Raw genomic sequence first — 56,553 nt, 5'->3', positions numbered from 1 at the left:
CGGAGCTTGTTCTCCTTGGCGTACGGCGGCATGACCAGGTGGGCACCCCACTGTGCGACCGGGATGACGGGGGCCCTCGTCATCAACGCGACGCGGGCCGCGCCGGTCTTGCCGGTCATCGGCCACAGGTCGGGGTCGCGTGTGAGGGTGCCCTCCGGGTAGAAGGCGACGCATTCACCGCGCTCGATGGCGCCGACGGCGGCCCTGAACGCGTCCAGCGCGTTGGTCGTCTCGCGGTACACGGGGATCTGTCCGGTGCCGCGCAGCATCATTCCGACGAAGGGGGCCTTGAAGAGACCGGCCTTCGCGAGGAGCCGCGGCACCCGTCCGGTGTTGTACTGGAAATGACCGTAGGAAAGCGGGTCCAGGTACGAGTTGTGATTGACCGCAGTGATGAATCCGCCGTCGGCCGGAATGTGCTCCATCCCCCGCCAGTCACGCTTGAACAGAACCACCAGCGGCGGTTTTGCGATGACCGCCGCCAGGCGGTACCAGAAGCCGATTCTGCGGCGGGACACTCGGACACCTTCCTCTAAGGACCTGGACGCGGCCTGGCTACCGACAGTCAAGTCTCGCCCCAGGCCCCTGCTCTGTCGAGAACACCGTACGCCCCGCGTCCGGGGCCGACCCTCCGGGTTCTCGCACCGGCAGGCGAGAATGGGCGGCGATGCGCATCGAGAGGGAGATCGCCACGAACACCGCCCCGGCCGGTCCTTGGTCCCTGGTCGTCCCGTTGAAGCCCTTGGCACGGGCCAAGAGCAGGCTCGCGCCCGCGACGGGCGCCGAGCTGCGCCCGCGTCTCGCCCTCGCCTTCGCCCGGGACACCGTGGCCGCCGCCCTGTCCTGCCGGTCCGTGCGGGATGTGGTGGTCGTCACGGACGACACGGAGGCCGGGGCGGCTCTCGCGACCCTCGGGGCGCGCGTCGTTCCCGACGAACCGGACCGCGGGCTCAACGCCGCTCTCACCCATGGTGAACGGACCGTGCGGGCCGAACGGCCCGGGGCGGCCCTCGCCGCCCTCAACGCGGATCTTCCCGCGCTGCGTCCCGGAGAATTGGCTCGGGTACTCGAATTTTCCGCGGCATTTCCACGCGCATTTGTGACCGACGCGGCAGGAATCGGTACGACATTTCTGTCGGCCGCGCCCGGGGTGGAATTGCGGCCGGATTTCGGCGGCTCTTCCCGGGCCCGGCACCTGGACTCCGGCGCCGTGGAAATCGATCTGACCGGCATCGATTCGGTCCGCCAGGACGTGGACACCGGCGACGATCTGCGGGCGGCCCTGGCGCTGGGTGTCGGCCCGCACACGGCGGGGCACCGGACCGCGGGGGCCCTCCAGGGGAAGGGTCTCGGCCCGCGGCACCCCCTTCGGCGGACCGATAGGCTGCCGTTCATGCAGGCGACCTCGTACACGTACGACCCCGAGACCCGCACCGGCAGCGTGCTGCTCGACGACGGCACCCCGGTGGAGTTCGACGCCCGGGCCTTCGACGCCGGCGGTCTGCGGCTGCTGCGTCCGGGGCAGCGGGTGCGGATCGAGGGCACCGGCGAGGGTGCGGACCTGCGGATCACGCTGGTGACGCTGCAGACGTTCTGAACCTCCCCGCGCGCGCCGCCCACGACAGCCCGCGGGCCGGGCTCCCCAACGGGAGCCCGGCCCGGCGCGTGTGAGCGGCCCTGCGCTGCTGAGCCTCGCTACTTCCGCGCAGTGGCCTTCTTGGCCGTGGTCTTGCGTGCCGTGGTCTTCTTCGCGGGCGCCTTCTTCGCCGTGGCCTTCTTCGCGGGCGCGGTCTTCTTGGCGGCCGTGACCTTCTTCGCCGCCGCCGTGGTCTTCTTCGCCGCCGCCGTGGTCTTCTTCGCGGTGGCCGTGGTCTTCTTCGCCGCCGCGGTGGTCTTCTTCGCCACAGTCTTCTTCGCTGCCGCCGTGGTCTTCTTCGCCACGGCCTTCTTCGCGGTGGCCTTCTTGGCCGCGGCCTTGGCCGTCGTACGCGTGGAAGCACCGCCCGAGAGGCTTCCCTTGGGCGCCTTCTTCACGGCCACGTCGTGCTTGGGGAGCTTCTTCGAGCCGCTCACCAGGTCCTTGAAGCCCTGTCCCGCGCGGAACCGGGGCACCGAGGTCTTCTTGACCCGCACCCGCTCACCCGTCTGCGGGTTGCGCGCGTAGCGGGCGGGGCGGTCGACCTTCTCGAACGAGCCGAAGCCGGTGACCGAAACACGGTCACCTGCGACAACCGCACGGACGATCGCGTCGAGTACCGCGTCGACGGCGTCGGCGGCCTGCTGGCGGCCTCCAACCTTGTCGGCAATCGCTTCTACGAGCTGCGCCTTGTTCACGTCTTCCCCTTCGGAGACATTGCCAGAACGAAAGTGTTCAAGCGTTTTCGCACGTTAGGCAGATATATACCGCAAATCAAACACGAAACGGGCTAATCACCCTAGTGCCGCAACGAAGTCGACCGCTGCACAGTTCCGTAGAGTCAGCCACCTTCGGGGAATCGGCCCTCGTCGAGGTCCTTCATCAACCGGTCCAGACGCCTTGCCGCATCCGGGAGATCGTGCTTAGCCGCGGCCGTGATGACCAACAGCTTCCGGGACAGCGCCATCCTTACGCCCTCCGGGACTTGCAGTGCGCGCACCTGTGCGTGCGCTTCCTTCAATCGGTCGGCGACTTGGCCGTAAAGCTTGAGTTGGCTGTCGCGTTCCATGCACCGATTGTGCCATCTGGGGCAAGTTGTCGCCCGACGGGGTCTCAACAAGCGACTGCGCCCCCTGCCGGACGGCAGGGGGCGCAGTCGTGGAAACGCGCTGCTCAGACCTGAATTGTACGCGGCTTGAAGGTCGGCCTTGCCGCCTCATAAGTCGCGATGTCCGCTTCGTTCTGAAGGGTGAGACTGATGTCGTCCAGCCCGTTCAGCAGACGCCAGCGGGCGTTCTCGTCAAGGTCAAAATCAGCCGTGATGCCCTCGGCGCGGACCTGGCGTGTCTCCAGGTCGACGGTGACCTCGGCCGTGGGGTCGGCCTCGACCAGCTCCCAGATCGCGTCGACGACCTTCTGGTCGAGCACGACGGTCAACAGCCCGTTCTTCAGCGAGTTGCCGCGGAAGATGTCGGCGAACCGGGAGGAGATGACGGCCTTGAAACCGTAGTTCTGCAGCGCCCACACGGCGTGTTCGCGGGACGATCCGGTGCCGAAGTCGGGACCGGCCACCAGCACCGTGGCGCCGCTGCGCTCCGGGCGGTTGAGGACGAAGTCCTCGTCCTTGCGCCAGGCCTCGAAGAGTCCGTCCTCGAAGCCGTCGCGGGTGACCTTCTTCAGCCAGTGGGCGGGGATGATCTGGTCGGTGTCGACGTTGCTGCGGCGCAGCGGCACGACCCGGCCGGTGTGTGTGGTGAAAGCTTCCATGATTCTCAGACTCCGGCGGGCGTACGGGCGTCGGACAGGTCGGCCGGCGAGGCCAGGTGGCCCAGCACAGCCGTGGCGGCGGCGACCTGCGGGGAGACCAGGTGCGTGCGGCCACCCTTGCCCTGCCGGCCCTCGAAGTTGCGGTTCGAGGTGGAGGCGGAACGCTCGCCGGGGGCCAGCTGGTCGGGGTTCATGCCGAGGCACATCGAGCAGCCCGCGTGCCGCCATTCGGCGCCCGCGGCGGTGAAGACCTTGTCCAGGCCCTCCTCGACGGCCTGCAGAGCGACCCGGACGGAGCCGGGGACGACCAGCATCCGTACGCCGTCCGCGACTTTGCGGCCGTCCAGGATCGCGGCCGCGTTGCGCAGGTCCTCGATCCGGCCGTTGGTGCAGGAGCCTACGAAGACGGTGTCCACGTTGATCTCGCGCAGCGGCTGGCCGGCGGTCAAGCCCATGTACTCCAGGGCCTTTTCGGCGGCGTGGCGCTCCGAGGCGTCCTCGTACGAAGCCGGGTCGGGGACGTCGGCCGACAGCGGCGCGCCCTGGCCGGGGTTGGTGCCCCAGGTGACGAACGGGGCCAGACCGGCGGCGTCGATGACGACCTCGGCGTCGAAGACCGCGTCGTCATCGGTGCGCAGGGTCTTCCAGTACGCGACGGCGGCGTCCCAGTCCTCGCCCTGCGGGGCGTGGTCGCGGCCCTGCAGGTAGTCGAAGGTGGTCCGGTCCGGTGCGATCATGCCCGCCCGGGCACCGGCCTCGATCGACATGTTGCAGATGGTCATCCGGGCTTCCATCGACAGCTTCTCGATGGCCGTGCCGCGGTATTCGAGGATGTACCCCTGGCCGCCGCCGGTGCCGATCCGGGCGATGATCGCGAGGATCAGGTCCTTGGCCGTGACGCCGTCGGGGAGTTCGCCGTCGATGGTGATCGCCATGGTCTTCGGGCGGGCCAACGGCAGCGTCTGGGTGGCCAGGACGTGCTCGACCTGGCTGGTGCCGATGCCGAAGGCCAGCGCGCCGAAAGCACCGTGCGTGGACGTGTGGGAGTCACCACAGACGACCGTGGTGCCCGGCTGGGTCAGACCCAGCTGCGGGCCGACCACGTGCACGACGCCCTGCTCGACGTCGCCCAGCGGATGCAGTCGCACGCCGAATTCCGCGCAGTTCTTGCGCAGGGTCTCCAACTGGGCGCGGGAGACCGGGTCGGCGATCGGCTTGTCGATGTCGAGGGTCGGGGTGTTGTGATCCTCGGTCGCGATGGTGAGGTCGAGGCGCCGCACCGGGCGCCCGGCCTGCCGGAGGCCGTCGAAGGCCTGCGGGCTGGTCACCTCGTGCAGGAGGTGGAGATCGATGAAGAGGAGGTCGGGCTCACCATCGGCGCGCCGGACGACGTGGTCGTCCCAGACCTTCTCCGCGAGTGTCCTACCCATCGCTTTCCCTCCGGCCGGCGTCTTCGCCGGCCCAACTAGAGATTCGGTGCGCCGCCGTCCGGACCCCCGTGCGGGGCGGTGGCTACGGGCCGTTGTGTGGCCGCCTCTACAGGTTCGCAACTTCCGCCGAAAATTGAACTTGCGTTTCACAGAGTGAGACGGGAGTATCGTCGTATGGACAACTCTAGCGGCGTCGGCGTTCTCGACAAGGCGGCTCTGGTATTGAGCGCCCTGGAGTCCGGCCCGGCCACCCTCGCCGGGCTGGTCGCGGCGACCGGGCTCGCACGACCCACGGCCCACCGACTGGCCGTGGCACTGGAACACCACCGCATGGTGGCGAGGGACATGCAGGGCCGTTTCATCCTCGGCCCCCGGCTGGGAGAACTCGCGGCCGCGGCGGGCGAGGACCGCCTGCTCGCCACGGCGGGCCCGGTGCTCACACACCTGCGCGACATCACCGGCGAGAGCGCACAGCTCTACCGGCGACAGGGCGACATGCGGATCTGCGTGGCGGCGGCGGAGCGGCTGTCCGGCCTGCGGGACACCGTGCCGGTCGGCTCCACGCTCACCATGAAGGCCGGCTCGTCGGCCCAGATCCTGATGGCCTGGGAGGAGCCGGAGCGCCTGCACCGCGGCCTCCAGGGCGCCCGCTTCACGGCGACGGCGCTCTCGGGCGTGCGGCGCAGGGGCTGGGCCCAGTCGATCGGCGAGCGCGAGCCGGGCGTCGCCTCGGTCTCGGCGCCGGTGCGTGGACCGTCGAACCGGGTGGTCGCCGCCGTCTCGGTCTCCGGACCGATCGAGCGGCTGACCCGGCACCCGGGCCGGATGCACGCCCAGGCGGTCATCGACTCGGCGGCCCGGCTCAGCGAGGCCCTGCGCCGCACCGGCTGACGCACGCGCGACACCCCTTCCGGCCGCCCCAGCGTCGTGGCGCCCCCCGCCGGAACCTCACTTCGCGGACGAACGGTGTGCGAGCCGGTCCGCCGCCCGGCGACCGCGCCGCTCGATCGGCAGTACGCCGGTGGCCGCGGCCAGCCCATGGGCCGGCATGTCGGCGTAGAGCGATTCGTAGCCACCCTCGGGCACCACGTACGTCTCGTGCCACAGCCCCACATGCCGCCGGGACTTCTTCTCCTTGCGGTTGATCATCGCCCACGCCCTGCGGTGGAACATGTCGGGAGCGCTCGCGTACGCGTACAGCTTCTCCTTCGACTCCCAGTACTGGACGACGTAGTACGTCCGGGGCGAGCCGGTCAGCAGCGTGCAGCCGAGCAGCCCCCGGCTCGTGTCCTTCTTCAACTCCCGCAGCATCCGCGGCATCGCCGCCAGGACGGGGAGCCAATGGTGCACACCCCGGAAGTGGTTGATGCGTATCCCGATGAGCAGCACGACCACCTCGCCCTCGGCCGCCGCTGTCGTCCGCCCCGGAATCGGCTTCGCGAACATGACCGTACTCCTCCCCTTGGAGAGTGCCACTGTCCAATGATTGGATAGTGGCACTGCCCAAGGGCTGGCGCAAGGGAAGGCACGGACATGCGGCTCGCCGAACTGAGCGAGAAGAGCGGCGTCAAGACCGCGACGATCAAGTACTACCTGCGCGAGGGGCTGCTGCGACCGGGCCTCCGGGTCAGCGCGACGCAGGCCGACTACGACGAGAGCCATCTGCGCCGGCTGCGTCTGGTGCGGGCCCTGATCCAGATCGGCCGCCTCCCCGTGGCCACGGCCCGCGAGGTGCTCTCCCATGTCGACGACGAGTCCCTGGGCCGGACGATCCGCCTGGGAGCCGCACTATGGGCCCTCCCCCACGGCCCGGACCCGGACGAGGAGGCACCGGAGACGGCAGCGGCCCACTCGGAGGTCGAACGGCTCCTGGAACGGCTCGGCTGGGCGACCGCGCAGGAGCTGGGCTCCCTGTCCCCCGCCCATCGCGCGCTCGTGTCGTCGGTGGCCACCCTCATCCGTCTCGGCTATCCCTGCGACGTCGAATACCTGACCGCGCAGGCGCGGCTCATGCACCAAGTCGCCGTCCAGGACCTGGACACGCTGGAGACGTACCCCACGGAGGCGGAGCAGGTGGAGACGGCGGTGGCGTCGGCCGTGCTCTACGAGCCGTTGCTGATGTCGCTGCGCAGGTTGGCCCAGGAGGAGGAGTCGTCCCGGCGGTACGGGATCTGACGGATCAGCAGAAGGGCCCTCCACCGGGGTGTAGGGCCCTTCTCTGTCGCTCTGTTGTACCCCCGACCGGATTCGAACCGGCGCTACTGCCGTGAGAGGGCAGCGTGCTAGGCCGCTACACAACGGGGGCTTGTTACTGCTGTTGCATTTCTGCGCTGGGCTACCAGGACTCGAACCTAGAATGACGGTACCAGAAACCGTAGTGTTGCCAATTACACCATAGCCCATGGTGTTTCAAGTACCCCCGACCGGATTCGAACCGGCGCTACTGCCGTGAGAGGGCAGCGTGCTAGGCCGCTACACAACGGGGGCCCTGGCGATCCTGCATCGAGAACGTGGGTGCGACCCAGACGATCTCGCGGGAAGGATCTGTACCCCCGACCGGATTCGAACCGGCGCTACTGCCGTGAGAGGGCAGCGTGCTAGGCCGCTACACAACGGGGGCTTGATACTGCTGTTGCATTTCTGCGCTGGGCTACCAGGACTCGAACCTAGAATGACGGTACCAGAAACCGTAGTGTTGCCAATTACACCATAGCCCACCAAAACTCAACCCCTCGGAAGGGGTTTCGTTCGGCTTGCGCTTCCCGCTCGGTTCTTGCGTTCCTCTCGGGCGGCGCAGGAAGAACATTACCCGAAGGTGTCCGGCGCTCCAAAACGGGTATCGGCCGCCAGCAGGCCGGGCAGCTGGTCGAGTCCGCCGATGCGGACCAGCTCGGGCCGCCCGCCGCGTCCGCCCCGGTCCAGCCAGATCCCCATCAGTCCGGCGGCGACCGCACCGCCGGCGTCGATGTCCGGCTCGTCCCCCACGTACGCGACGTCCCCCGGATCCAGCGCCAGCGCGTCGCAGGCGGCGTGGAAGGCCCCGGCCTCGGGTTTGGACACACCCAGCTCCACCGCGCACACCACGGCTTCGAACCGGTCCCGCACACCGAGCATGCGCAGCTTGCGGTCCTGGTTGTGGATGCTGGAGTTCGAGAGCACCGCGTGCCGGAACCCGCCGGCCAGCACGTCCAGAACGGGCAGCACATCGGGAAAGAGCGACCAGGCGGCCTCGTAGTGGGCCGCGTGACGGCCGAACCAGGCGTCGGCCTCCGCGTCCTCCAGCGTGCGCGAGAGGAAGTCGCGGACCCGGTCGCGGCGCTGGCCCTGGAAGTCCGTCTCCCCCGCGGCGAACCGCGCCCAGTGCACGTCGGTGATCGCCCGCCACGCGGTGAGGGCCTGCTCGACGGAGTCGTACCCGTCGGGCAGGCCCTCCTCCCGGAGGTGCTTGCGCATGCCCATGCGGTCGGCGCCCGTGTAGTCGAAGATCGTGTCGTCGATGTCCCAAAGAACCGCGCGGATCGTCATGCGGCCCAGCGTAGATTCCTGCGCGGCGCGTGCAGTGGGCTTCGCCTCACCGGCCGCCGCCTCCAGGATGTCCCACGGCACAAGGCTCAGAACTCAGAACTGCTGCTGCTCGACGCCCGGCGGCAGGAGGCAGGGGGTGCTGACGACGAAGACCAGGAGGTCCTTGTCCACGGACACGCAGGGGCGGCCACCGAATCGAACCGGTGGCCGCCCCTTTGGGCGTGATCGAGGACGGTTACGCGGCCGCCAGCCTGGCCAGGGCAGCGTCGATGCGGGCCACGGTCTTCTCGCGGCCCAGGATCTCCAGGGACTCGAAGAGCGGCAGCCCGATCGTGCGGCCGGTGACGGCGACGCGGACCGGGGCCTGGGCCTTGCCGAGCTTGAGGCCGTGCTCCTCACCGGCGGCGAGGACGGCGTTCTTCAGGGCGTCGGTGTTCCACTCGGCGGCGACCAGCTTGGCGCGGGCCGTCACCAGCAGGGCGTCGGAGCCCTCCTTCATCGCCTTGGCCCAGGACGCCTCGTCCGTCGCCGGCTCGTCGAGGAAGAGGAAGTCGACGTTGGCCGTGATGTCCGAGAGGACCGTGACGCGGGTCTGGGCGTACGGGGCGATCGCCGCGAAGGCGTCGGCGTCGAATGCCTCCGGGGCCCACGGGGCGAACGGCGCCTTCAGCCAGGAGCCGCACGCCTCGGTGAACGCCTTCACATCCAGCTTGCGGATGTGCTCGGCGTTGATGTGCTCGCACTTCTTCAGGTCGAAGCGCGCCGGGTTGGCATTGACGTCCTTGATGTCGAACGCGGCCACCATCTCCTCGATGGAGAAGATGTCGCGGTCCTCGGCGATGGACCAGCCGAGCAGGGAGAGGTAGTTGAGCAGCCCCTCGGGCAGGAAGCCCCGCTCACGGTAGAGGTTGAGCGAGGCCTGCGGGTCACGCTTGGAGAGCTTCTTGTTGCCCTCGCCCATGACATACGGGAGGTGTCCGAAGGCGGGGGTGCTCTTGGCGATGCCCAGCTCGATGAGCGCCTTGTACAGGGCGATCTGGCGCGGCGTGGAGGAGAGCAGGTCCTCACCGCGCAGGACGTGGGTGATCTCCATCAGCGCGTCGTCGACCGGGTTGACCAGCGTGTAGAGCGGGGCCCCGTTGGCGCGGACGATGCCGTAGTCCGGCACGTTCTCCGGCTGGAAGGCCAGTTCGCCGCGGACCAGGTCGGTGAAGGAGATCGGCTCGTCCGGCATGCGGAAGCGGACGATGGACGTCCGTCCCTCGGCCTCGTACGCGGCGGTCTGCTCGGCCGTGAGGTCGCGGCAGTGGCCGTCGTAGCCGGACGGCCTGCCGGCGGCGCGGGCGGCGTCGCGGCGGGCGTCGAGCTCCTCGGTGGTGCAGTAGCAGTGGTACGCGTACCCGCCGGCGAGCAGCTTCTCGGCGACGTCCTTGTAGATGTCCATGCGCTGCGACTGGCGGTACGGGGCGTGCGGGCCGCCGACCTCGGGGCCCTCGTCCCAGTCGAAGCCGAGCCAGCGCATCGACTCCAGGAGCTGGTTGTAGGACTCCTCGGAGTCGCGGGCCGCGTCGGTGTCCTCGATGCGGAAGACCAGGGTGCCGCCGTGGTGCCGGGCGAAGGCCCAGTTGAAGAGGGCGGTGCGGACCAGGCCCACGTGGGGGTTTCCGGTCGGGGAGGGGCAGAACCGTACGCGGGGGGTGACTCCCGGGTCGAGCGGAGCCGAGAGCTGGGGGGAGGGTGCGTTAACCACGCTTGATCACCTTGTTGGTGAGAGTGCCGATGCCTTCGATGGTGACGGCGACCTCGTCGCCGACATGGAGGGGGCCGACCCCTGCGGGAGTGCCGGTGAGGATCACGTCGCCCGGGAGCAGCGTCATGGCTTCCGTGATGTGGACGATCAGATCCTCGATCGAGCGGATCATGTCGCTCGTACGGCCCAGTTGGCGTTGCTCGCCGTTGACCGTGGCCTGAATGGTGAGGTCGGCGGGGTCGAGGTCGGTCTCCACCCAGGGGCCGAGCGGGCAGGACGTGTCGAAGCCCTTGGCCCGGGCCCACTGCTTCTCGCGCTTCTGGGCATCGCGGGCGGTGACGTCATTGGCGCAGGTGTAGCCGAAGATGACGTCCTTCACGCGCTCACGCGGCACTTCGCGGCACATGCGGCCGATGACCACGGCCAGTTCGGCCTCGTGGTGCAGCTCGTTGGAGAAGGAGGGGTACTCGATGGCGTCGCCGGAGCCGATCACCGATGTGGTGGGCTTGAAGAAGGCGACAGGGACGTCCGGTACCTCGTTGCCGAGTTCCGCGGCGTGCTCCGCGTAGTTGCGGCCGATGGCCACGACCTTGTTGGGAAGCACGGGCGGCAGGAGGCGGACCTTGCTCAGCGGGACCTTGGTGCCGGAGAGCTCGAACTCGGCGTACGGAATGCCCTTGATGATGTCGAGGACGAGACCATCGGGCCCCTCGCCCTCGACGGCGCCGAAGGCGACATTGCCGTCGATGGAGAACCTGGCGATGCGCACGGGATGCTGTCGCCCCTCACTTGCTGGCTGGCGGAAGACTGACGCTCCAGGCTAACGCGGGTGAGGGGGGACAGCCGCGCATTACTCCGCGGCTGCGGCCCGGGCCGGGACCGGGGCTTCCATGAGGATGGTGCGGCGGGGGTTGGCCGTCTGGCTGGGCAGGTCGACGGCGTGTTCCGGCTGTTCCGGCGTCGACAGTTCGCCGGCGTCCTTGAGGTGCGCCAGCGTGGTGCGCCGGGGGTTGGCAATGTTGCGGAACGTCATCGTCGTCTTCATCTGCCGTACGGACCCTGTCGGTGAGGACGCCACGCGTAGGGGCGCCAGTTGTCGGATTTGCCATCCCTGTAAAGCGCCAGGCTAAACATCCAATTCCCTCCGGGAGCCCGGATGAGACGTCGATCATCATGTGAGTTTGCTCACGACCGCATCGACAATTACCCCATTCTGGACTGCCGACCACTTCACCAGAAACGGACATTGCACCATTGAATCAGTCATTCCGCTCCTGATCATCTCGACTGGGACACCCTTCACTCTCTGTCGTTACACCCTTTAACTTCCGTTTTGACCGCGCCGACGCTCGACGGCTTGTCACCCACCCGTCACAACCTGTCATCGGGATCGTGGCCCGGCGGGGGGCCCTTGTTGGAGATCCGGCACTGTGCTGGAATTCCACGCACCGCCGCGGGTTTCAAACCGGCGCGCAGGGGCGCAAGCCAGCGCCGAGTGGCGGCGGGAAGGGGAGGAACGCCGGTCACTCAAGACCATCCAGGGGGCGGACACGACGCCCCACGACGCCGACACCGTCCCACCCGCCTCGTGCGGAGGGACGCCTGGTCCAGAGGTTGCGACGCTAGTGCAGGGACGTTTCAAGAGGGATGGCAGCGCTGCGGCGGAACAAGAGCCGCACGGTGGGACCGACCGCGGTTCCTCGCCCCAGCACGCCCAGAACCCCGGACCGGCCGCGGCCGGCGACAGCGGTGACCGCGACCGGACCTCCGGCGCCACGACGAGCGGCGGCACCGATCCGAGCCCTTCGCTCAAGCCCCGGGGCTCCGTCAGCACGGGCTCGCGCGTGGCTCTTCGCAACTGGCGGATCAGTACGCGTCTGGTCTCCCTGCTCGCCCTTCCCGTGGTCGCCGCGACCACGCTGGGCGGTCTGCGGATCAATGACTCGATGAACGACATCCAGCAGCTGGATCACATGCAGTTGCTGACGAAGATGACCAAGCAGGCGACCACGCTCGCCCAGGCGCTCCAGGAGGAGCGCGACCGCTCGGCCGGTCCGCTGGCCAACGGGGTGAAGGCCGACGACTTCAAGGTCACCGAGCCCCGCAAGAAGACCGACCGGGCGAAGACGGCGTTCTTCGAAGCGACGGACGCGATCGGCGACCCCTCCGGTGACGAGGCGCTCGAAGGCATCTACTCCAGCGTCCAGCAGATCGCCAGCCAGCTGACGTCGATCCGCGAGATCCGCAAGACGGCCTATGCCAAGAACACCCCGAGCCTCCAGACCGTCGACCAGTACAGCCAGCTGATCACCTCGCTGCTGAGCCTCTCGCAGGACATGGCGCAGGCGACCAGCAACTCGGAGATGATCAAGCGGACCCGGGCACTGGCGGCCTTCTCCTCCGCCAAGGAGTACGCCTCGGTCCAGCGCGCGATCATCGCCGCGGCGCTGCCCGGCGGCAATGACAAGGCGCCCCACCTCGACCCGAACGACCGGCAGTTCGGCCGCACCGCGCTGCGCAAGGAGGACTCCGCGCTCCGCTCCTTCAAGGCGGTCTACGCGGCGACCGGCAACAACGCCGAAGAGCTGGTCGCCACGCTGGAGGAGGGCAACCCGGAGATCAACGCCTCCGAGACCTACGCGAAGAAGGTGCTGGACAGCCCCACGGGCATGGACGGCATGACGCGGCGTTCCTACCTGGACTGGTACGACCAGAGCTCCACCAAGATCCAGGCGATGAAGACCATCGAGGAGACCCTCCTCAGCGACATGGAGGGCAAGGCCCGCGAGCTCCGCGACGAGTCGAAGCGCGAAGCGATCATCAGCGGTGCGCTCATCCTGCTGGTGCTCGGTGTCTCGCTGGTCGGCGCCTTCGTCGTCGCCCGGTCGATGATCCGCTCGCTGCGGCGGCTCCAGGACACCGCTACGCGCGTCGCTCAGGACCGGCTGCCCGAGCTCGTCAAGCAGCTCTCCGAGGCCGACCCCCAGGACGTCGACACCTCGGTCGAGTCGGTCGGTGTGCACTCCCGGGACGAGATCGGCCAGGTGGCCGCGGCCTTCGACGACGTGCACCGCGAGGCGGTCCGGCTGGCCGCCGAGCAGGCCCTTCTGCGGGGCAACGTCAACGCGATGTTCACCAACCTCTCGCGCCGCAGCCAGGGTCTCATCCAGCGTCAGCTCTCGCTCATCTCCGAGCTGGAGTCGCGCGAGGCCGACCCGGACCAGCTGTCGTCCCTCTTCAAGCTCGACCACCTCGCGACCCGCATGCGCCGTAACGGCGAGAACCTTCTCGTCCTCGCGGGCGAGGAGCCGGGCCGCCGGTGGACGCGTCCCGTCCCGCTGGTCGACGTGCTCCGTGCCGCGGCCTCCGAGGTGGAGCAGTACGAGCGCATCGAACTGGCCGCGGTGCCCGCCACCGAGGTCGCGGGCCGCGTCGTCAACGACCTCGTGCACCTGCTCGCCGAGCTGCTGGAGAACGCCACGTCGTTCTCCTCGCCGCAGACGAAGGTCCGGGTCACCGGTCACGCGCTGCCGGACGGGCGGGTACTGGTCGAGATCCACGACACCGGCATCGGCCTCTCCCCCGAGGACCTCGCGGCGATCAACGAGCGGCTCGCGTCGCCGCCCACCGTGGACGTCTCGGTCTCCCGCCGCATGGGTCTGTTCGTGGTCGGCCGGCTGTCCCTGCGTCACGGCATCCGGATCCAGCTGCGGCCCTCCGACTCCGGTGGTACGACCGCGCTGGTCATGCTGCCCGTCGATGTCGCGCACGGCGGCCGGCAGCCGGCCCCCAAGCCGGGGCAGGGGCAGCAGCCCTCCGCCCCCGGTGGCCTGCTCGGCGGTGCCGGCGGTCCGGGCGCGGGCCAGGGTTCCCGCCCCGGTCTCGGCTCCGCCCCGTCGGCCCCGGGCGGCCGGCTCCCGGCGGGTCAGGGCGGAGCGCGCGGCCAGGTCGGTGCGGGCTCCGGCCCGCGTGCCGCGCTGCCCTCGCGTGACGGCGGCCCCCGCCACTCGCAGAACCAGCCGGGTCAGCAGAACGCCGGCTTCCAGTCCGCCGGGCTGTCCCACACCGGTCCGCAGGACCCCGCGCGCCAGGAGCCGCCGCAGCGCCAGGGCGGTGGCCTCGCCGGTGCCTTCGGCAACGGCCCCCGGCTCGGCGCCCGCGGCCAGGGCGATGCGCCGGGCCGCGCGGAGGCGAACGAGACCGACCTGTTCAGCCACAACCGCCAGGACCAGGGACGGCAGGACTTCGACAGCCGCCAGGACTTCGACGGTCGTCAGGGAGCGTCGAACGGCCCGGTTCCGTGGCAGGCTCCGCAGCCGCAGCAGACCTGGCAGGACCCGGCCGACCAGGGCGTCTTCCAGCGGCCCGGCGGCCCGGCGGAACCCGGCCGTCAGCTGCCCCCGGTCGGCGGTCCGCGTGCCGAGCTGCCCGGTGGAAATCCGCAGCCTCAGCGCCCGCAGTCGACCAGCTGGGGCACCGAGGATCCGTCCGCGCCGCGCCACACTCCGCTGGACGCCCCGCGCGGTCACGAGGAGCCCGATTCCGGCAGCCTGTTCCAGCGGCCCGGCGGCCCGCCGCTCGCCCCGCGGTCTCCGCTGGACGACCGTCAGGGCCCTGGCTCCACCTCCGAGTTCGCCCGCCCGGACTTCTCGGCTCCTGCCCCGCAGGCCCACTCCCCGCAGGACCCGGCGAGCACCACGCAGTTCGCGCGCCCCGACTTCGGACAGCCACAGGCCGCCCAGGCGCAGGACCAGGGCCTGGCGGCACCGCGTCAGCGCGGCCTGGACAGCGAGGACTTCGGTGCCTTGCGTCCGCCCGCCGCGCACGGCGGTGAGGCACCGTACCGTCCGGTCCTGCCGCCGCAGCCGCAGCCCGAGGCGCTGCCTCCGGCGAGCGGTCCCGGGGACGGTCGTACGCCGCTGTACGACACCCTGGAGACGAACTGGTTCCACAGCCCGCAGCAGGGCGGTCAGCAGCCGCCCGCCGGGCCGCAGGTTCCCGGCCTCCCCCAGCGGTCGGCGCCGGAGCAGCCCGCTCCCGACGCGCCGCAGCGCGACGGAGGCGACACGGGTGCCACCACAAGCCCCTGGCGCCCCTCGCCGAACGATGAACTCGTCCGACAGGCGGAGCGGGTCAAGAAGCCCGCGGCAGGCGGAGTCACCACCTCCGGACTGCCTCGCCGGGTACCTCGCGCCAATCTGGTGCCGGGCACCGCCCAGCAGCAGAACCACCAGTCCGGTCCTCAGGTGTCGCGTGCGCCCGATGATGTGCGCGGGCGGCTGACCAATCTCCGCCGGGGCATCCAGCAGGGACGGCAGGCCAACAATGGCCAGTCGACCGGAAGTTTTCCCCTCGGCCCCACTCACCAGCAGGAGCGTTAGTTGAGCCCGATGAGTCAGGCCGCGCAGAATCTGAACTGGTTGATCACCAACTTCGTGGACAACACCCCCGGGGTGTCGCACACGGTGGTGGTCTCCGCCGACGGACTGCTGCTGGCCATGTCCGAAGGATTCCCGCGCGACCGCGCGGACCAACTGGCAGCCGTCGCCTCCGGACTGACCTCGCTGACCGCGGGCGCCTCCCGGATCTTCGAGGGCGGCGCCGTCAGTCAGACCGTGGTCGAGATGGAGCGCGGCTTCCTCTTCCTGATGTCCATCTCGGACGGCTCCTCGCTGGCCGTGCTCGCCCACCCGGAGGCCGACATCGGCCTGGTCGGGTACGAGATGGCCCTCCTGGTCGACCGAGCCGGCACCGTCCTGACCCCGGATCTCCGCGCCGAACTCCAAGGCAGCCTGCTCCACTAGGCGGCTGTGGATCGATGACAGACTCGATAGCCCCAGGTAACGCCCTCAACCCTCGCCCGTCCAACCGTCCGGAGCCTCCTACCGGACCCTTCAGACGGCAAGCCGACACCCTGCTGTCACGCCCGGAGGATTCATGACCCCGCCACCCGCCTCACCCGATCCGTACGGCGCACTGCACCACGCGTCGTACGACGGTGAAGGCGACCAGCCGCTGGTCCGTCCGTATGCCATGACCGGCGGCCGGACCCGGCCCCGCTACCAGCTCGCCATCGAGGCGCTGGTGTCCACCACGGCCGACCCCGCGCACCTGGGGACGCTGCTCCCCGAGCACCAGCGGATCTGCCACCTCTGTCGTGAGGTCAAGTCGGTGGCCGAGGTCTCGGCGCTGCTGTCGATGCCGCTCGGCGTGGCCCGGATTCTTGTCGCGGACCTGGCGGAAGCCGGCATGGTGGCCATTCACCAGCCGGGCAATGGAGAGGCCGGCGGCGCGCCGGACGTGACGCTGCTGGAAAGGGTGCTCAGTGGACTTCGCAAGCTCTAGCGGCGGTGCGCCCCGGGCCACCACCTCGGCGAAGATCGTGGTGGCAGGGGGCTTCGGCGTGGGTAAGACCACGTTCGTCGGTGCCGTTTCGGAGATCAATCCGCTGCGCACCGAAGCCGTGATGACGTCCGCTTCCGCGGGCATCGACGACCTGACGCACACCGGGGACAAGACCACCACGACGGTGGCGATGGACTTCGGCCGCATCACCCTGGACCAGGACCTGATCCTGTACCTCTTCGGTACCCCCGGACAGGACCGCTTCTGGTTCATGTGGGACGACCTGGTCCGCGGCGCCATCGGCGCCGTCGTCCTCGTCGACACCCGCCGCCTCGCCGACTGCTTCCCCGCCGTCGACTACTTCGAGAACAGCGGGCTCCCCTTCGTCATCGCGCTCAACGGCTTCGACGGACACCAGCCCTACACCCCCGACGAAGTCCGCGAAGCCCTCCAGATCGGACCCGACACCCCGATCATCACGACGGACGCGCGCCACCGCGCGGATGCCAAGAGCGGTCTCATCACCCTCGTGGAGCACGCGCTGATGGCCCGGCTGAAGTAGGCACAATTCTGTGTTTATATACGGCAGTTAACGTAGCCGGACGGGGGCGGCCTGTGTCCTTTGACACGATCCGCCCCCGTGTTCATAACGTTTCGACAGAGAATTGTTCGGCGTTCAACACCCGATGCGTTCAATCGGTATCGCTGCGCTCACACGAGCCCCGCCTTTTGACGGGGCTCGCTCTTTATGCCCGTTTTATCTGAGGCCTGGACCACTCGGAATGGCTGATTCCGACTGTTTGGAAGGCGGCCGGTCCCCGTGCTGGAATTCGATGAACTCCCCAGTAGTACGGCCCTGAACGAAAACGGCACGACGTAGGTGCCGACGCCGAGAGGTTGTTGGTCGAGTGAGGCGAAGCAACGAGGGCTCCGCGGCCCAGCGTGAGCGGGGCAACTTCACCCCGCCGCCGCGCGCCGCGGGGTCGCGTGCCGATGCGTCCGAGGCGGTGAGCTCCGGAAGCAGCAGCCGGTTGTCCCCACGCAACTGGCGGGTGCCCACCCGACTGAACGCGATTCTCCTCATCCCGGTGCTGGTCGGGCTGGTCATGGGCGGCTTCCAGGTGAAGGGGTCGATCGACACCTGGCGGGAGGCCCAGGACGCCGAGAAGACCGCGCTGATCGTACGCGCGGCCTCCGTGTACGGTCAGGCACTGCTCAACGAGCGCGACCTCTCCGCCCAGCCGCTGCTCTCGAACAAGCGTGACGACGCCGTCGTCGGTCAGGTCCGGGCCGCCACCGACGCGGCAGCGGCGAAGTTCGACACGGCCGTGAAGGGCATGCCGCAGAAGGAGGGCCTGAAGCGACGTCTTCAGCTGTTCCGGCTGGAGGAACCCAAGCTCCCCGAGCTGCGCAAGGCCGCCTTCACCGCGGCCATGGACCCGGTGAAGACGGAAGAGGGCTACGTCAAGGTCCAGCACTCGCTGATGGAGTTCTGCAACGAGCTGGGACTGGGCACCGGCAACATCACCAGCTACGGCCGCACGGTGTACGCACTGGAGCTCGCCAAGGCTGCAGAATCGCTTCAGCGCTCCATCGGCATGCATCTGCTGGTGCGTCCGAGCCAGGAGGACGTCACGTTCGACGCCCAGGTCAAGGCCTTCGGCTCGTACAACTATCTGGAGCAGATCGCGCTCGGTGAGTTCATCTCCGGTGGCACGGAGGCCGACGCCGCCCGGCTGGAGCAGGTCATGGCCGCCAAGTCGGCCGAGGGCGAGGAGAAGCTGAAGGCCGCCAAGGAGGAGGCGGACGCGGCGGGAAAGCCGTTCGTCTCCCCGCCCAGCATCGACGGCTCGGTCTTCGACGGCATGGCCCAGCAGATCGGGCAGGGCGCGTCGCCGCAGAAGCTGGCCGAGAAGGGCATCACGCCCGACACCTGGATGGCTGCCGCCACCGAGAAGTTCGACGGCTACACCACGGTCGAGGACGAACTCGTCGACAAGGCCGTGACCGAGGCCGCGGACATCTCGTCCGGCGCCAAGAAGGACGCCTTCATCAACGCCGGCGTCGTGATCGTCGCGCTGCTGGCAGCCTTCTTCGTGGCCGGGCTGATGGCCCGGCAGATGAGCCGTTCCATGCGCCGGCTGCGCACCGCCGCCTTCCAGATCGCCGAGCAGCGGCTTCCGATGCTGGTCGACCAGCTCTCCCGGGCCGATCCGGGCCGGGTCGACACCCGCGTCCAGCCGATCCCGATCCACAGCAGTGACGAGATCGGCGAGGTCGCCCGCGCCTTCGACCAGGTGCACCGCGAGGCGGTCCGGCTCGCGGCCGAGCAGGCCATGCTGCGGGGCAACGTCAACGCGATCTTCACCAACCTGTCACGTCGCAACCAGTCGCTGATCGAGGGCCAGCTGACCCTCATCACCGACCTGGAGAACAACGAGGCCGACCCGGACCAGCTGGAGAACCTGTTCCGGCTGGACCACCTGGCGACCCGGATGCGCCGCAACGGCGAGAACCTTCTCGTCCTCTCCGGCGAGGAGCCGGGCCGCCGCTGGAACCAGCCGGTGCCGCTGGTCGACGTGCTGCGGGCCGCGTCCTCCGAGGTCGAGTCGTACGAGCGCGTCGAGCTGTCCGGGGTGCCGGAGACCGAGATCCACGGCCAGTCCGTCACCGACCTCGTGCATCTGCTGGCCGAGCTGCTGGAGAACGCCACCACGTTCTCCTCGCCGCAGACCAAGGTGCGGGTCCTGGCGACCCGGCTGCCCGACAGCCGCGTGATGATCGAGATCCACGACAAGGGCATCGGTCTCACCGCCGAGGACTTCGCCGACATCAACTACAAGCTGGCCAACCCGCCGACGGTGGACGCCGCGGTGTCCCAGCGCATGGGCCTGTTCGTGGTCGGCCGCCTCGCCGACCGGCACGGCATCCGGGTCCAGCTGCGCCCCTCGGGCGAGCAGGCCGGCACGACCTCGCTGGTCATGCTGCCGGACGCCATCACCCATGGCGGCGGTGGCGAACCGGCCTCCGCGCAGGACGACTTCACGGTCTCCTCGATCATTCCGCAGCAGCAGACCTTCGAACCGCCGGCGCACCAGGCCCCGATGCGCACCGCGGCGGAACTCGGCTTCGACGACTCGCGCTACGAGCAGCCGTCGGTGGACGCCACGCAGCTCGACCCGGTGGGCCGCTCGCTGATGCGGGAGGAGCGCCGGGCCGCCCTGGAGGCGCAGACCGGCGAGCGTCCGCAGTTCGAGCAGGAGCGGTACGCCGGAGACCAGGCCGCCGGGAACGCGTACCCGGACAACGGATACGCGGAGAACGGCTACGCGGACAACGGCTATGCCCAGCAGCCGCAGCAGGGCCTGCCGCAGGAGCAGTACGGGCAGGCTCCGTACGAGGGCGGTCATGCCCCCTACCGCGGTGACGCGGGCTTTGCCGAGCAGCCCGACATCGCCCGTCAGGGCGGCTATGCGGAAGCTGGGTACACGTCCGGTGGGATCCCGCAGCCGCCCTATGAGGAACCGTTCACTCCCCAGCCCCACCAGGGCGAGTGGGTGAATCAGAGCGACTACCAGGGCACTTACGAGCCGCCCGCGGAGGTCGAAGCGGAATCTGCCCGGAGCAGCCCCGCCGAGCCGCGGGAACGCGTAGGCTTCCACCGTCCGGGGCCCACCCCGAACTCCGGCCACGAGCTGACCGATGCCGGCCTCCCGCGCCGGGGCGGTCAGCAGCACTGGCAGCCCACCGGCCGTAACAACCGGTCCGCCGCCGCGCAGGCGCAGCCGCCGCAGCAGGAGGAGGAACTGCCGCAGCAGCAGTCGCCCGCGCAGGAGGACGGGAACGACTCCGACGGCTGGCGCTCGGCGAACGACGAGCGCTGGGACCGGGCCGAGAAGCTCCGGGAGCCGAAGGCGGGTGGGGTCACCACGTCCGGGCTCCCCCGGCGGGTGCCCAAGGCCAATCTGGTCGAGGGCACGGCGGAGCAGACCCTGCAGGACGGCCCCCAGGTCTCCCGCGCCCCCGAGGACGTCCGCGGCAGGTTGAGCAACCTGCGGCGTGGTGTACTGCGGGGACGTAACGCGGGTTCGGACACAAGTAATACCTACAACCAGGAGCGTTAGTGTGAGCCCGATGAGCCAGGCGGCGCAGAATCTGAACTGGTTGATCACCAACTTCGTGGACAACACCCCTGGGGTGTCGCACACGGTGGTGGTCTCCGCCGACGGACTCCTGCTCGCCATGTCGGAAGGATTTCCGCGCGACCGCGCGGACCAACTGGCGGCCGTGGCCTCCGGACTGACCTCGCTGACCGCGGGCGCCTCGCGGATCTTCGAGGGCGGTGCCGTGAATCAGACAGTTGTGGAGATGGAGCGCGGATTCCTCTTCATCATGTCCATCTCCGACGGATCGTCACTGGCCGTTCTTTCGCATCCGGACGCCGATATCGGCCTGGTCGGGTACGAAATGGCCCTTCTTGTCGACCGCGCGGGCAGCGTCCTGACCCCGGACCTCCGGGCCGAACTTCAGGGAAGTCTTCTTAACTAGTAGACAGACGGTGCGTTTCGCGCCACTGGGCCATAAGGTGCGGTGGCGCGGCCCCACTGGGATCGGGACCGGTAGGCGGAGGAGGAATCGTGACAACACCCCCAGGCGGACATCGGTACGACGGTGGCCAGAACGTTCCGGGTGAGCACGGAGACAATCGCTTCAACTTCCCCTCCGCGCCCACCAGGCAGGGCGCGCAGCAGCCGCATCAGCCCTTCACGCAGCCTCCGCAGCCGCCTCAGGGCCCCGGGCAGAACCCCGGGTGGGCTCCGCAGCGGTCGCACCGCTACGACGCGCCCCAGCCGCCCCGCATCCAGCCCGTACCACCGCGGCAGGCCCCCGAGCCGCCCGCACCGGCCGCACACAATCCGCTGGTGCGTCCGTACGCCATGACCGGCGGCCGGACCCGCCCGCGCTACCAACTCGCCATTGAGGCGTTGGTCAGTACCACAGCCGATCCGTCCCGGCTGCAAGGGCAGTTGCCCGAGCACCAGCGGATCTGTCGGTTGTGCTTCGAGATCAAGTCGGTCGCCGAGATTTCGGCGCTGCTCTCGATCCCGCTCGGCGTTGCCCGGATCCTCGTAGCCGACCTGGCAGAGGCCGGACTCGTCGCTATCCATCAGCCCGGCGGCGACGAGTCCGCCGGCGGTCAGCCAGATGTGACACTGCTCGAAAGGGTGCTCAGTGGACTTCGCAAGCTCTAGCGGCGGAGCAGCCCGCTCCACTACCTCCGCGAAGATCGTGGTGGCAGGGGGCTTCGGCGTGGGTAAGACCACGTTCGTCGGTGCCGTTTCGGAGATCAATCCGCTGCGCACCGAAGCCGTGATGACGTCCGCTTCCGCGGGCATCGACGACCTGACGCACACCGGGGACAAGACCACCACGACGGTGGCGATGGACTTCGGCCGCATCACCCTGGACCAGGACCTGATCCTGTACCTCTTCGGTACCCCCGGACAGGACCGCTTCTGGTTCATGTGGGACGACCTGGTCCGCGGCGCCATCGGCGCCGTCGTCCTCGTCGACACCCGCCGCCTCGCCGACTGCTTCCCCGCCGTCGACTACTTCGAGAACAGCGGGCTCCCCTTCGTCATCGCGCTCAACGGCTTCGACGGACACCAGCCCTACACTCCCGACGAAGTCCGCGAAGCCCTCCAGATCGGACCCGACACCCCGATTCTGACGACGGACGCGCGCCATCGGGCGGATGCCAAGAGCGCGCTGATCACGCTCGTGGAGCACGCTCTGATGGCACGCCTGCGGTAGGACGCGCCGTTCCCGGCCATCACATGCGCGGGCCCCGCACTCCTCGGGAGTGCGGGGCCCGCGCGTGTGCGGCCTTCGACCGGGCGGAGAGACTCAGCCCTGCCAGGAGTGCGGGGCCCGGAAGCCCGGGGTGCGCTCCAGGCGGCGCCATCCGGCGGTGCTGCGGCGGTGTGCGGGGGTCGCTGCGGGCTGGGCGGCGGCGCGGGCGAGCAGGACCGCGGTGATGGCGGCCAGCTCCTCGGGGTCGGCAAGACCCTTCTCCACACGCAGCACGGACTCGGCGGCAGTGCTCATGGGTGGTTTCTCCGTCTCTCGGCAGGTCTTCGCGGGCTCGGCAGGGTCACTGAGGGGCCGCGGACTACTGCGGGGGGTTGCCGTGCTTGCGGGACGGCAGGTCGGCGTGCTTGGACCGGAGCATGGCGAGCGAGGCGATCAGCACCTCGCGGGTCTCGGCAGGGTCGATGACGTCGTCGACCAGGCCGCGCTCGGCGGCGTAGTACGGGTGCATCAGTTCGGCCTTGTACTCCTTGACCATGCGCGTCCGCATGGCCTCCGGGTCCTCGGCGTCGGCGATCTGCCGACGGAAGATGACGTTGGCGGCACCCTCGGCGCCCATCACCGCGATCTCGTTGGTCGGCCAGGCGTACGTCAGATCCGCACCGATGGACTGGCTGTCCATCACGATGTACGCACCGCCGTAGGCCTTGCGCAGGATCAGCGAGATCCTCGGCACCGTGGCGTTGCAGTACGCGTAGAGCAGCTTCGCACCGTGCCGGATGATTCCACCGTGCTCCTGGTCCACCCCGGGAAGGAAGCCGGGTACGTCCAAAAGAGTGACGATGGGGATGTTGAACGCATCACACATCTGGACGAACCGGGCCGCCTTCTCCGACGCCTCGATGTCCAGGACCCCGGCGAGGGACTGCGGCTGGTTGGCCACGATGCCGACGACCTGGCCGTCGAGACGGGCCAGGGCGCAGACGATGTTGCGGGCCCAGCGCTCGTGGATCTCCAGGAAGTCGCCGTCGTCGACGAGCTCCTCGATGACCTTGTGCATGTCGTACGGGCGGTTGCCGTCGGCCGGCACCAGGTCCAGCAGGACGTCGCCGCGCCGGTCGGCCGGGTCGTCGCTCGCCACGGTGGGCGGGTTCTCCCGGTTGTTGGACGGCAGCATGCCGATCAGGTAGCGGACCTCGGCGATGCAGGTCTCCTCGTCGTCGTACGCGAAGTGCGCGACGCCCGAGGTCTCGGCGTGCACGTCGGCGCCGCCGAGGCCGTTCTGGGTGATCTCCTCACCGGTGACCGCCTTGACGACGTCCGGTCCGGTGATGAACATCTGGGAGGTCTCACGGACCATGAACACGAAGTCGGTCAGGGCCGGGGAGTAGGCCGCGCCGCCCGCACACGGGCCCAGCATCACGCTGATCTGCGGGATGACACCGGAGGCCCGGGTATTGCGCTGGAAGATGCCGCCGTACCCGGCGAGCGCGCTGACGCCCTCCTGGATACGGGCGCCCGCTCCGTCGTTCAGCGAGACCAGCGGGGCGCCGGCCGAGATGGCCATGTCCATGATCTTGTGGATCTTGGTCGCGTGGGCCTCGCCCAGCGCGCCGCCGAAGATCCGGAAGTCGTGGGCGTAGACGAAGACCGTGCGGCCGTCGACCGTGCCCCAGCCGGTGATGACACCGTCGGTGTACGGCTTCTTCTGCTCCAGGCCGAAGCCGGTCGCCCGGTGCCGGCGAAGCTGTTCGACCTCCTTGAACGAACCGGGGTCGAGCAGCAGCTCGATGCGCTCACGCGCCGTCAGCTTGCCCTTGGCGTGCTGCGCCTCGGTCGCGCGGTCACTCGGTCCGCGCCGGGCCTGCTCGCGCAGTGCCAGCAGTTCGGCCACACGCCCACGGGTGTCACTCGGCTCGCCCTGGGTCTCGTCCACAACGGTCATGTACCGACCCTACGAAGCCGGGCAAGAAAACCCTGCCGTCGACTCCGTACAGTCTCCTGCCCGGTTTCCTGGTGGAGCCTGACAGAACCATGGACGCATGCAGCCGAAGTACCAGCCCATACGGGTCAGATTTTGTTCGGTTTCGACAAAGACTCACGGTGATCCGCCACACACACGTGTCAGCCTCGCGGTGTGGTCCGGTTGGGGGTTCTCGCCCCCGGGAACGGCGCCCGGACCGCTCCCGGACCGCTGCCGGACCGCTCCCGGGCCCCTTTCGCTCCGGTCCCGGAGCGGGGCGCGCGGCGGAGCGGAAGGCGGATCAGGGGTGCGCGGCGGAGCGGGGCGCACGGTGGATTTCCGTGAGGATATCCTGCGCCCGCGCCCCGTGGGCCTGCCCCGGCGGCTACCGGACCTCACACCGCAGGGTGCGTCCCTCCGTTCCCGGCGCGGCCCTCAGTACCAGCCGCCGGCCGGTGGCGCGCACCTCGATCCCCGGGTCCGCGGAGAGGACCTCCCGTACCGGCCGCTCCCAGACCAGGTCGACCGGCGCACCGCTCCGGTCGGGTCCGCTGACGCACACGGTGGCGGAGCGCCGGCCCTCCCGTACGAGGACGCTCGCCGCGGCCGTGGCGGAGAGCGGACCGGCCGCACCCGGCTGCCAGAAGTTGGCGGCGGTCAGCCCGAGCGGGCGCACGGTGACCGCCTGCGCGGTGGCGGTGTTCGCGAGCACGGTCAGCCAGTGCGGGTCGGCCGCGCGGGCGGCGACGGTGCGGCGGGAGGCGCCGGGCATCAGCAGATAGACGTACGCGGCGTCGACCGGATCGGTGCCGTGGTCGAGCCAGAGTGTCTGGTAGCGGCGGGTCCGGCGCTCGGTGGAGCTGGTGGTGTTGATGTCGGACCAGGCGCCGGTGCGGTCCTCGCGCAGGGTGCGCAGGCCGGTGCCGCCGGGGAAGACCCAGCCGCCGTGACCGGCGAGGTGGGCCCAGCGGGGTTCGGTGCGGCCGTCGACCGTGAGGAGGTCCGTGCCCGCCTCACCGAGCATGCGGTTGTCGACGATCGTCTCGACGGGGACCTGGTCGGTGCTGGTGATGCCGGCGCCGAGGCAGATGACGGTGTCGTCGACGCAGAACCACGATGTCCGGGCCTCCAGGGTCGAGCCGAGACCCTTGAGGTGCTGGCCCACCGCGGCGAACTCGCCGTCCGTGGCACCGCCGACCCACGTCACCGAGGGCTTCGGGGCGCCCCATTCGCCACCCGCCCGGTCGGCGAGCCGCTTCGTGGACACGGTCGTTCCGGGCAGTCGGTAGAAGTCGACGGTCGGCCAGAACCAGTCGGTGTACTGGTCGTTCTCCTTCTCGCCCGGCCACCAGTAGAGCATTCCGGCGCCGGTGTGCCAGCCGCGCGGGTTCTCGCCGTTGCCGCACTCGTAGTGCGCGATCCGCTCCGAGGCCATGGAGATGCCCGCGGCCCAGTCCGGACGGCGGTGGACGGCGCGGGCCATCCCGCTGAAGAGGTGGTGGCCCACGCGTTCGGGCGCGGCCGGCACGTCGGCGGCCGAGGCCGCGTGCAGCCGGGCCAGGTCCGCGATGCCGAACTGCCGGGCGGTGAGGATCGGGCTGGTCCGGTCGCGGGCGATCCAGCCCTTGATCAGTCCGTGCCACCGGTCGCGTTCGGCCGCCGAGGCGCCCGCGGCGAGCAGGGCGATTCCGGCGATGATGCCCTGCCCGTGGAAGTGGTCGCCGCGCATCACCTGCAGATCGTCGTTCTTCAGGTAGCCGCGGCTGATGGCCCGGCCGTTGACGCTGTCCATGACCAGGCCGTTGTGGATCAGCGGCGCGTAGGCGTGCTCGACGCTGTCCAGGATGATCTGCCGGTTCGGGTCGGTGACCTCCCAGGCCGATCCGGCGAGCAGCGCGAAGAGGCGTCCGAGGCCGTCGAGCATGACCTGACCGTAGGTGCCGGAGTAGGCGACGGTGGTGTGCTGGATGAACGAGCCGTCCGCGTACAGGCCGTCGCCCTCGGTGACGTAGGGGAAGACGGGTGACAGCGCGTCCCTGGCCAGGGCGATCTTCGCGGGTGCCCGGCCGAGGACGCCGCGCAGGGCGACGGAGCGGCACAGGTCGACGCGGTTGGCGCCGGTGGAGGTGCCGCTGTAGTCCTGGAGCACCGTGTCGGGGATGAAGTGGTCGACGGCGGCGCAGGCGGCCTCGACGCGGGCCGCGCCCAGCGGCTCGTACAGGACGCCGCTGATGTCCATGAGGAGGCGCGGGCTGCCGATCTGCCACTCCCACCAGTTGCCGTACGGGGTGACGGAGGCGTGGTAGGCCGTAGCGGCCAGGTGGTCGTAGCCGCGGACGATGTCGGCGAGCAGGGCCGCGTCGCCGGTCGATCCGGTGCCCGGCTGGGCGTACGCCTGGGTCATCGTCCACAGGCGGCTGTAGCTCTGGGTGATACCGGACGGCGGGTCGTACGTGATGCCGGGCCACAGCGACCCGTCGGCCGGGCTCATCGTGGCCCACAGCCCCCGCGCGAGCGTGCCGGTCTCGGCGAGGCGGGAGGCATACGGTTCGGCAGTCGCGTCGAAGCCGGTGCCGAGCGCGATCTCGGTCCAGCGCAGGCGGAGGGTGTCGAAGGCGTCGGCCTCTGCGGTCACCGCGGGCGTCGCAGCCGTCGCGGCTCCGGGGAGCGAGACCGTCAGGGCGGTGGCGGTCGACAGGGCGAGCAGGGTGCGCCGTGACCATACGGGCGGGTTCGGCATGTACGGCTCCAGTTCGTCGGGCGGGGTGGTGCCATCACGTGCGCGGAGCGGGACGGGTGCTCACCAGGAACACCCGCCCCGCATCCTGCTGTCTCAACCGCCGCAGTGGAAGCGTGCGTCGCCCCAGTCCGCGTGGTCGTTCCCGTTGCCGTCGCCGCCGTCACCGACGATCAGTTCGACGTAGGTGGCGCCGGTGATGTCCGCCGTGAGCGACCAGGCGCTGTCGGCCGCCTTCAGCACCGGGGACTTCACCTTCTCGGTGCCGTCGGCCGTGACGCCGAACTGCACGCTGCCGCGCGAGGTCTGCGCGTCGTCCACGCCCACCTCGGCGGTGAAGGAGGTGCACTTCCCGCCCAGGTAGTAGCGGATCCTCGCCGGGGCGTGGCTGCCGAGGCCCTTGGCGTAGACGGTGCCGCCGATCGTCAGCGGGGTGCCGTCGCCGCTGCCCTGCTCGCCGTTGGAGAGGTCACGCTCGACGGGGCCCCAGCCGTTCTCGGCGGACGTCCAGTCGAGGTCACTGGCCCAGCTGTCCGTGGTGGGCGGTGGCGGCAGGGTCCGTACGGAGGTCTGCGCGCCGAGCGTGCGCCGGGCGCCGCCGGCCGTGTACGACGCCTGCGAACTCAGGCTGTACGTCCGGTACTCGGCGTCCAGCGGCGGGGTGACCCGCCAGCTCCCGGTGGCCTTGGCACCGGAGGCGACCGAGTCGAAGGTGACGGCGCCCACGGGCTCCGCCTGCCAGCCCTCGGGGACGGTGAGGCTCAGCGCGACACCGGTCGCCGCGGTGGCCTCGTAGTTGGTGAAGCTCGCCTTCACCGTGTTGGCCGTGCCGGGTTCCAGGGTCTCGGCGACCGGGTCGACGGTGAGCGTGCCGCAGGCGGCCTGCTCGGAGGCGGGGGCCGGGCCGAGGTCGGTCACGGTGAAGGCGTCGAGGACGAAGTCGGCTCCGTCGGGCGCGTCGCCGCGCTTGCGCAGTCCGGTCCAGGTGTCGCCGCAGCCCGCGGTGACGGTCTCGGTGAAGTGGCCGGTGGTGCGCTGCTGTCCGAGGGGGGTGGCCCGCGTCTCGACGGAGTCGGGCTTGCCGTCGGCGGTGATCCGGTCGTAGCCGTCGACCCATTCGTAGGCGCCGGCGTGGCTGGACTGGTAGTCGTACGCGACCTCGTACCGGTGGCCGTCGGTCATCGGCACGGTCCAGGGGGCGGTGCGGTAGACGAGTCCGGTGTTCTCCTCGTGGGCCTTGAGGGATTCCGTGCCGCCGATGACGTCGTCGATCAGCTTTCCGTTCCAGCCGGCCTGGGTGTACGGGGTGTGCAGCTGGGAGATGACGGTCCGGGGGTCGGTGGAGCCGCCCGCGTCGCCCTTGAGGAAGGGGCCCCAGCCCTGGTCGACGTCCTCGAAGTCCTCGTACACGACGGTGTTCTGTCTGGTCGCCGGGGCACTCGCGACGATGCGTACGTCATCGGCCCGGACGCTCGCCGTGCTGCCCTCGGCGGCTTCGACGCGGAGCGTGGCGCGGCCGTCGGCGGGGGCGGTGAAGTTCACCTTGGCACGCTGGAAGTACGTGCCGTGCCAGTCGGACGCGGCGACCTGGTCCCGGGCGGTGGAGCGGTCCACGGCGACGGACTTCCCGCCGATCGAGAGGGTCGTGTGCCGGGTCCTTCCGGGCTGGACCTCGATGAGCGCGGAGGCGCTGTAGCGCTTGCCGGGCGTGAGGCCGGAGATGTTCTGCGCGAGTGCGGCCGTGCCGGTACCGGAGAGCCGGGCGCTGTTGCGGCCCTGGCCGTCGGTGTCACGGGCGACGGTTCCGGTCGTCGACCAGGCGTCGAGCCCCTGGTCGTTGAAGCCGGGGTCGTCGACCGGGGTGCCCTTGCCCCATCGGGGGTCGGCGGCCTTGGGCGCGTGGTTCGGGTAGAGGACGTACGGCTGTCCGGCCTCGGCCGTCAGCGTGATCCTTCCGTTGACGGGCTTGGCCGTGCCGGCCTCGACCCGGCCGTTGTCGGTGAGTTCGTAGACGGTGTACGTGCCGTTCGACGGCACGGCCCAGGTGCTCGTACCGCCGGACTCGCTGTAGTGGTACAGCTTCTTCCCGCCGTCCCACGGCAGCAGGTAGTCGGTGCCGCTGAGGACCTTGCGGCCGTGGTCGTAGTAGGTGCGCCTGCCGTCCTCGACCGTGCCGCGGACATCGCCGGTGAAGGTGATGTCGTTGCCCTCCCAGCGGGTGATCTCCTGCTGCTGGAGGTATTTGGCGGGCAGGTCGCGCTGCCAGACGTTGTCGTAGAAGGCGTTCCAGTCCGTCTCGCCCGTCCAGCCCTCGAACTCGGAGATGGCGGTCTGGCCGAGTACGGGGTCGTTGTTCCAGGTGTCCCGCTCACCGTTGCGGATGAAGCGGATGATCTTCGAGTTGAGTCCCTTGTTGGTGGCGCCGCCGTAGTCGAGGTCGTTGGCCCAGTGCGACCAGAGTGTGCCGCGCTCGAACTTGTCGGACCACTCGCTGCCGACGTTCCAGCCCTGCTTCTGCACGGCCTGGAGGGTCTTGTCGGCGATCCAGCCGTGCGTGTAGTAGACGTCGATGTAGAGGAAGCTCAGATTGCGGTCCGTCTCGTCGCGCAACTGCTGGAAGCGCCGGGCCAGGTCGCCGCTGTTGATGTCGCGGCGCTGGTCGATGTAGTAGCTCTGGCCGAGCCAGTTCCAGCCGGGCTCGGACTTGTCGACGAGCTGCTCGTCGAACGCCTTGGCCTCCGGGTACGCCTCGGTGGCGTTGACGTGGACGCCGAAGGTGGCCCCCCACTTCTTGCCGTCCTTGAGGAGTTCGTTGAGGTCCTTCAGCCCGCCGGCGCGCTTGTTGTAGTCGCCGCCGTAGTCGGGGTGGGCGGAGTCGTGCCCCTCGGAGGCGTACCCCTTGAGCAGGGCGAGCTGCCCGAGCCCGTCGGTCGACAGCGAGATCCGCTTGACGTCGTCCAGCGTGCGCAGGAAGGGGTGGGTGGCCTGGCTGGCGAAGTTGAACGGGATGTGGGTGATGACCCGGTCCGGGGTGTCCTCGCTGCCGGGCGCCGTGATGCCGATGGAGCGGAAGGCGACGGCCCCGTCCTGCCAGTCGACCTTGCTGTCGCCGTTGGCGTCGGGGGTGACGACGACCTTCGCCCAGGGGAGGCCGTCCCCGCTCTCCGGCTGCGGCGCGCCCTCGCCGCGGTAGGTCCACTGCCCGGACCAGACGCCGACCCGGACGCTGCCGTCACCGGCCTTGCGGGCCTGGTGCCAGAACCGGGCGTCGTCGCCGCCGGTGGCGCCGGAGGGCTTGTCGTACGAGGAGTTGGACTCGACGGCGGCGGCGAGCGAGCCGGTGTTGACGAGGGCGTACGAGGCACCGACCGGCGCCGGGTCGGCGGCGGTGTCCGGGGTGACCGCGGCGAAGACGTCGGCGGTCTTCGTCGAGTCGTTGTCCAGCCGGGTGAAGGCGGTGGCACCGCCGGTGTCCGTGGAGCCCACGGACACCAGGTCGTGGCCGGGTATGTCGAGGGTGCCGACGCGGAACGCCTCGGTGTCACGGACGGCCGTCACCCTGAAGGTGGTGGCGCGGCCGGAGACGGAGAGCGAGGCGTCGATCTCGATGCCGGGCAGGTCGGTGAAGGTCAGCGTGTAGCGGACGGTCGATGCGGTGACGCGGGGGGCGCCCTTGAGTTCCACGGGGTGCGCGGTGCCGTTGAGGGTGACGGACGTGACCGGCTGCGTGCTGCCGAGCAACCGGCTGCCACTGGCCCTGTCGGTGTACGCCAGGACGCGCGGGAAGTCGTCGGCGACGGCGACCGAGAGCTGCGCGGACCGGATGACGGTGGCATCCGCGGGCACGGCCGCCGACTCGGCCACGGCGGTGGAGGAAGCGGCGGTGGAGGAGGAAGCGGCGGCGGTGGCGGGGAGCGCGGTCCCCACCAGCGCCATGACGGCGGCTGAGGCGGCGGCGACAGCGCCCGCCGAAGTGAATCTTCGCGACATGCGCCCTGCGTAGTCCTCGTGACAGGACAGCGTCAACGAAGCGCGGGCTCCAGGGCCGCTCCAGTCCAACAACCGCGTCGCTTAAGTCCAAGTGGACGGTGCGGACACGTCTGCTGACGCCTTTTCACGCCTCTTCACGCCTCGTATCCCTTGGGCGCGGTTCGCGGTGTCCGCGGACCGTCACTCGGCGGCGTACAGCCGCCGCAGATCCACGAGGAGGACCTCGCCCCTGGCCTGTGCGCGCCGCAGGTCGTCGGTGAACCCGGCGCCGCTGTAACAGGCGAGCCGTACGGCCGAGGTGTCGACCCCGCGTCCCGCGAGCAGTTGCTCGATGTGCCGCAGGCGTTCCAGGTGCCTCTCCCCCATGACCTGGTCCCACTTGGCCTCCCCCAGGGAGAGCAGCACCCCGTTGTCCTGTCCGACGGCCCCGCGTACGACCACGTCGACCTCGTGCCCGGTACGTGCCGCCGGATCGGCGACCGTTCCGTACGAGACCTCGATCGGCATGCCGCCGAAGGTCTCCGGGGCCGCGAAGTGCGCTACCCATTCCCGGCAGATCTGCTCGAAGTGCGGCCCGACCACCGCTGACAGGAACCGGGCGCGGGAGCTTTCCCAGACCTGCTCCGCAAGACCCCGGTCGAGCAGGGCCAGCTTGGTCCGGGAGACGACGTGGTCGAACGCGATCAGCGGCTCACCGATGCGGTACACACTGCGGTTCTTGCGAAAGGCATCCACTTCGCGGCGTACGAGACCGCAGTCCTGGAGCACCGTGAGCGGATGCGTGATGTCCCCCGCCGGCCGCCCCAGACAACCCGCGATCCCGCCCGCCGTAGCGTTGCCCGAGGCCAGCGCGGCAAGCACGGAGTGGTAGAGCGCCCGGTCCCGCAGATCGGATTCGTCGGCCAGCAGGTACCGGGCCTCCCGGTAGAGAGGCGAACGCGGTGACAGAGCGGTGCGGCACACCCAGGAGTCGAAGTCATCGAGCCCGGCCGGGACGTCGTCGCGCACGAACTCGCGACGATAGGCGGGGGTGCCGCCCACCACGCTGTGCACGAGGAGCGCGAGGCGAGGATCGTCGATGCCCCAGAAGCCGGCTGCCTGCCGGAAGTCGAGCGGCTGGACGATGAGTTCGAGGCTCGCCCTTCCCCGGAGCGGCGAGGTGCCGCCGAGCAGTCCTCCCATGAAGGCGAGCGAACTGCCGCACAGCAGAAGCCTGGTGCGGGACTCCAGCCGCTCGGGGCGGCGCGGACCGTAGGCGACCTGAACGACGGAGGGGAGGGACGGGGTGGCGCGGGCGAGGTAGGGAAACTCGTCGATCACCACCGGCACCGGCTTCTCCCGCCCCAGCGCGAGCAGTGCGTCGACGCACTGCTCCCACCGGTCGAAACGCAGCGGCCCGGCAGCACCCGTGTACTGGCCCAGCTCCTCGCCGAACCGGCGCAGTGACTCCGCCTCCGTGGCCTCGTAGGCACAGAAGTAGAAGCCACCGGCGGCTCGGGCGAGCGAGTCGAGGAGAAACGACTTTCCCTGCCGCCGCCGCCCCGACACCACGCCGAGGGTCGCCTCAGGGCCGGGGTCGGCCGCGAATGCGGTGAGCTCGCTCCACTCCCAGTCGCGGTCGAACATGTCGGGCGGCTTGGCGAGATTGCGGGGCTTTCCGGCCATGAGGAGCAACCACCTTTAGCGCAGCTTTACGGAATCACACTTCCCAGAAGTACGTTTCCGTTAACGATTCGCTCCGGCTCGGGAAACGGGGCCGACCCGATCCGCACCGCGAACTCGCACCACACCACCTTGCCCGGGTTCCGCTCCCCCACCCCCCACCTGTCGGCGAGCGCCGCCACCAGCAGCAGTCCGCGCCCGCCCTCGGCGTCGGGCGCCGCGCCCGCATCGGCAGGGCGCACCTCCCCGTCGCCGCTGTCGTGGACCTCGATCCGCAGGACGCCGTCGGCCGGTTCCAGGTAGAGGTGAATGCGGAAGCCGCGGCCGGGAGGGACGCCGTGCAGCACGGCATTGGTGACGAGTTCGCTCACGCAGAGCAACACGTCGTCGGCGCGGGCGTCGCACGCCCAGTCGACGAGCGCCCGGCGCACGAACTGCCGTACGAGGGGCACTGATCGGCGTTCCCTGCGGTGGAACGCCTCGCGGAAGTGGGGGAGTTGAGTTGGGTCGTTCACCTCACCAAGGTCACACAACGTCACTACCGTTGATCAGTGCGTCGAGCCGTACAACACGGTTGTACGGCTCCTGACGGGTCATCCGGGTTTCGTAGCGGGGAGAGGCAGCTCATGCACTCGGCGAAGAAGAACAAGCGGATCACGTCCTGGCACCTGATCGGCGCCCAACTGGCCACATTCCGCAGAGCGGCTGGGATGACACAGGCGGCCCTGGCCGAACGGTGCCGCGTGGGCGAGGACACGATCGCGTCGATCGAGCAGGGGCGCAGGCCGCTCCAGGCGGATTTCGCGGCACTGCTGGACGAACTGCTCGACACAAAGGGCGTGTTGCAGGTCGCGGTGTCGAAGGTGCCGCAGAAGGAGCGGTTTCCGGCGTTCGTGCAGGACTTCGTGGAGTACGAGCAGGAGGTGCTGACGCTGCTGTCGTACGAGAACCAGGTCGTACCGGGACAGTTGCAAACCCCGGAGTACGCACGTGCGGTCTTCGTTTCCCTTTATCCGCCACTGGAAGAAGAGGAGATCGAAGAACGGGTCGCGGTGCGACTCGATCGCCAGAAGGTCTTCGAGCGCAAACCAAGGCCGATGGCCAATTTCCTGCTGGAGGAGAGCATCCTCCATCGACCCATCGGGGGCCGACATGTGCTCCGCGAGCAGCTCCGACACTTGAGGCGCTGCGCCCAACTCCCATTTCTGGGCCTGCAAATCATGCCGACCGACCGCGAGACTCATGCCGCGCTCGATGGTCCGATGGTGCTGCTGGAGACCCCCGATCACGATCAGCTGGCCTACATCGAAGGACAGCGCATCAGCTTCTTGATCGACGACCTCGACGAGGTCAGCGTCCTCCAGCAGAAATATGGGATGCTGCGTTCTCAGGCGCTCTCACCCGAGCGGAGCATGCGCCTATTGGACGACCTGCTTGGAGAGACATGATCCGCGCGGCACACCCGGCTCCCCCCTCCGCCACCCTCGCCTGGTTCAAGTCCAGCTACAGCGGCAGCGAAGGCGGCAACTGCCTCGAAGTCGCCTACGACTGGCGCAAGTCCAGCTACAGCACGGACCAAGGTGGCAACTGCGTCGAGGTCTCCGCGCACCCCGCCGCCGTCCACATCCGCGACTCCAAGGTCACCGACGGCCCCGTCCTCACCGTCCCGCCCGCCGCCTGGGCCGCCTTCCTCGACGCCACCGTCTGAGGACCGGCGCTCTTCGCCCGAGCCGTTGAGGGCGATGATTGTCGCTCGTCAGGGGCCGCCTCCTCGCACGCAAGAGCGTGGTGGTCATCGGGCGGCCACCGGCTCGGGAGGCTCCTGCACAGGTCAGGAGCCTTGGTCGGCACACCGTTCTGTTTGATTCGGAGGAGGTTGGCCGGGGCGACAGGCGGCGTCGGGTCAGCAACCGACGCCACGCTGCCCAGAGGCCACCTTGGCGACGAGACGCCTGCGCCACTCCCGCACATCCTCCCTCCTGTAGTCGCCAAGAAACTCGTCGACGCCGTAGATCGTCCCCGCCTCGTCGGCGATCTCCTCGTCCAACAGGTCAAGGGCCTCCTGGAAATCGCCCTTGATCTCCAGCGCCTGGACCAGGTGGTGGCGGATGGAACGGGTCTCTCCCTGCCGCTTCGAGCCGAAGGCCCGGGACTCCGCGTGCAGGGCGCGCAGCAGGCGTACTCCTTCGGCCGGTTCCCCGTTCTCGGCGAGGTACTGGGCGAGGTTCGCCCGGGAGTAATGGGTATCGGCGTGGTCGGGGCCCAGCACCCGGACGGAGTCCTCCACGACGGCCCGCGCCTCGGCGACGGCTCCGTCCAGGTCACCGACCCCGCGGAGGGCGGAGGTGAGCGAACGGCGCGACCTCAGGGTTCCGGAGTCGTCGGCCCCGAACTCCGCTGTCCTGTCGGCCACTTCCGCCTCGGCCAGTCTCAGGACGTCGGCGTGTCGGCCTTCGCTGCCGAGCCACATGGACACTAGTGCGTGGGCGAGGAGCGTATCGGGGTGCCAGCGGCCCAACTTCCGGGTGAGGTGGGCGACATCCTTGTGCACGTCCGGCCAGGTCCGCGACGTCGGCTGCTTCCAGTTCCGGAAGCGCCGGCCGGCCCGCCAGGTACCGAGGGTCCGCCGCGGCCGGCTCATATCCCACCGCCGCAGCCGCCACCGCAGCCGCCACCGCATGCGCCGACACCGCCGTCGTTGGCCCAGCCGGAGGTACGGGCAGCGTCCGTACCGGCAGCTCGCTCCGGTCTGCGGACGCGGACCTGCGCCTCGACGACGCAGCGTTCGCACAGCGCCTCGAACTCGGGCCACTGCCGCTGTCCCGTCCTCTGGTCCGCCATCACCAGCCAGACCGCCGCCGGCACATGCGCGGCCAGGGCGATCAAGAACCAGAACCCGCTCGCGCCCGGCTGACGGACGTAGAACCCCATGCCGTAGACGAGGACGGCGAACAGAGCGAACACCGCCACCCACGCTTCCCTCTCGCCGGGCACGTTGCGCGTCCGACGTGAGGGGAGGTCGCGCCGCGCTGCCTGCCGCAGCCGGGCCCTGAAGGTCAGGAAGCGGGGTGATGCCATCACCTCCTCCACAGTGCCGCGCCCTCCGGCGTCGTGAACGGCCGTTTGGAGCTCCGCCAGCAGGGGGTGCGATTCCGGTCGTGTTTCCCGCACCTTCCGGCGTCGGCCGCGGGAGGGCCGGTGCCTGGGGGCCAGCAGCAGGATCCCGGCCTGTGTCGCCGCCCGCTCTCCCTCAAGGTGGTACATGGCGAGAACGGGCATGGCGGCACCCGTTTCGAAGAAGCGTCCGATGGCCCGCCGGTCGCGCCGGAGCACGTAGCGGAGACGGACCAACGAGTACGCCATGAAGGTCGTGAAAGCGCCGGCCCAGACGACCGCGAAGGCCCAGAAGGTCGGTAAGTCCGTCAGAAAGCCTGTCATCAGTTGCCCCCCTCCCGCTCCCACCCGGTCGGTCAGGGCCGGCCGGGAAGCGGTATCCCCTGGCTTCCAGGGTGGCAGGAACGGCTCCCGCCGCACAGGTGCACAACAGGTCGAGCTCCACAACCACTTCCGGCAAGGGCGGGACGCCGGGGTCTTCGAGCCCCTGTTGGAGGCCGCCCAGGAGAGACCCCCACGTACACAGCCCGATCTCGGGCCCTGTTCGGCTGACAGACGTGTCATGTACTGTTCAGCAGCTCACTGCGCAGGAGAAATCTCACCAGCGTTCTACGCGCGCAGAATTGGCAACCGCACCGCCTCTCTCCCCACTCCCCCTCGGAGGTATGCAGGATGCTTGGACACAGAAGAGCGGGCGGACTCACCGCCGCACTCGCCGCCTTCGGACTGCTGGCCACGGGAGCCGCCGCCGCGGCGGACACCACCCCCACCGCACCGGCCGCCGCGGCAGCCACCCCGCACCGCGTCCTGTTCGACAACGCCCATGCCGAGACGGCCGGGAACGCGGACTGGATCATCTCCACCAGCCAGCCCGACCCGCTGGGCCAGGACTCCACCCCGTCCGCCGAGACGGACTGGACCGGCGCGCTGTCCTCGTGGGGAGTCGCCCTCCAGAAGACCGGCGACTACAGCCTCAAGACGCTGCCGTCGGGATCCGCGCTCGCCTACGGCGGCTCGACGGCGACCGATCTGTCGAACTTCGACACCCTGGTCCTCCCCGAACCCAACACGCTGTTCACCACGGCCGAGAAGACGGCCATCATGAACTTCGTCAAGAACGGCGGCGGCCTGTTCATGGTCTCCGACCACACCGGAGCGGACCGCAACAACGACGGCTACGACGCGGTCAAGATCTTCAACGACCTGATGTCGAACAACAGCGTCGACTCCACCGACCCGTTCGGCTTCTCGGTCGACACACTGAACATCGGCTCCGACCATCCGACGGCCATCAGTGACAGCACCGACCCGGTCCTGCACGGCTCCTTCGGCACCGTCACCAAGAGCCTCATCGCCTCAGGCACCACCGCGACGCTCAAGCCGGCCGACAACCCCGCCGTCAAGGGGCTGCTCTACCGCACCGGCTACTCCGGCAACACCGGCGCCTTCTTCGCGACCAGTACCTTCGGCAGCGGCCGCGTCGCCTTCTGGGGCGACAGCTCACCCATCGACGACGGCACCGGCCAGTCGGGCAACACCCTCTACGACGGCTGGAACGACTCCAGCGCCACCAACGCGGCGCTCGCCCTCAACGCCACCGAATGGCTCTCCGGCGCGACCGGCGACGGCGGGGGAGGCGGTGGTGGCGGTACGGAGCCCTGCACCGCCGCCCAACTGCTCGCCAACGGCGGCTTCGAGTCCGGTGCCACCTCCTGGAGCGCCACCAGCGGAGTCATCACCAACGCCTCCGACGAGTCCCCCCGCACCGGCTCGTACTACGCGTGGCTCAACGGGTACGGCTCCGCCAACACCAACACGCTCGCCCAGTCCGTCACCCTCCCGTCCGGCTGCGCCGCGACCCTGAGCTTCGCTCTGCACATCGACACCGCGGAGACCGGCACCACCGCGTACGACACCCTCAAGGTCCAGGTCCTCAACAGCTCCGGGACCGTCCTCGGCACCCTCGCCACCTACTCGAACCTCAACGCGGCCTCCGGATACACCGTGCGCACCTTCAGCCTCGACAGCTACGCCGGGCAGACGGTCACCGTGAAGTTCACCGGAACCGAGGGATCCAAGCTCCAGACGTCGTTCGTCATCGACGACACAGCGGTCACCGTGAGCTGATCCAGCAGTCGTTCCTCCTGGTGGTCCCCGCCCGCGCCGGGGACTGATCCGGCCGGGCGCAGATGTCGTGGAGAGGGGGCCGGCCCCCTCTCCACGATGCGGAGGCGCCCAGGGCCCGACGAGCCGGGAACGGTCACAGGCAGCAGGTCGAGCCGCTTGTCCACGTCGAGACAGAACGCGCCGTGGTCAGTGGTCAGTTCCTGATGGATACGGCCCGGTTTTCGCCCCTATCAAGCACACACATGCCGCTTCGCTGCGTCGAGTTGTGAAGAACCCAGGTTTTTGAGAGCGCTCTCAGCCACACGTCTTGACGCCCGCTCCGGCCGTCACGAGAGTGGGGCGCACCGCGGACGCCCCGTCGCTCCACTCCCCCGCACGATCGCCCCGTCCGTGGCCCCCCACACACCTCGGGAGTCTCTCGTGATCTCACGCAGGCTGTTCCTGACAGGCGCCGCCGCCTCCGCCACCGCGCTCACCTACCCCGTCTGGGGCAGCGCCCTGAGCCCGGGCGCCTCCGCCGCTCCGGCGACCTGTGAAATCGCCCTGGTGAACCGCTCGTTGCCGGGCCGCGTCAACGCGTACGTCACCGGTCACGAGCAGGGCACCGACCGCTGGGTGCTGCTGCGGGCCGACGGCAGTGTCTACCGTCCCGACTCCCCCGCCGCACCGCAGACGCCCCTGCCGGTCGACTGCGCCATCCCTCTGAACGGTGCGGGCGGCGCGCCGGTCGTACTGACGCTTCCTCAGATGTACGGCGCCCGCGTCTACTTCGTGCGCGACGACACTCTCACCTTCTATCTGAACCCCGGCCCGGCGCTGGTCGAGCCGGCGTTCGCGACGTCCACGGACCCCAACTACGGGCGGACCTGGTCGTTCTGCGAGTTCACCTTCAATCCCCAGCAGCTGTACGCGAACATCAGCTATGTCGACCTGGTCACCGCGCTGCCGATCGGCCTGACCCTGGAGGGCGACACCACGCACACCGTGGCACCGCTCCCGGACGGGGCCGTGCAGCGGATCGCCGACGGCCTCACCGCCCAGGCCGCCGCCGACGGCCAGCCGTGGGACAAGCTGGTGGTCCGCGGATCGGACGGCGGCGTACTGCGGGTGATCTCGCCGCAGAACCTGATGGCGCCGTTCTTCGACCGGCCGGACGAGATGCCGTTGCGGGACGTGTTCACGTCGTACATCGACCAGGTCTGGGAGAAGTACCGCTCCACCGACCTGCGGATCGACCTCCAGGGCGGACGCGGCGTCCGCACCGGCCGGGTCAGCGGCGACGTACTGACCTTCGACGGCGGGCACACCTTCACCAAGCCGGTCTCCAAGGACGTCTTCACCTGCAACCACGGCCCGTTCACCAACAACCCGGCCGATTCCGACGACAAGAAGGCGCTGCTGGCCCGGCTCGCGTCCGGCTTCAACCGCTCCCTGATGCTCACCCACCCCGACCAGCCGAACGGCACCTCGGCCGCGGACTACTACCAGGGCACGGCGACCAACCACTGGTCGCGGGTGGTCCACGCCAACACTCCCATCGGCTACGCCTTCCCGTACGACGACGTACGCCCCGACGGACAGCCGGACGTCTCGGGCGCCGCGAACGACGGCAACCCGCGACGCTTCACGGTGAGCGTGGGGTCCTGAGCCGGAGCCACGACGGTGCGCAGGCCACGGCAGCACGGCGCTCGGATCCATTCGTCCCGGCGGGCTCGCAGCGTGGTTGCCGAGACATGGTGATCGGCGTGCTGTTGGTAGGTACCGCCCAGAACCAGGCGTGCCAGGAGGCGCTCGAACACGATGCGATCGGGGACGCGCGGTCGGTGGCAGCCCAGCGGGTGCATGACCCGACGGGCCGGGATCGGGGCGGCGGACTGGGCCCACAGCGGGGCAGTAATGGAAACGGGCAGAACGGGCCGAACGGGCACGAGGCCTTCGGTTCGGTTGGGGCCGACCCGGATGCTCCGTGTCGTGCCGAACCCGGGTCTCGTGCCCGTTGGAGGTGCGGTGTCGCCGTTTCCGGCTCCAGCGGTGGTCAGACGGTGAAGACTCGCTCCGCCTGGTCGCGGTGGGTGTGCAGGTCCCAGTAGACGGGCGAGATCTGGTCCGCGGTAGCGGCGGGGGCACCCTCGGGGGCGCGGTCACCGATCCACACGCCGATCGCGACGTGGGCGGCCTGGATGCCTTCGGGTTCGAGTTCCTTGTGCAGGTTGATCGCCCAGTTGCGCAGCGCCGCACCCGCGGTGTTGATGTCGCCGAGCATCGGGGTCGGGTCGACGGAACCGGCACCGGTGGTGAACAGCAGCGTGCCGGCGCCGGCGGCACGCATCGCGGGCAGCACCGCGGCGGTCGCGGCCATCGCGCCGTACACGAGGTACTGCATCTGCAGGTCGACGTTCTCGGGCGTGGCCTTGGTCGGGGTCAGGAACTTCGGCTCCGGGCCGCCCGGGGAGTACTCCAGCACGTCGATGGTGCCGAAGTGCTCGGCCGCGTCAGCGAGCGCCTTGGCGAGGGAGTCGCGGTCCAGGACGTCGGCGGGGAAGCCCTTGGCGGTGATGCCCTCGGCGGCGAGCCGGCCGGCGAACCCGTCCAGGCGCTCCGCGTTGCGGGCGATCAGGGCGACATCGAATCCCTTGGCCCCGAAGGTTCGGGCGATCGCTAGGCCCATTCCGGGACCGGCGCCGACGACGGCGATGGTGGGCATGCAGGTTCCTTCCATGGTGGCCCGTCGGGATGCGACGAGACCCCGCCAGGAATGTGGCGGTTACGATTGGTACCCCAGTAACTTTATGGAACCGAGAGGGCGAGTCAATCAGGCACTTTGACGTGCCCCGGTTCCCCGGAGGTAACTCATGACCGACCAGACCACCGTTCCGGGGGAGCAGCCGCCGGCCCGCACGGCCTTCTGCGACTCCACCAGTGCACGGGCGCGCGAGGTGCTCGACCTCGTGGCCGACAAGTGGTCACTGCTGGTCGTCGCCGTCTTGGGAAGCGGACCGCTGCGGTTCACCGAGGCCAAACGGTCGATCGCGGGCGTCAGCCAGCGGATGCTGACCGTCACCCTGCGCGGGCTCGAACGCGACGGCTTGCTGACCCGCACGGTCCACTCCGTGATGCCACCCAAGGTGACCTATGAACTCACACCCATGGGCCACACGCTTTTGGAGGCCACCCAGCCCCTCATCGACTGGAGCATGAAGAACCTGGCCGACATCGACGCCTCCCGCGAAGCATTCGATCAGCGAGCCGAAGACCCTCCTCAAGAGACACTTGCCACCTGACGACATCGAGGCCATAAGTACACAGCCGCGGAACCCTGTCCGCGCGCTCTCTTACCGGCATCGCCGATCACGACCTCTGGCGACGTCGCCGGACACCGGCCTGGCGCGGCTCTCCTGCTGCCAGGCCCGCGCGCCGCTCGACCAGCACACCGCCCTCGCCGGGCCGGGGACGGGCTGGTGACCTGCACGAGTACCGCCATTCCTTCCCGACCCGCCTCGGCGAGCAGGGAACATCCCTGCTGATGCTGATGGCCAAGTCCCCGAGAGCCCACCGGTAGAAGGCAATGCTCTAGCGGAGGCGGGCCAGCAAGTGGGCGTCGAGGAAGCCCCGCTCGGAGGCCGGGTCGTGGAGCAGCCGGGCGAATGTGACGAGCCCGGCCCCGGCCAGGAGCTCGGCGAACCGGTCCGCCGGCCAGCTGTAGGCGGGCGTCACCTTGTGGTCGAAGCGGACCGGCTCGGGCGCGTCGGTCCCGAAGAACGAGACCAGGAGCAGACCCCCCGGTGCCAGGACACGCGCCTGCTCGGCGAGCAGCGCGGGGATCTCTCCAGGAGGGGTGTGGATCATCGAGTAGTGGGCCAGCACTCCGCCGAGCGCGCCGTCCTCAACCGGAAGAGCCTCCATCCGCGCCTCGTCGAACTGCAGCGCCGGATGGGCCAGCCGGGCGTGGTCGACCATGGCTGGGGAGAGGTCGAGCCCGAAGGCATCCAGCCCCAGGTCGTTCAGCATGGCCGTCAGGTGTCCGGGTCCGCACCCGACGTCGGCCGCCCGCGAATTCCCCGTCCCACGCACCAGCTCGGCGAAGATGCCGATCATGTTCCGCGCGAACGGCTGCGTCTCCAGTCGATTTGCGAACATCGACGCGTACAGCTCGACGATCCCGTCGTAGGCCGCCCTGGTCTCATCCTGATGCTCCGCCACGGGAAGGAAGTTAACACCCCCCCCATGCGCGGCCGTTCGCCGACCCCGTGCCGAATCCCGGGCCGTCGTAGGGGACTTGCTCGGCGCGCCGTCTGCCGCGCCTTCGCCGAAGTCATCTCGCACAGTGCCCCCGCTCCTACGGAACGGGGGCACTCGTGCGAGCCGGTACGGCGAGGGGTCAGCAGCCGCCGCAGTTGTAGTAGGTCACGTCCCAGTGGTTGCCCTCGTCCGCGTAGATGTTGCCGGAACCCGCCTGGTACTGCGGGTATCCGTCACCGCGCAGCCCTATGTAGGTGAAGACGCCGTGGACGTAGTTCGTGAGGCAGGTGGACTTGGCGAAGTCGAGCTTGTACCCGTTCCAGTGCGAGTACGTACCGCTGGCGTGCCCGGTCTCGGTGCCGCCGGTGATGTTCAACGCGCAGCCCGTGGCGCTCTTGAGGGTCTGGGCCCCCTGGGCGGTGGCCAGGTTGAGCTGGTCGAACGAGGTGCAGGTGGAGACGTTGCGGTTGGAGCAGCCGCCGGAGGACGACCAGGTGATCCCGGAGGAGCTGAACCGGGCGGTGGCCTGGGCGTGGGTGAGCTTCGTGTCGGCGTGGGCCTGGGTGGCGCCGCCGAGGACACCGACGCCCGGGGCGAAGAGGACGCCGAGGACGAGGGCGAGGGCGGTCAGGACGGGACGCAGTGTCATACGGGACACCATGGGGGGACTCCTCCTGCTCATGACAAACAAAGGGCAGGAAGATACTGCCCGAGTTCTACGCGCGTCCGCCAGAGGGTGCGGGGAGTTGATGGCGGCGGACGGGTCACTCTTCACGAGAACCCCCCAGAACCCCTCGACCTCAATGTTGAACTTTTAAATAGATGGCGCTACAGTCAATCTCGTTGAAGGTTAAACCACCACTTCGACCGACATCCGATCTCACCCCGAGGAGGAGCCATGGCTCTGTTCAACCGCAAGAACAACAACGCCCCGTCCGCCCCCGCCGTCGCCGCTCCGGTCGACCCGGCTCTGGCCGCCCTCACCGGTGACTACGCGATCGACCCGGCGCACAGCAGCATCGGTTTCACCGTGCGGCACGCGATGGTCACCAACGTGCGCGGCGCGTTCGGTGAGCACGAGGGCAGCCTGACGCTCGACGGGCGCGACCCCGCGAAGTCCACCGCGTCGATCGACGTCAAGATCGCCAGCGTCGACACGGGCATCGCCGACCGCGACGGCCACCTGGTCAGCGGCGACTTCTTCGACGCCGAGAAGTTCCCGCTCATGACCTTCCGCTCCACGCAGGCCGAGCAGCTCGGCGGCGACACGTACCGCATCACCGGCGACCTCACCATCAAGGACGTCACCCGCCCCCTCGCCATCGACCTGGAGTTCAACGGCTCCGCCACCGACGTCTACGGGAACGAGCGCGTCGGCTTCGAGGGCAGCACGGACATCCTGCGCTCCGACTGGGGCCTGACCTGGAACGCGGCGCTGGAGACCGGTGGCGTGATGGTCAGCGACAAGGTCAAGCTGAACTTCGACATCTCCGCGATCAAGGCCGCCGCACCGCAGGCCTGACGCATCTGCCACCTCCGGCCCGAACCGAGCGCGCCCGCCTTCCCCCCTCCCCGGCCCGGGAGGGAAGGCGGACGCTCGGCGGTCCCGGCCCCCGCGCCGCCCGACCGACCGGACCGCCCGCGCCACACGACCCGGATCCGACCGGACCGCCCGACCCAACCCGACCCGACCGGACCGCCCGCGCCGCCCGACCCAACCCGACCGGACCGCCCGCGCCGCACGGCCCGGCGCAGGGGCTCACAGCCCGTGTCGCCGCTCCCCGAGCACCCGCGCGCAGACCTCGCGCTCGGCCGCCGGCGAGAAGGCCGCACGGCGCCGGACGGCGACGGCCCGGCGGGTGTCGTCGGCGATCAGGTCCGCGTTGATCGCCGCGGCGGCCCGCACCCCGGCGCCCGCAGCGCCGATGACCTGCTCCTTCGGGTCGGCGACATTGCCGGCCACCCAGACACCGGGCACCTCCGTCGCCCCGGTCGGACCGGCGGCGATGTACGTGCCGACCACCTCACCGGCCATCTCCAGCTCGGCCGCCGCCAGGCCCAGGCCCGCGAGGACGTCCGCGCGGGCGGTGAAGCGGGGCTGGACCACGACAGCCTCGCGCGGGACGACCCGGCCGCCCGCCAGCCGCACCCCGGTGAGCCGGTCCTCCGCCACATCGAGGCCGGTCACCTCCCCGTCGACCACGGCGATGCCACGCGCCGCCAACTGCTCGTACTCCTCGTCGGTCGGCTCGGGCCCGGTGTGGACGAAAAGCGTGATGTCGTCGCTCCACTGGCGCCACATCAGTGCCTGGTGCACGGCCAGGGCCCCGGTGGAGAGGATGCCGATCGGGCGCTCCCTGACCTCCCAGCCGTGGCAGTACGGGCAGTGCAGAACCTCACGCCCCCACCGGTCGGCCACACCCGGCACCGGGGGCAGTTCGTCGACGAGTCCGGTCGTCACCAGGAGCCGACGCGCCGTGACGGCGACTCCGCCCTCCCGCAGGACGCGGAATCCCCCGTCGTCCGGCAACCGCTCGACGGCCGCCACAGCCCCCTCGGTGATCTCGCCCCCGTACGCGGTCACCTCGTCACGGCCGATGGCCAGCAGCTCCGAGGGTGGTGTGCCCTCGCGCCCCAAGTAGCTGTGCACGTGCGACGCGGGCGCGTTGCGCGGCAGGCCCGCGTCGATCACCAGGACCGACCGGCGCGCCCTCGCCAGCGATACGGCTCCGCTCAGCCCGGCGGCCCCACCCCCGATGACCACCACGTCGTACCGCTGATCCCCGCCGCTCTCGCCGGTCGTGTCCTTCATGACCTTCATGCCGTCCGTGTCGTCGAAGTCGTCTGTGTCGCCCATGAGAGGCACCTCCATTCACCGGAAAGCGTCCACGACGGGGCGACATAACAGCAAGCCTCGTTGCTGGATCGGCAAACCCTTGGTCGTGTCACCGTCTGAGGTCCTGGACCGGGCGTCCGCCCCGGTCACCGGAACAGAGGATCGATCCGCAGGTCCGGCCGCATCGACTCCGGCCCGTACTGCTTCACCGCCGCGATGCACTGTCAGGCCCTGGCGTCGCCCTCTCTCTCCGGTTCGCCCACCGTCTGCTCCGACCAGATCACCTTCCCCGTCTCCGTGTACCGGGTGCCCCAGCGCTCCGCGAACTGCGCGACGAGGAACAGGCCCCGGCCGCCCTCGTCCGTCGCCGCCGCGTAGCGCAGATGCGGGGAGGTGTTGCTGGTGTCGGACACCTCGCAGATCAGGTTGCGGTCGTACAGCAGGCGGACCTCGATCGGTCCCGTGCCGTAGCGCATCGCGTTGGTGACCAGCTCGCTCAGGATCAGCTCGGTGGTGAACGCCTCCTCGTCCAGGCCGCGTTCGGTGAGCCATTGCACGACGTTCTTGCGGACTCCGGCCACGGCCGCCGGGTCGGTGTCCACGTCCCACTGCGCGACCTGCTCGGGGGCGAGGATGCGGGTGCGGGCCACAAGGAGGACGACGTCGTCGCTCGGCTGCCCGGACAGCATCACGTCGAGGACGTCGTCGCAGGTCTCCTCCGGCGTCCGGTCGCGACCGGCGAGAGTGGCGCGCAGCAGGTCCAGGCCGGTGTCGATGTCCCGGTCACGGTGCTCGACGAGACCGTCGGTGTAGAGGATCAGACGGCTCCCTTCCGGTACGTGGAACTCGGCCGCCTCGAAGGGCATCCCGCCGATGCCGAGTGGGAGACCGGCCGGTACGTCGGGGATCTCGACGGTGCCGTCCGGGAGGACCACCACAGGGCCGGGGTGACCGGCCCGCGCCACCGCGCAGTTTCCGGAGACCGCGTCGTAGATCGCGTACAGGCAGGCGGCTCCGGCGACTTCGTCACCGCCGTCGGCCGCTTCGTCCTGGTCGATCCGCTGGACCATCTCGTCGAGATGCCCGAGCAACTCGTCGGGGGCGAGGTCCAGCGCGGAGAAGTTGTGGATGCTGGTGCGCAGCCGCCCCATGGTGGCGGCGGCATGCAGTCCGTGTCCGACGACGTCACCGACGACCAGCGCGACCCGGGCGCCGGACAGCGGGATCACGTCGAACCAGTCGCCGCCCACCTCGGCCCGCGCGGGCAGGTAGCGGTGGGCGACATCGAGGGCGCTCTCCTCGGGCAGGTCACGGGGCAGCAGGCTGCGTTGCAGCGTCACGGCCAGTTCGTGCTCGCGTGTGTACCGGCGGGCGTTGTCCAGGCTGACGGCCGCCCGCGCCACCAGCTCCTCGGCGAAGGACTGGTCGTCCTCGTCGAACCCGGCGGAATCGGCCCCACGCCAGAAGTTGACCAGCCCCATGACGACGCCTCGCGCGTACAGCGGTACGGACAGGACCGAGTGGTATCCATAGTCGACGATCTTCCGGGCACGCTCGGGATCCCAGTACCGCCACCCCAGCTGCGTGATCACCTCGTGGCCCAGCCCGACCTCGCTGATGTCCATCCGCATGGACCGCGTCCTGAACGGAACGAATCCGACCACCTGGCCGACCGGAACCAGGGGCTGATGCAGGTCGGCGGCCGCGATGGCGGTGCGGCGCATGTCCAGCGCCTCTCCGTCCGGCAGGATCGAATCCTTCCCGGTGAGCGCGGCATCGGCGAGGTCGACGGTCGTGACGTCGGCGAACCCGGGGGACGCCACATCCGCCAGTTCCTGGGCCGTCCGGTCCAGATCGAGGGTGGTGCCGATCCGGGCGCCGGCCTCGTAGAGGAGCAGCAGGCGTTCGTGGACGAGTTCGGCCCGGCCGGTGATCTTGCGGAGTTCGGTGGTGTCGCGCAGGGTCGCCACGGTGCCCGACGGGCCGCCGCGCACGTTCGTCGGCCGGAGATTGACGGCCAGCAGACGGTTGCCGACGCGCAGCACCTCGTCCGTGACGGTCCGGCCGGAGGCGAGGAGCTCCGCGGTCGCGGGGTTCAGCCCGAGGTCCGTCACCGCGCGCCCCTCGGCGTCCGGGGGCAGGACCAGGAGTCTGCGGGCCTCGTCGTTGGCCATCGTCAGCCGGTGGTCGGCCCCGAGGATGAGAACGGCCTCGCGGACCGCGTGCAGCACCGCGTCGTGGTGCTCGTACATCCGGGTCATCTCGGTGGGGCCGAGCCCGTGCGTCTGGCGGCGCAGCCGTCTGCTCACGAGCGCCGCGCCGGCCGCCGTGACCGCGGCGGCGGACGTCGCGGCGGCGATGCTGAGGGGGACGGACCGGTCGGCCACGCTGTTGACCGAACGGTCGGTGAGGCCGACGGACACCAGCCCGGCGACGGAACCGTCCGGTCGGGTGATGGGCGCCAGTGTGTTGATCGAGGGCCCCAGGCTGCCGGAGAAGGTCCGGGTGAAGCTCTTGCCCTCCAGCACCTCCTTGTAGGGGCCGACGATGTGCTTGCCGATCAGCGAGGTGACGGGGTGGGTGTAGCGGATGCCCTGGGGGTTGGCCACGACGACGTAATCGACATGTGTCTGTTTGCGGACCTGTTCCGCGCGCGGCTGGAGGACGGCGGTGGGGTCCTTGCTGTCCATCGCCGCCACGATCCCCGGCGAGTGCGCGAACGTCTCGGCCACGCTCAGGGTGCGCAGCCGGGCCTCTTGGAGACTGTCGCTGCGGCCCTGCAGCACCAGAGCGACCGCGGCGCCCGCGATGATCAGGAGGACCAGTGCGAGCACGAAGCAGAAGACCTGACCGGCCACGGTGCGCGGACTGAACAGGGACAGCAGTTCCCGGCCCAGGGAGCGGTGCGTCATGTGTCCCCGGGGCGGCGGCACGGGGGCATCTCGGCCCCGGCGCGCCTCCTCGCGCCGATGTGGCCGCCGGGCGAGGCGCCGAAGCTTCGCCCAGAATCGGCCGATACCACACATAACTTTAGGTCTAGCATGAATCGCGCCTACTCGAAGGTTCGCCGGTCAGCGCCTCAGAACCCGCCCCCGTCGAAGCCGCCGCCCCCGAGGTCGCCGCCACCGAAGCCTCCGCCGTCGCCGAAGCCCGACCCGTCGAAGTCGGATCCGGAGAAGTCCCCGCCGCTCCAGTCACCGCCGGAGCCGAAGTCGCCGCCGCCGTACTCCGCCGCGTACGCCGGGCTCGACAGCGCCGAGCCGAGCAGGGTGCCGACCAGCAGGCCGGGAAGCAGGCCGCCGCCGAAATAGCCGCCGGCCCAGGGGCCGTATGCCGGGCCGGCCTCCCAGTACGGGCGGCGTCGGCCGCCGCCCGCGTCGACCGTGCGGCTCAGCGGCTCCTCGCCCTCGCGCAGGCGGATCTCGTCCGCCGCGCAGACCGGGACCTCGCGGGCCGTACCGCCGGACGGGGACCACCGGACGTCGGCCACCGAGGGGCCGTGACGCGGGTCGAAGAAGCACGGCGGGCGGCGGACGGGCGGTTCGTCGCCCCTGCGCCGGGCCTCCAGGACGGCCAGGGAGAAGCGGCCGTCCTCCAGCGCCTGGGTGACCCCGCGCACGTCGGAGGGGTGCCGGGCTCCGGACATACGGGATTTCGCCCTCTCGTAGGAGTCGAGAGCGCGCTCGTAGTCGGCGCGCATGGCGTCGTCGGCGCCCGGCTCGGCGGGGTGGAAGTCCAACCGGTCCAGGGTCTCGCCGTACGCGGTGATGTCCTCGTCCACGACGACCCGGAGCCTGTCGAGTGCGGCGCGTTCCTCGGCCTCCTTGCGCCTCCGGTTGCGCCGGAGGATCGCGTAGGCCGTGCCGCCGCCCAGCACCAGGATCGCGCCGACCGTGACCAGTCCGACGGCGGACGACGATCCGCCGGCCGCGGAGGAACCGCCCCAGGAGGCGGGGGCGTGGCCCCGGGCCTGTTCGACGGCCCGGTCGACGAAGGCGTTCAGCTGGGTCGCGGCGTCCGTGTCCGCGCCGGGTGTCTTCACGGCGGCGGTGAGGTTCTGGACCGCTCGGGTGGACATCACCCGCGGGTCGGCGCCCGCGTCGAACCCGTTGCCGAGGCGGACCGCGTAGACGCCCGTGATGCCGGTGTCCGCGCGCAGGGTGGACAGCAGGGTCTGCCCGGGGAACGCCGCGGTGCGCGGCAGCACCGCCACGAACACGGGCTTGTCGGCGTCCTTGATCTTCTTCGTCAGGGCGGCCGCCTGTGCCGGCGGGAGCTGGTCCGCGGCTGCCGGGTCGACGTACACCGGGCTTTTGCGCAGCGCCTGCGCCACATCATTGATGGTGGATGCACCGACTGCGGCGGACGCAGCGGGTGCCAGGGCGAGCACGAGCGCCGAGAGGATCAGCAGCAGGCCCACCGACACGGTCAGGAACAGCCTGTTCCGCATATCTCGAAGCTAACCCAGGCGGGCGGCTTCCGCGCCACCACCCGCCTGGGCCGGACTTCGCCGCTCCCGCCCCGGAGCCCACCCGGGACTCCGCGCCACCACTCGCCGGGGCCGGCCCCTTCCCGAGGAGAGGGGCCCTCCGGAAGGGCGCCCTCTCCTCAGGGGCGGGCCGCGCCCGGTCGGCTACGCGTCGCGGGTGAGGCGGATCGTGTCGCGGTACCACTTGGCGCTGTCCTTGAGGGTCCGCTCCTGTGTGGCGTAGTCGACGCGGACGATGCCGAACCGCTTGTCGTAACCGTAGGACCACTCGAAGTTGTCCATCAGCGACCAGGCGAAGTAGCCCCGGACATCGGCTCCCTCGGCGCGGGCCGCGGCCACGGCGGCGATGTGGTCGGCGAGATAGGTGATGCGGTCGGCGTCGTGGATCTGCCCGTCCTCGGAGACGGTGTCGTCGAACGCGGCACCGTTCTCGGTGATGACCGTCGGGACGCCGTAGTCCCTCTCCAGGCGCACCAGCAGGTCCGTGAGGGCGGTCGGGGTGATCTCCCAGTCCATCGCGGTGCGCGGCAGATCGCGCTCCACTCCGCGCGTGACGGGCAGCCCGTCGGCACCCACCGGGGAGCCCTCCTCCGTGACGCCGGAGAAGAGCGTGCCCCGGTAGAAATTGACGCCGAGGACGTCGATCGGAGTCGAGATGATCTCCAGGTCGCCTTCCTGGACGGGGAGTTCGGCGTTGTGCAGGGCGAGGTCGGCGATGACGTCCTCGGGGTAGGCGCCCTTGACGAGCGGGTCCAGGTAGAGGCGGGAGCCGAGCCCGTCGGCGCGGCGGCAGGCCTCGGCGTCCTCGTGGCTGTCGGTCTCGGGGGTGGCGGTGCCGAGGTTGAGCGTGATGCCGAGTTCGAGCTCGTTGCCGCGGGCGGCGGCCGTCTCGCGGAGGTACCGCGAGGCGAGGCCGTGGCCCAGGAGCAGGTGGTGGACGGCGCGGATCGCGTCGCCGAAGTTCTTCCGGCCGGGGGCCTGGCTGCCGTACGCGTAGCCGAGCATGGCCGAGCACCAGGGCTCGTTCAGCGTCGTCCAGTGCTTCACCCGGTCCCCGAGCGCGTCGTAGGCGAGGGCGGCGTACTCGGCGAAACGGTAGGCCGTGTCACGGGCCGGCCAGCCGCCCCCGGCCTCGCCGGTCTCCAGCTCCTCCGGGAGGTCCCAGTGGTAGAGGGTGATCCAGGGGGTGATGCCCTTGGCCTCCAGCTCGTCGACCAGGCGCTTGTAGAAGTCGAGGCCCTTCGCGTTGGCGGGGCCCCGCCCGCCCGGCTGGATGCGCGGCCAGGCGAGCGAGAACCGGTACGTGTCGACGCCCAGGTCCGCGATCAGCCGCACGTCCTCGGGCATCCGGTGGTAGTGGTCGCAGGCCACATCACCGTTCTCACCGCGCACGACCATGCCCGGCACCCTGCTGTACGTGTCCCAGATGGACGGGGTCCGGCCGTCCTCGCCGGCCGCTCCCTCGATCTGGTAGGCGGCGGTGGCGACGCCCCAGCGGAAGCCGGCGGGCAGGCCGGGGACGGGCTCGGCGGCGATCTCGCGCGCGTATGCCTGAGGGGTGACGATGTTCATGGTTCTCCTGTGGTGTGCGTGGGGTCGCTACGCGCGGGGTGGCGCGGCAACCGGGGCAGGCGGGCTGCTGGTGTGCGGGGTCGCTACGCGCGGGGTACCGCGGCGGCCGGGGCCGGCCGGTGGAGCCAGCAGGCCACCGTGCGCGGGCCGTCCCCGTCCGGCGCGGCGAGCTCCGGGACACGGGTGGTGCAGGCGTCCAGGGCCTTGCCGCAACGGGGGTGGAAGGCGCAGCCGGTGGGCATCGCGGACAGATGCGGGGGCGAGCCGGGTATGCCGGCCAGTTCGCGGCGGGGGCCGTGCAGCGCGGGAAAGGAGTGCAGCAGACCGTCGCTGTAGGGGTGGTGGGGGTTCCGGTAGATCGCGGAGGCACCGGCCTCCTCGACGATCCGGCCGCCGTACATGATCGCGATCCGGTCGGAGAACTCGATCAGCAGCGAGATGTCATGGGTGATGAAGACGACCGAGAAGCCCAGCTCCTCGCGGAGTGCCACCAGTTGGCGCAGGATCTGGCGCTGCATGACGACGTCCAGGGCGGTCGTCGGCTCGTCCATGATGACGATCTCGGGCTCCAGCGCCAGCGCCATCGCGATCATCACGCGCTGACGCATGCCGCCGGAGAGCTGGTGCGGGTAGGCGCCGAGCCGGTCGGCCGAGATGCCGACGAGTCCCAGCAGCTCCTGCGCGCGAGCGGTCCGTTCCCGCCTCCTCATCTCCGGGCGGTGCGCCTGGAGCACGTCGGTGAGCTGGCTGTGGACCGTATGCACCGGGTTGAGCGAGTTCATCGCGCCCTGGAAGACGATCGACAGCTCCTGCCAGCGGAAGGCCCTCAGTTCGGCGGCCGACAGGGTCAGCAGATCGAGCGCCTCGCCGTCCCTCCGGTGGTAGTGGACCTCGCCACCGGTGATCACGCCGGGCGGCGAGAGGAGCCGGGTCACGGCGTACGCGAGCGTCGACTTGCCGGACCCGGACTCGCCCGCCAGGCCCAGGACTTCGCCCCGGTGCAGGGTGAGGTCGATGTCGCGCAGCGCGTGCACGGCGTCGTCCCCGGTCCCGTAGTCCACGTTCAGGCCGCGGACGGTGAGGACGGGCTCGCTCATGAGCGGATCTCCTTCTCGTGCGGGCCGCGCACAGCGGCATCCTGCGAGCCGTGCGCATCGGTGGCGTGCGGGCCGTGCGCCGCGGCGTCGCGCGTACCGTGCGCATCCGTACCGTGCGGGCCGTGCGCCGCGGCGTCGCGCGTACCGTGCGCATCCGTACCGTGCGGGCCGTGCGCCGCGGCGTCGCGCGTACCGCGGACCACAGGGGTGAAGCCGACCCTCATGCGGACCTTCCGGGACGCGCCGGTCTCCGTACGCAGTCGGGGGTTGACGAACTCGTCGATGCCGAAGTTGATCAGGCCGAGCGACATGCCGAGCAGCGCGATGCAGAGTCCGGCCGGGACGAACCACCACCACGCCCCCTGCGCCAGCGCCTGGTTGGACTGCGCCCAGAACAGGACGGTCCCCCAGTTCCAGCGGGAGATGTCGGCGACGCCGATGAAGGCGAGGGTGGTCTCGGAGAGGATCGCGAAGATGACCGTGCCGACGAAACCGGAGGCGATGACGGCCGTCAGGTTCGGCAGGACCTCGAAGAAGATGATCCGCCAGGTGGACTCGCCGGTGGCGCGGGCCGCCTCCACGTAGTCCCTGCGGCGCAGCGACAGCGTCTGTGCGCGCAGGACGCGCGCGCCCCAGGCCCACGAGGTGAGCGCGATGACGGTGGCGATGAGGAGATCACTGGCGTCGGACACGAGGCTCGCGATGATGATGATCAGCGGCAGCCCCGGGATGACCAGGAAGACGTTGGAGAGCACCGAGAGCAGTTCGTCGGCCGTGCCGCCGAGGAAACCGGCGCTGACACCGATCAGTACGGACAGGATCGTCGCGAGGACACCGGCGACGAAGCCGACGACCAGGACGCCCCGGGTACCGACGAGGATCTGCGAGAGCACGTCCTGTCCGGTGTGCGTGGTGCCGAACCAGTGGGCGGCGGAGGGTGGTTGCAGCAGGGCGTCGCTCATGGCGTCGGGGTCGTACGGGGCGATCCACGGCCCGATGACGGCGATCACGGCGAAGAGGAACAGGATTCCGAGGCCGACGGCGGTCTTGCGTCCGCGCAGGAAGCGGAGCCTGCGCCTGGGGGGCGCCGGGGTGCCGGTCGTCTCGGGTACGGCGACCTCGGCAGCGGTGACAGCCATGTCCTAGGCCTCCCTTCGGGTACGGGGGTCGAGGACGAGGTAGATCACGTCGGCGAGGAGATTCGCCGCGAGGACGGAGAGCGTGATGATCAGGAAGACGCCCTGCATCAGGGGGTAGTCCTTGGCGGCCACGCCCTGGAAGAGCTGATAGCCGATCCCCGGGTAGGAGAAGACCATCTCCACCAGCAGTGTGCCGCCGACGATGAACCCGATCGAGAGGGCGAAGCCGGAGACGCTGGGCAGGATCGCGTTGCGGGCCGCGTATCCGAACATCACCCGGCGTTCGGAGAGCCCCTTGGCCTGGGCGACCATGACGTAGTCCTCGGAGGAGACCGTCACCATCATGTTCCGCATGCCGAGGATCCAGCCGGCCACGGCACTGAGCACGATGGTGAGGCCGGGCAGGACCGCGTGGTAGAGCGCGCTGGAGATGAACGGCCAGTCGAAGGCGGGCACCAGGGCGCTGTCGTACCCGAACGCCTCGGGGAAGAGCGGCCACTTGTTGGCGAACAGCGCGATGGCGATGAGCCCGAGCCAGAAGTACGGGATGGCCGAGATGAAGGTGGTGACGGGCAGCAGGCTGTCCAACCAGGAACCCCGCCGCCAGCCGGCGAAGACGCCGATACCCGTGCCGAGCACGAAGCTGATCACGGTGGTGACGCCGACGAGCGCGAGGGTCCAGGGCAGCGACTGGGCGATCACCTCGCCGACCGGTGTCGGGAAGAAGGTGAAGGAGAGTCCGAGGTCGCCGTCGAGCAGATGCGACCAGTAGTCGGTGTACTGCTGCCAGAGCGACTGGTGGTCGTCGAGGCCGAAGAGCGCCTTGAGCGAGTCGATGGCGCTGGTGTCGAGCTGGCCCTGGAAGCGCGAGATGAGCGACTGGACGGGATCGCCCGGCATCAGGCGCGGGATCAGGAAATTGATCGTGATCGCCGCCCACGCGGTCACCAGGTAGAAGGCGAGCCGTTTCAGGAGGTACTTCACTTCGCGCTCTCCTTCCGGTGGCGGTCGGCACCGGCGCCCTGGTGGTCGGCGTCCTCCGCCCCGTGAACGCCGGCACCGGCGCCCTGGTGGTCGGCGTGATCACCGGCACCGTCCGCGTACAGCCAGCAGGCCGCCCACTGGCCGCCCTTGAGGTCGAACCGCGGTGGCAGTTCGGTGCGGCAGCGCTCCATGGCCCTGGGGCAGCGGGGGTGGAAGCGGCACCCGGCGGGAGGGGTGATGAGTGAGGGGGGTTCGCCGCTGCCGGTCTCCTCCTGCTCCGCCTCGGCGACCACCCGGTCCGGGTCGGGCGCCGAGGCGATGAGGAGCTGGGTGTAAGGGTGTGCCGGGTGCTGGGTGACGGTCTCGCTGTCCCCGCCCTCGACGATCCGGCCCGCGTACATCACCAGCGTGGTGTCGGCGAAGTAGCGCGCCGAGGCGATGTCGTGGGTGATGTAGAGGATGGCGAGGCGCAGCCGGTCCTTGAGGTCCTTGAGCAGGTTGAGCACTCCCAGCCGGATCGAGACGTCCAGCATCGAGACGGGCTCGTCGGCCAGCAGGACCTGGGGGTCGGCGCCGAGCGCGCGGGCGATGGCCACGCGCTGGCGCTGTCCCCCCGACAGCTCGTGCGGGAACTTGTCCAGATACTGATGAGGAGGAGTCAGCTGGACCCGGTTCAGCAGAGCGGCCAGGTTGTCCTCCAGCTCCGCCTCGCCGCTGCCCGCCCGGCCGTGGATCCTCAGCGCACGGGTCAGGTGGTAGCGCACGGTGTGCACCGGGTTCAGCGAGGCGAACGGGTCCTGGAAGATGAGCTGGACCCGGCGTACGTACGAGCGGAAGGACCGGCCGCGCCCGGCCTTCACCTCCGTGCCGTCCAGGTGGATCTCGCCCCCGGTGAGCGGATACAACTGGGCGAGCAGTCGGGCGACGGTGGACTTCCCGGAGCCCGACTCCCCCACCAGCGCCGTGACGGTGCCGCGCCGCAGCGTCAGCGAGACGTCGTCGACGGCGTGGACGGCACGGCGCCTGCCCGCGACGAGATCGCGGCCTGTACGGCGTACGGGGAAGTGCTTGGTGACTCCGCGTGCTTCGAGCACGACGTGGTTCTCTGCGGACTGTTCAGACATGGCCGGTCCCTGTGTCCCGTATCCCTGGCTCTACTTGGCGGGGTTCAGCTTCAGCACGATCTGCAGCGCGGAGGGCTGCGTGTGCTGCGGCGGGGCGTACGGGTCGGACTCGGTGGGCCAGCCCACCCAGTTCTTCGTGGAGTACTCGGCTCCGATGGGGGCGGCGGCCGTCGGGATCATCGGCGCCTGCTCGACCATGATCTTCTGCAGGGTGTTCATGGCCGTGGTGCGGGTGGCGTCGTCGGTGGCATGGGCGAAGTCCTTGAGCGCACCGGTCGCCTCGTCGTTCTTGAAACGGCCGAAGTTGCCGAGCTGGGACGCCTTGCCGACGGGCTGGAGCAGCGCGCCGTCCATGATGTTCTGGTACATGTCGTACGGGGTGGCACCGCTGTTGGTCCAGTGCAGGGTGGCGTCGAAGTTTCCGTTGGCCACGTCCGCGCCCCAGGTGTCCGCGGTCTGCGTCTTGACCTTGGCCTCGATGCCGAGCTGCTTGATGTCGTCCTTGATGATCGCGAGCCCGGTGATGTAGTCGTTCCAGCCGGCCGGGTCGGTGAGGGTGAGCTTCACCGGCTTGCCGTCCGGGTCCTTCAGCACTCCGCCGCTGAGCGTGAACCCGGCTTCGGCGAGGACCTTCTTGGCGCCCGCGACGTCCGGTGCCGTGGTGGCGCTCTTGTACTCGGGTGCGAGGAAGGACTCACCGGCGGGCAGCGGGATGCCGGTCGGGTTGGTGATCTCCGGGTAGAGCGTCGCCTCGGCCTGGGTGTAGATCGCCTTGCGGTCGACGACCATCGCCATGGCCTTGCGCAGCGCCGGGTTGTCGAACGGCTTGCGGGCGGTGTTGAACCACAGTCCGTGGATGCCGAGCCCGGACGGGAACCACAGCTTGTGGTTCTTGGGGTCCTTCTCGATGAACAGCTGCTTGTAGTTCGGCATGAAGACGAACGACCACTCGACCTTGCCGCTCGCCAGCGCCGTGGTCGCCGCGCTGTTGTCGTTGTACGCGGTGTAGCGCAGCTCCTTGACCTTGGTCGCGCCCTTCCAGTAGGAGGGCGTGGCGGTCAGGGTGGTGGTCTGCGGGGTGAACGTCTTGAGCTTGTACGGGCCGGAGCCGACGGGTGTGCGGTTGGGCCAGGTCTCGGGGTTCTCGACGCCTTCCCAGATGTGCTTGGGCACGATGAACTGCTGGATGATCTTGTTCTGGTTGACGTACTGGGAG

46 protein-coding genes, 5 tRNA genes and 3 pseudogenes (2 of these 54 cut by a window edge) are annotated in these 56,553 nt (G+C 69.8%); 18 read left to right on the top strand and 36 right to left on the bottom strand.

Annotated elements, in window-relative coordinates; translation table 11 throughout:
- Window positions 1–518, bottom strand: partial view of a lysophospholipid acyltransferase family protein gene (locus ACFVUT_RS24500; protein WP_389659367.1) — the 5' portion only. The gene continues 235 nt to the left of window position 1, outside the view; the window shows 518 of its 753 coding nt (coding positions 1–518); its start codon is at window positions 516–518; its stop codon lies off the left edge, out of view.
- Window positions 519–667: 149 nt separating this feature from the next.
- On the opposite strand from ACFVUT_RS24500, the pseudogene cofC reads away from it, so the two are divergent.
- Window positions 668–1,336: pseudogene (cofC, locus tag ACFVUT_RS24495) on the top strand (2-phospho-L-lactate guanylyltransferase); the annotation flags it as partial.
- Window positions 1,337–1,695: 359 nt separating this feature from the next.
- On the opposite strand, the gene ACFVUT_RS24490 reads toward cofC, so the two are convergent.
- From ACFVUT_RS24490 to leuC, 4 genes are all read right to left on the bottom strand, one after another.
- A complete protein-coding gene (locus ACFVUT_RS24490; RefSeq protein WP_389659364.1) occupies window positions 1,696–2,334 on the bottom strand; it encodes an HU family DNA-binding protein in 639 nt (212 codons plus the stop codon).
- Window positions 2,335–2,477: 143 nt separating this feature from the next.
- Window positions 2,478–2,705 (bottom strand): hypothetical protein, encoded by a 228-nt coding sequence (locus tag ACFVUT_RS24485; RefSeq protein WP_389659361.1) that lies wholly within the window; start codon window positions 2,703–2,705, stop codon window positions 2,478–2,480.
- Between the two features lie 104 nt (window positions 2,706–2,809).
- Complete coding sequence (gene leuD, locus ACFVUT_RS24480) at window positions 2,810–3,403, bottom strand: 3-isopropylmalate dehydratase small subunit (RefSeq protein ID WP_389659358.1); 594 nt, start codon at window positions 3,401–3,403, stop codon at window positions 2,810–2,812.
- Between the two features lie 5 nt (window positions 3,404–3,408).
- Window positions 3,409–4,833: a 3-isopropylmalate dehydratase large subunit gene (leuC, locus tag ACFVUT_RS24475; protein ID WP_389659355.1), complete on the bottom strand. Its 1,425-nt coding sequence runs from the start codon at window positions 4,831–4,833 to the stop codon at window positions 3,409–3,411.
- A 174-nt stretch (window positions 4,834–5,007) separates the two neighbouring features.
- Here leuC and ndgR point away from each other — a divergent pair, with 174 nt between their 5' ends.
- A complete protein-coding gene (gene ndgR, locus ACFVUT_RS24470; RefSeq protein ID WP_360997387.1) occupies window positions 5,008–5,724 on the top strand; it encodes an IclR family transcriptional regulator NdgR in 717 nt (238 codons plus the stop codon).
- A 57-nt stretch (window positions 5,725–5,781) separates the two neighbouring features.
- Here ndgR and ACFVUT_RS24465 read toward each other — a convergent pair whose 3' ends face one another.
- On the bottom strand, window positions 5,782–6,279 hold the full coding sequence (locus ACFVUT_RS24465; RefSeq protein ID WP_389659351.1) for a DUF4188 domain-containing protein: 498 nt from the start codon (window positions 6,277–6,279) through the stop codon (window positions 5,782–5,784).
- Between the two features lie 87 nt (window positions 6,280–6,366).
- Between ACFVUT_RS24465 and ACFVUT_RS24460 the strand changes: the two genes are divergently transcribed.
- Window positions 6,367–7,008: a MerR family transcriptional regulator gene (locus ACFVUT_RS24460; protein ID WP_389659348.1), complete on the top strand. Its 642-nt coding sequence runs from the start codon at window positions 6,367–6,369 to the stop codon at window positions 7,006–7,008.
- A gap of 57 nt (window positions 7,009–7,065) precedes the next feature.
- Here the strand turns inward: ACFVUT_RS24460 and ACFVUT_RS24455 are convergent.
- The 9 genes from ACFVUT_RS24455 to ACFVUT_RS24415 form a co-directional block, all read right to left on the bottom strand.
- Window positions 7,066–7,138: transfer RNA gene (locus ACFVUT_RS24455), tRNA-Glu, on the bottom strand.
- A 25-nt stretch (window positions 7,139–7,163) separates the two neighbouring features.
- Window positions 7,164–7,235 (bottom strand) — tRNA-Gln (locus tag ACFVUT_RS24450).
- Between the two features lie 12 nt (window positions 7,236–7,247).
- Window positions 7,248–7,320, bottom strand: a tRNA-Glu gene (locus ACFVUT_RS24445).
- Window positions 7,321–7,380: 60 nt separating this feature from the next.
- A tRNA-Glu gene (locus ACFVUT_RS24440) sits at window positions 7,381–7,453 on the bottom strand.
- Window positions 7,454–7,478: 25 nt separating this feature from the next.
- Window positions 7,479–7,550: transfer RNA gene (locus ACFVUT_RS24435), tRNA-Gln, on the bottom strand.
- Between the two features lie 88 nt (window positions 7,551–7,638).
- Entirely contained in the window at window positions 7,639–8,358 is a 720-nt protein-coding gene (locus tag ACFVUT_RS24430) for an HAD family hydrolase (protein WP_389659345.1), read from the bottom strand.
- Window positions 8,359–8,593: 235 nt separating this feature from the next.
- Window positions 8,594–10,108 (bottom strand): glutamate--tRNA ligase, encoded by a 1,515-nt coding sequence (gene gltX, locus ACFVUT_RS24425; protein WP_389659342.1) that lies wholly within the window; start codon window positions 10,106–10,108, stop codon window positions 8,594–8,596.
- Window positions 10,101–10,877 (bottom strand): fumarylacetoacetate hydrolase family protein, encoded by a 777-nt coding sequence (locus tag ACFVUT_RS24420; protein ID WP_389659339.1) that lies wholly within the window; start codon window positions 10,875–10,877, stop codon window positions 10,101–10,103. Before ACFVUT_RS24420 ends, gltX begins: the two co-directional genes overlap by 8 nt.
- Window positions 10,878–10,958: 81 nt before the next feature.
- Window positions 10,959–11,153 carry a hypothetical protein gene (locus ACFVUT_RS24415; protein ID WP_389659336.1) on the bottom strand — a complete coding sequence of 65 codons (195 nt, stop codon included), beginning with the start codon at window positions 11,151–11,153 and terminating at the stop codon, window positions 10,959–10,961.
- Window positions 11,154–11,733: 580 nt separating this feature from the next.
- Here ACFVUT_RS24415 and ACFVUT_RS24410 point away from each other — a divergent pair.
- The 8 genes from ACFVUT_RS24410 (at window position 11,734) to ACFVUT_RS24375 (ending at window position 22,267) form a co-directional block, all read left to right on the top strand.
- Window positions 11,734–15,489, top strand: coding sequence for a nitrate- and nitrite sensing domain-containing protein (locus ACFVUT_RS24410; RefSeq protein WP_389659333.1), 3,756 nt, complete (start codon window positions 11,734–11,736; stop codon window positions 15,487–15,489).
- Window positions 15,490–15,912 carry a roadblock/LC7 domain-containing protein gene (locus ACFVUT_RS24405; protein ID WP_014048545.1) on the top strand — a complete coding sequence of 141 codons (423 nt, stop codon included), beginning with the start codon at window positions 15,490–15,492 and terminating at the stop codon, window positions 15,910–15,912.
- Between the two features lie 133 nt (window positions 15,913–16,045).
- Window positions 16,046–16,453 carry a DUF742 domain-containing protein gene (locus ACFVUT_RS24400; RefSeq protein WP_003966010.1) on the top strand — a complete coding sequence of 136 codons (408 nt, stop codon included), beginning with the start codon at window positions 16,046–16,048 and terminating at the stop codon, window positions 16,451–16,453.
- Entirely contained in the window at window positions 16,434–17,015 is a 582-nt protein-coding gene (locus ACFVUT_RS24395) for an ATP/GTP-binding protein (RefSeq protein WP_389659330.1), read from the top strand. The genes ACFVUT_RS24400 and ACFVUT_RS24395 overlap by 20 nt, the downstream gene beginning before the upstream one ends.
- A 346-nt stretch (window positions 17,016–17,361) precedes the next feature.
- Window positions 17,362–20,577 carry a nitrate- and nitrite sensing domain-containing protein gene (locus ACFVUT_RS24390; RefSeq protein ID WP_389659327.1) on the top strand — a complete coding sequence of 1,072 codons (3,216 nt, stop codon included), beginning with the start codon at window positions 17,362–17,364 and terminating at the stop codon, window positions 20,575–20,577.
- Between the two features lie 10 nt (window positions 20,578–20,587).
- Window positions 20,588–21,001 (top strand): roadblock/LC7 domain-containing protein, encoded by a 414-nt coding sequence (locus ACFVUT_RS24385; protein ID WP_124272100.1) that lies wholly within the window; start codon window positions 20,588–20,590, stop codon window positions 20,999–21,001.
- An 89-nt stretch (window positions 21,002–21,090) separates the two neighbouring features.
- The gene (locus ACFVUT_RS24380) at window positions 21,091–21,705 is read left to right on the top strand and encodes a DUF742 domain-containing protein (protein WP_389659324.1); all 615 of its coding nucleotides are present in this window, start codon (window positions 21,091–21,093) and stop codon (window positions 21,703–21,705) included.
- Complete coding sequence (locus tag ACFVUT_RS24375; protein WP_014048542.1) at window positions 21,686–22,267, top strand: ATP/GTP-binding protein; 582 nt, start codon at window positions 21,686–21,688, stop codon at window positions 22,265–22,267. Before ACFVUT_RS24380 ends, ACFVUT_RS24375 begins: the two co-directional genes overlap by 20 nt.
- Before the next feature lie 93 nt (window positions 22,268–22,360).
- Here ACFVUT_RS24375 and ACFVUT_RS24370 read toward each other — a convergent pair whose 3' ends face one another.
- The 6 genes from ACFVUT_RS24370 to ACFVUT_RS24345 form a co-directional block, all read right to left on the bottom strand.
- The gene (locus ACFVUT_RS24370) at window positions 22,361–22,561 is read right to left on the bottom strand and encodes an acyl-CoA carboxylase subunit epsilon (protein WP_389659321.1); all 201 of its coding nucleotides are present in this window, start codon (window positions 22,559–22,561) and stop codon (window positions 22,361–22,363) included.
- A 64-nt stretch (window positions 22,562–22,625) separates the two neighbouring features.
- A complete protein-coding gene (locus tag ACFVUT_RS24365; protein WP_389659318.1) occupies window positions 22,626–24,209 on the bottom strand; it encodes an acyl-CoA carboxylase subunit beta in 1,584 nt (527 codons plus the stop codon).
- Window positions 24,210–24,612: 403 nt separating this feature from the next.
- Window positions 24,613–26,967: a polysaccharide lyase 8 family protein gene (locus ACFVUT_RS24360; RefSeq protein ID WP_389659315.1), complete on the bottom strand. Its 2,355-nt coding sequence runs from the start codon at window positions 26,965–26,967 to the stop codon at window positions 24,613–24,615.
- 93 nt (window positions 26,968–27,060) lie between these two features.
- A complete protein-coding gene (locus ACFVUT_RS24355; protein WP_389659312.1) occupies window positions 27,061–30,954 on the bottom strand; it encodes an endo-alpha-N-acetylgalactosaminidase family protein in 3,894 nt (1,297 codons plus the stop codon).
- Window positions 30,955–31,134: 180 nt separating this feature from the next.
- Window positions 31,135–32,619, bottom strand: a complete 1,485-nt coding sequence (locus ACFVUT_RS24350) for an ATP-binding protein (RefSeq protein ID WP_389659309.1) — start codon at window positions 32,617–32,619, stop codon at window positions 31,135–31,137.
- Window positions 32,620–32,645: 26 nt separating this feature from the next.
- The gene (locus ACFVUT_RS24345) at window positions 32,646–33,131 is read right to left on the bottom strand and encodes an ATP-binding protein (protein ID WP_389659306.1); all 486 of its coding nucleotides are present in this window, start codon (window positions 33,129–33,131) and stop codon (window positions 32,646–32,648) included.
- 111 nt (window positions 33,132–33,242) lie between these two features.
- Here ACFVUT_RS24345 and ACFVUT_RS24340 point away from each other — a divergent pair, with 111 nt between their 5' ends.
- Together ACFVUT_RS24340 and ACFVUT_RS24335 are read left to right on the top strand one after the other, a co-directional pair.
- On the top strand, window positions 33,243–34,064 hold the full coding sequence (locus ACFVUT_RS24340) for a helix-turn-helix domain-containing protein (protein WP_389659303.1): 822 nt from the start codon (window positions 33,243–33,245) through the stop codon (window positions 34,062–34,064).
- On the top strand, window positions 34,061–34,324 hold the full coding sequence (locus ACFVUT_RS24335; protein ID WP_389659300.1) for a DUF397 domain-containing protein: 264 nt from the start codon (window positions 34,061–34,063) through the stop codon (window positions 34,322–34,324). Before ACFVUT_RS24340 ends, ACFVUT_RS24335 begins: the two co-directional genes overlap by 4 nt.
- Before the next feature lie 195 nt (window positions 34,325–34,519).
- Here ACFVUT_RS24335 and ACFVUT_RS24330 read toward each other — a convergent pair whose 3' ends face one another.
- Both ACFVUT_RS24330 and ACFVUT_RS24325 read right to left on the bottom strand, forming a co-directional pair.
- Window positions 34,520–35,257, bottom strand: a complete 738-nt coding sequence (locus tag ACFVUT_RS24330) for a tetratricopeptide repeat protein (protein WP_389659297.1) — start codon at window positions 35,255–35,257, stop codon at window positions 34,520–34,522.
- Window positions 35,254–36,054, bottom strand: coding sequence for a hypothetical protein (locus tag ACFVUT_RS24325; RefSeq protein ID WP_389659294.1), 801 nt, complete (start codon window positions 36,052–36,054; stop codon window positions 35,254–35,256). Before ACFVUT_RS24325 ends, ACFVUT_RS24330 begins: the two co-directional genes overlap by 4 nt.
- 348 nt (window positions 36,055–36,402) lie before the next feature.
- Between ACFVUT_RS24325 and ACFVUT_RS24320 the strand changes: the two genes are divergently transcribed.
- Window positions 36,403–37,857 (top strand): hydrolase, encoded by a 1,455-nt coding sequence (locus ACFVUT_RS24320; protein WP_389659291.1) that lies wholly within the window; start codon window positions 36,403–36,405, stop codon window positions 37,855–37,857.
- Between the two features lie 420 nt (window positions 37,858–38,277).
- Window positions 38,278–39,504, top strand: a complete 1,227-nt coding sequence (locus tag ACFVUT_RS24315) for a glycoside hydrolase family 64 protein (protein ID WP_389659288.1) — start codon at window positions 38,278–38,280, stop codon at window positions 39,502–39,504.
- 38 nt (window positions 39,505–39,542) lie between these two features.
- Here the strand turns inward: ACFVUT_RS24315 and ACFVUT_RS24310 are convergent.
- Together ACFVUT_RS24310 and ACFVUT_RS24305 are read right to left on the bottom strand one after the other, a co-directional pair.
- Window positions 39,543–39,785, bottom strand: a pseudogene (locus ACFVUT_RS24310) (IS5/IS1182 family transposase); the annotation flags it as partial.
- Between the two features lie 107 nt (window positions 39,786–39,892).
- Window positions 39,893–40,561, bottom strand: coding sequence for an SDR family NAD(P)-dependent oxidoreductase (locus ACFVUT_RS24305; RefSeq protein WP_389659285.1), 669 nt, complete (start codon window positions 40,559–40,561; stop codon window positions 39,893–39,895).
- Window positions 40,562–40,709: 148 nt separating this feature from the next.
- On the opposite strand from ACFVUT_RS24305, the gene ACFVUT_RS24300 reads away from it, so the two are divergent.
- Together ACFVUT_RS24300 and ACFVUT_RS24295 are read left to right on the top strand one after the other, a co-directional pair.
- On the top strand, window positions 40,710–41,138 hold the full coding sequence (locus ACFVUT_RS24300) for a winged helix-turn-helix transcriptional regulator (RefSeq protein WP_389659282.1): 429 nt from the start codon (window positions 40,710–40,712) through the stop codon (window positions 41,136–41,138).
- A gap of 73 nt (window positions 41,139–41,211) precedes the next feature.
- Window positions 41,212–41,398: pseudogene (locus tag ACFVUT_RS24295) on the top strand (site-specific integrase); the annotation flags it as partial.
- A 29-nt stretch (window positions 41,399–41,427) separates the two neighbouring features.
- On the opposite strand, the gene ACFVUT_RS24290 reads toward ACFVUT_RS24295, so the two are convergent.
- Together ACFVUT_RS24290 and ACFVUT_RS24285 are read right to left on the bottom strand one after the other, a co-directional pair.
- On the bottom strand, window positions 41,428–42,057 hold the full coding sequence (locus tag ACFVUT_RS24290) for a class I SAM-dependent methyltransferase (protein WP_389659279.1): 630 nt from the start codon (window positions 42,055–42,057) through the stop codon (window positions 41,428–41,430).
- A gap of 178 nt (window positions 42,058–42,235) precedes the next feature.
- Entirely contained in the window at window positions 42,236–42,757 is a 522-nt protein-coding gene (locus tag ACFVUT_RS24285; protein ID WP_389659276.1) for a hypothetical protein, read from the bottom strand.
- Window positions 42,758–42,994: 237 nt separating this feature from the next.
- Between ACFVUT_RS24285 and ACFVUT_RS24280 the strand changes: the two genes are divergently transcribed.
- A complete protein-coding gene (locus ACFVUT_RS24280; RefSeq protein WP_389659272.1) occupies window positions 42,995–43,618 on the top strand; it encodes a YceI family protein in 624 nt (207 codons plus the stop codon).
- 237 nt (window positions 43,619–43,855) lie between these two features.
- Here the strand turns inward: ACFVUT_RS24280 and ACFVUT_RS24275 are convergent, their stop codons facing one another.
- The 9 genes from ACFVUT_RS24275 to ACFVUT_RS24235 form a co-directional block, all read right to left on the bottom strand.
- Window positions 43,856–44,908 (bottom strand): NAD(P)/FAD-dependent oxidoreductase, encoded by a 1,053-nt coding sequence (locus ACFVUT_RS24275; RefSeq protein WP_389659391.1) that lies wholly within the window; start codon window positions 44,906–44,908, stop codon window positions 43,856–43,858.
- A 248-nt stretch (window positions 44,909–45,156) separates the two neighbouring features.
- A complete protein-coding gene (locus ACFVUT_RS24270) occupies window positions 45,157–47,844 on the bottom strand; it encodes a SpoIIE family protein phosphatase (protein WP_389659269.1) in 2,688 nt (895 codons plus the stop codon).
- A gap of 167 nt (window positions 47,845–48,011) precedes the next feature.
- Complete coding sequence (locus tag ACFVUT_RS24265) at window positions 48,012–49,382, bottom strand: hypothetical protein (protein ID WP_389659266.1); 1,371 nt, start codon at window positions 49,380–49,382, stop codon at window positions 48,012–48,014.
- A 183-nt stretch (window positions 49,383–49,565) separates the two neighbouring features.
- Entirely contained in the window at window positions 49,566–50,993 is a 1,428-nt protein-coding gene (locus tag ACFVUT_RS24260) for a GH1 family beta-glucosidase (protein ID WP_389659263.1), read from the bottom strand.
- Window positions 50,994–51,076: 83 nt separating this feature from the next.
- Window positions 51,077–52,090 carry an ABC transporter ATP-binding protein gene (locus tag ACFVUT_RS24255; protein WP_389659260.1) on the bottom strand — a complete coding sequence of 338 codons (1,014 nt, stop codon included), beginning with the start codon at window positions 52,088–52,090 and terminating at the stop codon, window positions 51,077–51,079.
- Window positions 52,087–53,229, bottom strand: a complete 1,143-nt coding sequence (locus ACFVUT_RS24250; RefSeq protein ID WP_389659257.1) for an ABC transporter permease — start codon at window positions 53,227–53,229, stop codon at window positions 52,087–52,089. The genes ACFVUT_RS24255 and ACFVUT_RS24250 overlap by 4 nt, the downstream gene beginning before the upstream one ends.
- A 3-nt stretch (window positions 53,230–53,232) precedes the next feature.
- Window positions 53,233–54,213 carry an ABC transporter permease gene (locus ACFVUT_RS24245; RefSeq protein WP_389659254.1) on the bottom strand — a complete coding sequence of 327 codons (981 nt, stop codon included), beginning with the start codon at window positions 54,211–54,213 and terminating at the stop codon, window positions 53,233–53,235.
- The gene (locus ACFVUT_RS24240; RefSeq protein WP_389659251.1) at window positions 54,210–55,337 is read right to left on the bottom strand and encodes an ABC transporter ATP-binding protein; all 1,128 of its coding nucleotides are present in this window, start codon (window positions 55,335–55,337) and stop codon (window positions 54,210–54,212) included. The genes ACFVUT_RS24245 and ACFVUT_RS24240 overlap by 4 nt, the downstream gene beginning before the upstream one ends.
- A gap of 30 nt (window positions 55,338–55,367) precedes the next feature.
- Window positions 55,368–56,553 carry the 3' portion of an ABC transporter substrate-binding protein gene (locus tag ACFVUT_RS24235; protein WP_389659248.1) on the bottom strand. It continues 488 nt past the right edge of the window, so 1,186 of the gene's 1,674 nt are visible here — the last part of the coding sequence; its start codon lies beyond the right edge, outside the window; the stop codon is at window positions 55,368–55,370.

Source organism: Streptomyces sp. NPDC058051 (assembly GCF_042885475.1).
Lineage (GTDB): Bacteria > Actinomycetota > Actinomycetes > Streptomycetales > Streptomycetaceae > Streptomyces.
Note: the sequence above shows the minus strand (reverse complement) of the source record. Positions and strands in the feature narration are given on the sequence as shown.

What these genes read in the sequence shown, in the direction of transcription:
- ACFVUT_RS24355 (WP_389659312.1), bottom strand. Translation starts at nt 30,954, where the DNA reads ATGTCGCGAAGATTCACTTCGGCGGGCGCTGTCGCCGCCGCCTCAGCC.
- ACFVUT_RS24240 (WP_389659251.1), bottom strand. Translation starts at nt 55,337, where the DNA reads ATGTCTGAACAGTCCGCAGAGAACCACGTCGTGCTCGAAGCACGCGGA.
- ACFVUT_RS24485 (WP_389659361.1), bottom strand. Translation starts at nt 2,705, where the DNA reads ATGGAACGCGACAGCCAACTCAAGCTTTACGGCCAAGTCGCCGACCGA.
- leuD (WP_389659358.1), bottom strand. Translation starts at nt 3,403, where the DNA reads ATGGAAGCTTTCACCACACACACCGGCCGGGTCGTGCCGCTGCGCCGC.
- ACFVUT_RS24385 (WP_124272100.1), top strand. Translation starts at nt 20,588, where the DNA reads ATGAGCCAGGCGGCGCAGAATCTGAACTGGTTGATCACCAACTTCGTG.
- ACFVUT_RS24350 (WP_389659309.1), bottom strand. Translation starts at nt 32,619, where the DNA reads ATGGCCGGAAAGCCCCGCAATCTCGCCAAGCCGCCCGACATGTTCGAC.
- ACFVUT_RS24460 (WP_389659348.1), top strand. Translation starts at nt 6,367, where the DNA reads ATGCGGCTCGCCGAACTGAGCGAGAAGAGCGGCGTCAAGACCGCGACG.
- ACFVUT_RS24280 (WP_389659272.1), top strand. Translation starts at nt 42,995, where the DNA reads ATGGCTCTGTTCAACCGCAAGAACAACAACGCCCCGTCCGCCCCCGCC.
- ACFVUT_RS24415 (WP_389659336.1), bottom strand. Translation starts at nt 11,153, where the DNA reads ATGAAGACGACGATGACGTTCCGCAACATTGCCAACCCCCGGCGCACC.
- ACFVUT_RS24365 (WP_389659318.1), bottom strand. Translation starts at nt 24,209, where the DNA reads ATGACCGTTGTGGACGAGACCCAGGGCGAGCCGAGTGACACCCGTGGG.
- ACFVUT_RS24340 (WP_389659303.1), top strand. Translation starts at nt 33,243, where the DNA reads ATGCACTCGGCGAAGAAGAACAAGCGGATCACGTCCTGGCACCTGATC.
- ACFVUT_RS24330 (WP_389659297.1), bottom strand. Translation starts at nt 35,257, where the DNA reads ATGAGCCGGCCGCGGCGGACCCTCGGTACCTGGCGGGCCGGCCGGCGC.
- ACFVUT_RS24465 (WP_389659351.1), bottom strand. Translation starts at nt 6,279, where the DNA reads ATGTTCGCGAAGCCGATTCCGGGGCGGACGACAGCGGCGGCCGAGGGC.
- ACFVUT_RS24275 (WP_389659391.1), bottom strand. Translation starts at nt 44,908, where the DNA reads ATGAAGGACACGACCGGCGAGAGCGGCGGGGATCAGCGGTACGACGTG.
- ACFVUT_RS24360 (WP_389659315.1), bottom strand. Translation starts at nt 26,967, where the DNA reads ATGCCGAACCCGCCCGTATGGTCACGGCGCACCCTGCTCGCCCTGTCG.
- ACFVUT_RS24260 (WP_389659263.1), bottom strand. Translation starts at nt 50,993, where the DNA reads ATGAACATCGTCACCCCTCAGGCATACGCGCGCGAGATCGCCGCCGAG.
- ACFVUT_RS24265 (WP_389659266.1), bottom strand. Translation starts at nt 49,382, where the DNA reads ATGCGGAACAGGCTGTTCCTGACCGTGTCGGTGGGCCTGCTGCTGATC.
- ACFVUT_RS24335 (WP_389659300.1), top strand. Translation starts at nt 34,061, where the DNA reads ATGATCCGCGCGGCACACCCGGCTCCCCCCTCCGCCACCCTCGCCTGG.
- ACFVUT_RS24400 (WP_003966010.1), top strand. Translation starts at nt 16,046, where the DNA reads ATGACCCCGCCACCCGCCTCACCCGATCCGTACGGCGCACTGCACCAC.
- ACFVUT_RS24250 (WP_389659257.1), bottom strand. Translation starts at nt 53,229, where the DNA reads ATGGCTGTCACCGCTGCCGAGGTCGCCGTACCCGAGACGACCGGCACC.
- ACFVUT_RS24325 (WP_389659294.1), bottom strand. Translation starts at nt 36,054, where the DNA reads ATGACAGGCTTTCTGACGGACTTACCGACCTTCTGGGCCTTCGCGGTC.
- ACFVUT_RS24320 (WP_389659291.1), top strand. Translation starts at nt 36,403, where the DNA reads ATGCTTGGACACAGAAGAGCGGGCGGACTCACCGCCGCACTCGCCGCC.
- leuC (WP_389659355.1), bottom strand. Translation starts at nt 4,833, where the DNA reads ATGGGTAGGACACTCGCGGAGAAGGTCTGGGACGACCACGTCGTCCGG.
- ACFVUT_RS24430 (WP_389659345.1), bottom strand. Translation starts at nt 8,358, where the DNA reads ATGACGATCCGCGCGGTTCTTTGGGACATCGACGACACGATCTTCGAC.
- ACFVUT_RS24270 (WP_389659269.1), bottom strand. Translation starts at nt 47,844, where the DNA reads ATGACGCACCGCTCCCTGGGCCGGGAACTGCTGTCCCTGTTCAGTCCG.
- ndgR (WP_360997387.1), top strand. Translation starts at nt 5,008, where the DNA reads ATGGACAACTCTAGCGGCGTCGGCGTTCTCGACAAGGCGGCTCTGGTA.
- ACFVUT_RS24300 (WP_389659282.1), top strand. Translation starts at nt 40,710, where the DNA reads ATGACCGACCAGACCACCGTTCCGGGGGAGCAGCCGCCGGCCCGCACG.
- ACFVUT_RS24255 (WP_389659260.1), bottom strand. Translation starts at nt 52,090, where the DNA reads ATGAGCGAGCCCGTCCTCACCGTCCGCGGCCTGAACGTGGACTACGGG.
- ACFVUT_RS24305 (WP_389659285.1), bottom strand. Translation starts at nt 40,561, where the DNA reads ATGCCCACCATCGCCGTCGTCGGCGCCGGTCCCGGAATGGGCCTAGCG.
- ACFVUT_RS24370 (WP_389659321.1), bottom strand. Translation starts at nt 22,561, where the DNA reads ATGAGCACTGCCGCCGAGTCCGTGCTGCGTGTGGAGAAGGGTCTTGCC.
- ACFVUT_RS24285 (WP_389659276.1), bottom strand. Translation starts at nt 42,757, where the DNA reads ATGGTGTCCCGTATGACACTGCGTCCCGTCCTGACCGCCCTCGCCCTC.